Consider the following 57,671-nt stretch of genomic DNA (forward strand, 5'->3'; position numbering starts at 1 on the left):
GGAATCCTTCAACGCGAAAATCAAGGCATTTCGGGCATCATCCAGAGGAGTCAGAGACATTGCTTTCTTTCTGTTCCGATTGACCAAACTTTATGCCTAACTTCCCCCCAACTTTTGCTCTTGATCCCCGAAAAACTGGAAAGGGAGTCGAGCCAACGCCAACGAGTGCAGAGGCTCGACTCCCTTTTTTGAAAACCGGCGGGGCTAGTCCTGAAACCCCACGAGAAGATCCAGTTTCAGTACATGGGCAATTCTGGAGAGTACTTCGATGGTTACCTGTTGCCCGTTGTTTTCGTACTTATTGAGCGTTGGGGCCGACACACCCAATTTCTGCGCAAGCTCTTTTTGGGTCAGGTCCGCCTTTAGACGACTCTCGCGGATCAAGTTACCAACTTGTTGTAAATCGGCTTCATGCCCATTGGCTTTGACCAGAATACACGTCGAATGAACCATAGTAACAGTGTTAAGATACGGATGGGCTGGGTGGTCAGAGCGTAAAATCGCCAGCCGCTTCGGGTTGGTACAGAATTCGGTCGACTTTGATTTTTACAGTTCGGTTCGGAACGGGCAGGGTAATGATATCGTGTAGCTTACTGCCTAAAAGAGCGGTGGCCAGCGGGGCAAAAATCGAAATCCGGTTTTGGGGGATGTTTACCTGCTCGGGGTAAGCCAGGCCCACTTCCACGGTTTTCTGGTTTTCCAGGTACATGATTTTAACCCGGGAATTCATCGTGATCACGTTGGCAGGCATCTCCCGGGATTCCAGTAAAAGCGCTTTTTCGATCACCTGGCTCAATGTATACAGCAGTTTTCTGGAAATAGAGGGATTATGACGAGCCTGTATAATCCGCTCTTTCAGTCGTTGATAATCCAGTTTGCTAAGAATGACGTTCTGCATAGCTCAAATCAGTTATTCCGGAGAATGGCTTACCGCCAGACGCCCTCAGGCTGACGGATCGGTCGGCATGTGGTGCTGGTTCGGGGCGCAATCGATCCGTTACTCCGGATGAAGTTCGGTTAATGGATGGTAACGTTTGTCAAAACTGTTTGTCGGGCGGGAAGCCTCAACTTAATAAGTGATGATTAGTTGTAAGTTAATTTTTGCAGTTGTAAATTTACACTTGTAAAAATTAAAAACAACCGAGCGTAATGACATATATCAGTGCTCAACCACGTTTGACGGATTCCTGGGACGATATTTGTTACCCGGTGGAATCTGTCTGGCTGGCTGATCTGTTACCAACGTACGACATTGTGGCCACGGATCGGCAGCAACTGATCGTAGGAGAGGTCATCGGAGGGCGTAAAACCATATTTGGCATTCAGAGTGCTGAGTACTCCGTCATTCCCAATACTGTGATTCGGGAGGTGGTCGACGAGGTGATTCCGCAGTACACCTTGTTGATTCAATACACACCAACCGGCGAGTTTAGTGTGAACATCGTACTGCCGGACGAATTTCGGATCGGCAAAGAGTCGTTGCACCGCAGTTTGATTTTGACCAACAGCTACAACGGAAAAACCCCCTTTACCCTGCAAGGTCAGTCGTTTATTACTCTTTTGAATCCGGATACGGCTTTGCGGAGCAGTATGTACCGCAGCGTTTGCCAGAATGGACTGTTGGGGTGGGCTGACCATTTTGATGAGCTGTCCGCTTACCAAACCTGGCTGCAGCAGTGGTCGGCTTCGAGCCAGAAGGCGCGCGTACCCAAAAGCCGTTCAGGCGAAGGGCGGACAAACCGGGTGAATCCGGCCATCCGAACGATTCACCACAGCGAATTGACGATTGACGTGTTCCGGCAGCACCTGCGCGATTTGCTGGTGGACCACCTGAAGCCCGAGCCGACGTTGACGGCAACCATTTATTCACAATTACAGCAGACAACCCTGCGGCAACGGGATGAAGGCCTGTTGCGGGAATTAACGATTCCGGTCCAGCTCGCCAAGCTGGCTCGGGAACGGCTGCGAACCGAGGAGCAACTGCTCCAGGTCGAACCGTCCTACTGGCTGTTGTACAATGCGGTCAATTATGCACTCTTTACCAGTCGCAGCAGCTTAACCCTGAATGACCGGTATCGGCTTGATGAACGCGTATTTCATCAACTGGCCACCCGTGTGCTGGCCTGAATAAACACCGAATCAACTTTGTATGAGTTCTTTTGCGATGAATCGAATTGCCATCCTGACCTCAGGGGGCGATGCACCCGGCATGAACGCCTGTATTCGGGCGGTGGTTCGGGGAGCGACCTACCACGGTATTGAAGTGATTGGCATTCGCCGGGGATACAGCGGCTTAATTGCCGGTGATTTTCTACCGATGACGTCTCATTCGGTCAGTAATATCGTGCAGCGGGGCGGCACAATTCTCAAATCGGCCCGCAGTGCCGAATTCCTGACGGCTCAGGGGCGCCAACAGGCCCATGAACAGTTGCAATCCATCGGTGCACAAGGACTGGTGGTGATTGGCGGAAACGGGACCTTTCAGGGCGCCTTGAATTTCTATGATGAATTCAACTTTCCGGTTATGGGCGTGCCCGGAACCATCGATAACGATTTGTTCGGAACGGACTACACCATCGGCTACGATACCGCCGTCAATACGGCTTTGGAGGCTATTGACAAAATTCGGGATACGGCGGATTCGCACGACCGGGTTTTTCTGATTGAGGTCATGGGCCGCGACTCGGGTTACATCGCCGTTCAGTCCGGTATTGCGGGCGGGGCCGAGATGGTGCTGGTGCCAGAAGTACTGCTGTCGACAGCCGAAGTAATTGATGCCCTGAAACAGGGGTGGAAACGTTCCAAATCGTCTTCCATCCTCATCGTGGCAGAAGGGGAATCGAAAGGGACGGCTTCGGCGGTGGCCGATCAGATTCGGAAACAGGTGCAAGGCGAACTAGACATGCGGGTAACGACCCTGGGGCATATTCAGCGCGGTGGATCGCCCAGCGCTTACGATCGAATACTGGCCAGTCGCCTGGGCTTGGCGGCTGTGGAAGGGTTGATGGAAGGAAAACGGAATGTGATGGCGGGAATCATCAATAACCAGTTGGTTTACACCCCGATTCGGGATGCTATTAATGGGTCGAAACCGCTCAGTGAGGAATTGCTCCGGATGGTAAAAATACTAAGTGTCTAACGGTGCTATTTTGGGTGGAGGTTGTGGGTGGCTACGGCTAATTTTATACCAATCACTTTGCCGCTGAAACCGTTGCCCTGATCAGTTCTTCCCTGATTCGGCGGGCTACCATTTTTTCTTCGCCGGGTTGCAGCATCCAGGCCGTTACCCGGACGGAGTTTGCGCCCTTGAGCGTGTCGGCAACGGCGGGGTCGATGGAATCGGAACCAGCCTGGTAATAATACAGCGGAAGCCCCGAAAAACCGGCTTCGATGGAGGGGTTTCCGTTTCGTAACCGCTCCCGCATGTCCCGGCCGGTGAGTTTCACCACCGAATCGTCCCAGTTGATTGTAAGCACCGGCGTGACATTGCCTAACTCCGGAACGGTAATGGTAGTGGTGATTCCGTTCAGGTCGTCGACGGTTTTCTGAATGTGCGCAATGCGGGCTTCCCAGCGTTGCCATTCTTTTTCATGGTCATTGTGGAGGTACCGCTCCAGTGCCACGTACATACCGATAATTTCTTCCTTGTTCACTTTATGCCCCCGGGCCACGGTATAGCCCCGGGGCGGGGCGTTCAGCCGGGCGGCTGCAATAATGTCTTTTCGGCCCATCAGAATCCCGGCGCTTTGCGGTCCGCGAATGGCCTTGCCCCCGGAAATGAACACCAGATCGAAGCCCATATCGTTGAACTTCCAGAGGTTGGAAACCGGGGGTACATCGGCGGCAATATCGATGGAGGTCGGAATCTGGTGTTTTTTACCCAGCGATACCCATTCTTCATGCTTGATCTGACCCTGCTTCGACACGATATTGAGAAAATGGAGCAGGGCGGTTTTTTCGTTGATGGCTTTTTCAACATCTTCAACGGTTTCTACTTCCACAATTTTGCAGCCCGTATTCAGGAAAGCGTGGTTGTAGCGTTCGTTATGGCTTTTCTGGCAAATTACTTCCGATTTCATGCCGGTGCCTTCCAGCTGCGGCAGCTGCTCCACTTTTCGCACGTCCAGCCCCGTCAGAATTCCGGCCAGCCCCAGCGTCATGGCCGAAAAAGCGCCACTCGTTACCATCGCAGCTTCGGAATGGACCATCCGGGCAATGCGTTCGCCCACTTTGTCCTGCACCTCGTCGATCATGCAAAACTGTTTGGCGGTGCTGTTGATGGTCTCGACCACCTCGTCGCGCATGATACAGCCCGACATAAACGTTAGCGTTCCGGCCGCATTGATGAATGTCCGGATGCCCAGCTCCTTGAAAATGTCCCGGCTGGAAGCCGTGGATGCCGCTACGGTAGTGGAACTTTGAGCAGGCGTTGCTCCGGCTAAAGGCAATACCGTTAATCCTTTTAAAATATCCCGGCGTTTCATAGTCAATCCGTAGGCAGCTGGTTTTGTGGTCAGGAGTAAAACGTTTTCTGTTAGAAAGGCCGCAATCCAGAGAAATAACGCAAATTGCGGTTTCAGGAAGCTCAAAATCGCTCCTTTGTTCCAGAAATCCCAAGTTACCAGTTCAAGGGATAAAAACCGCCAGCCGGAGGTGGAAACAGGTGATCCCCCGCGAAAATATTTTTTAAACAACTGGGCTTTTTTAAAGCAGCCTGATAAAATCGGTGACGGCAACCTTAAACCGATAACCGGGTTTGGGGAATGGATAACCGAAACAATGTCCCGTTTTGCTGGAGTAATTCCAGCTTCCCTTCCATTTGCTCGGTCAACATCACAATGAGTTGCTTCCCGAAGGAGCTTTTGCGGTCAACCTGGTGCCAATTAGCGCTCTCGATTCCCGGACCGTTATCCCGTATTTCCAGGGTCAGGCAGGAGTGGGGCGATTGATCTCCCGCAAGCAGTTTGATTCCTAGCTGTGGTCGCGGTGTTTTTTGAAAAGCGTGTTTGAATGAATTGCTGATCAGTTCATTGGCAACCAGTCCGATGGGCGTAGCCAGGTCGACGTCCAGCTCGGCCAGCTGAATGTCCAGCTGGAGATCAAATTCGGAAGGCTGGTAACCGTACGCCTTGATCAGGCTCTGGGTTAAATCCAACAGGTAATCGTGCATGTTCACGGTGGTTACCTGATCGGTCAGGTAAAGCCGCTGGTGGATGAAGGACATGGCCTCGACCCGTTGCTGACCAACCCGAATGGCCTCAATGGCATTTTCGTCGTTCAAACGCGTAGCCTGTAGCGACAGCAGACTGGAAACAATCGCCAGGTTGTTTTTGACGCGATGATGTAACTCCCTCATCATCAGGGTTAATTGTTCGGATTGCTGCTGGATTTTCTGGCGGCTCTGGCGAATACGCTGGTACAGGTGATACAAGGTTCCCAGTAAGATCAACAGCAGGATAACACCGCCGGAACCCACCCAGATCTGACGGGTTTGCTGAGCGTTGATCTCGGCCAGTTGCCGGATGTGTTCTTCTTTTTCGCGGGTCTGGTAGCGGGCTTCCAGTTCAGCAACTTGCCGGCTCCGGGTGGTGTTGAGCACACTATCTTTCGTGGTGACCTGCTGGCGGTAATAGTGCAGGGCCTGCCGATAATCTCCGCGCTTTTCCCAGATTTGGCTCAAATGTCCGTATACTTCGGTTTGGAGCGAGTGCTTTTCCGTCCCCGTTTTGTTGACCCAGTCGAGGGCCTGGCGGCAAAACGCTTCGGCTTCCTGCAACTTTCCCTGCGGAATCAGGGCGTAAGGAATACTCACCAGCGCGTATCCTCCTAAATAGGCATCGTGATTTTCCTGGGCAAAAGCCAGGGTTTCCCGGAATGCTTGCTCCGAACGCCGGTAGGCTTTCATGTTTTTGTAAAGCAACCCCAGGTTGTACAGACCGCCGTAGTATTCATTCCATTCCTTCTTGCTTTTCCGGTATTCCAACACCTTTTGGTGGTATTCGATCGCTTCCTTATACTGCTTATGCTGATCCTTATAGTTGGCCATTCCGTCATAAAACGTGATCAGAAGGTCGGTGTATCCTTCTTGCTGAGCCAGGGCTATTCCCTTTTTCAGGTAATACAGCGTGTGCGAATCATCCTTGAGACGACTGTAGCAGAAGCTAATGTACGTCAGCGTTTTGGTGAACTGTTTAGTGCGTCCCGCTTGCTGAAACTGCTGTAACGCTTTTTGGTACCACGAAATGGCCTGGCCGTAATCGCCCACATTGGAATACCAATAGCCGGTGCTCCGGTAGCAAAAACCAATATCCGCGGGATTTTGGGTCGCCCGGGCGATGGATAGAGCCTGGTCAATGGCTAGTTTGGCCGTGGTGAGCTGGCCTTCGAAAATCAGGGAGTCACCCATTTCGCGGAGCGTCCAGGTCTTGACCGAATCCGGCGCGTGGTGTAGAGAGTCGGGGAGTAAATCCTGTTGGGCCTGACACCAGGCAGGAGCCAGCAGACTGGAAACCAAAAGAAGGAGTCGGATAATCATCTGAGGTGGTAGAAGGGAGGGCGGAAGTGAGTGCGCTGTCAAGGCTATTTTTTGGTATAAAACCGTGTGATAAATCTGTTGTTTTTTATCGTGCAGTGTAGGCTAATTTAGATATGTGAAGTAAATAAAAATGTCTTGTAATTGCATAAAAAAAATATATGATTTCATTTAATTAAGTGTAGGTGGATGACCGGATAGTAACTTTTACCCTATAGAATAGAGTACGGAAGTAAATAAACTTTGTATCATTGTTTAGTAGATGATCGAGCGAGCCGCGTGTAACTGAAAAATTGTAGCAAATTCTACAGGTTGACCAGTCTGTCAATTAAGTATTTTTTGTGCTTGGTCAGTATGGTAACCACTTAATCATTTGTACAGAATCGGGTACTTACTGGCCAGTGGGGAGGACCTGCGGTTGATGGGAGGAATCGCTTTACATTAGCATATATGTTGACGAAATCAGTACAGTCTGCTTCAATACTAGTCGTTGAAGATGAGGCAATTCTGGCGATGGACCTTTGTATGAAGCTTGAACAGGAGGGGTATACGATTGCCGGAACGGCAACGACCGGCCGACAGGCTCTGGCTTTGTATTTGCAGGAAACCGTGGACATTGTTATTTGTGACATCAACCTGCGGGGTGATTGGAACGGGATCGAAGCCGCTCAGCAGATGATTACCCACCGGCCCGTGCCGGTCATCTACCTGTCGGCCCTAACCGATCAAAGCACCCTTGAAAAGGCCAAAGCAACGACGCCAGCGGCTTACCTGACCAAACCCGTTACATCCGATAGCCTCCGGATCGCCATCGAAATTGCCCTGAGTAATTTTGCGTCCCGAACCAGACCGGACAAGCCGGGTAAAACCGAGCCCGTTCTGTCAGCCGGACCGTCTCGTGAAGGGGAAGCCATTTTGCAAATTGGCGACACTATTTTTCTTAAGCAGAATTACCACTTTGTACGAATGCACCAGCAGGAACTGCTTTACATTGAGGCCGACGATAAATACACCACTATGGTGACTCCCGATCGAAAATTCGTTCTCCGCTTATCTTTAGCGGTTTTGCTGCAACGGTTGTCAAATCTTCCCCTGGTTCGGGTGCACCGATCCTACGCCGTCAACCTGCTGCGAGTGGAAGCTTTTAACGACTATGAAGTACAGATTGCCGGCCATACCATACCGTTGGGCCGGGTTTATAAGGAGGAGTTTATTCAGCATTTCTTTGTTCGCTAATTGACATAATCCGGGTTCACGCCCAAAAGACTGTCGTTGGCACCGGTAACCCGGTTGTTCACGACATATTTTTCGAAAGGGGAAATGGTTCGTATACATTTGAAATGTAATACTTCGCAGTACTATCACCTAAATCCTCTTTTGATATGAACAATTACTCCTACCTTATTTTCAATTATTCCTGTCGAATAATTGTCTGATAAATTACTTTTTCTTCTAGCGATTAACTGATCGTATGTGCTCCCAGTAGACGAGCACGGTGCGATGACGCATGCCTTTCACTCTTTTCTAATCGAAATCATTTCTTCTTATGTCTAAGAAAATTCTAGCGATTCTGTCAGAATACGGCTATTGGGGGATCGAGCTGGTCGCTCCCTTAACAAAACTGGAAGAAGCGGGCTACACCGTCGAATTCATTACCCCAACTGGCAAGAAAGCTGAAGCCCTGCCGCCCAGTTACGATACGACGTATATTGACCCTCCGTTAGGTATTGCTGTAACAACTTCCCAGGCTGCCGAAATGGTAAAAGCGTTTGAGGCATCAAACCGGCTGGAGGACCGACACAACATGTCGGAAATCATTCCGGAACGGCCGTATTTCTCGGTACCCAACTTTCTGCGGGAGTTTGAGAAATACTTTGCCGATGTTAAAGTGGCGCAGGAAAAACTAACGGAAGAATACGCGGCTTTGCTGGTAGTGGGGGGCAGCGGCCCGATCATCGATATGGTCAACAACCAGCGGGTGCATGACATTATCCTGGCTTTCTACAAGAAGAATATGCCGATTGGTGCCATTTGCTACGGCGTTGCACCCCTGGTTTTTGCCCGGGATTTCAACGAACGCATCTCCATTATTCGCGGCAAACACGTTACGGGTCACTGCATTGAGTACGACTACCACGACGGCACCGGTTTTCTGCATACCGACCTCAACATGGGGCCACCGCCGTATTGCCTGGAATACATCCTGGCGGATGCTGTCGGACCGGAAGGACAATACCACGGTAATTTCGGCAAAGAAACCTCCGTCATTGTTGATTACCCGTTTATTACAGCCCGGTCGCTGCAATGTGCATTTGAATTTGGCGAACAGTTTGTTGCGGTTTTGGACCAGGGCGTGAAGCGGTATGGCTGGTAAAACGGGGAATCAGAAAATCATCGAGCAGTTTCTGGCCGATGGGATGACCCACATGTTTGGCAATCCCGGCACCGTTGAACAGGGCTTCCTGGACGCGGTGTCGGAATACCCCGACATGAAATACATCCTGACGTTGCAGGAATCCATTGCCGTGATGATGGCCGACGGGTATGCCCGGTCTACGCAAAAACCGACCCTCGTGCAGCTCCACAGCTCGCCGGGCATCGGCAACGCGGTGGGGGCCTTGTACCAGGCCAAGCGGGGCCATGCCCCCCTGGTGGTGATTGGCGCTGATGCGGGGTTACAATACATGAACATGGACGCTCAAATGGCAAATGATCTGGTGGCCATGATGGCACCCGTCACGAAATACGCCACACTGGTGCATTCGTCGAAGTCGCTGCTGCGTACGCTCCGTCGGGCCATTAAAATTGCGGTAACCCCGCCGATGGGGCCGGTTTACGTGTGTCTGCCGATGGACGTGCTGGATGAACTGAACGACGAACCGGTTTATCCAACGAGTCTGCCATCTACCCGGGTAGTGCCCGAAGCGGCATTGATCGAACAGGCCGCCGAGTGGCTGGCAGGTGCCCAAACTCCGATTCTCTTTGCCGGAGACGGGGTGGCGTATTCGGGGGCCAATGCCGAGCTGACCCGTGTGGCGGAGCTGCTGGGGGCGAAGGTCTACGGTGTCGATTTCGGGGATGTGTTCATGGACAATACGCACCCGCTGTATCAGGGCACCACGGGCCATATGTTCGGCGACTATAGTCTACCGATCACCAGCCAGGGCGATGTGAATCTGGTTGTCGGAACCTACATGGTTCCGGAAGTGTTTCCGCGGCTGGATGATATTTACAAACCGGGTTCAAAAGTTATTCATATGGATCTGGATGCGTACGAAATCGCTAAAAATCACCGCGTTGACTTGGGCGTGGTCAGTGATCCCAAGCTGTCGCTGGGGCTTTTGGCCGACGCGCTGGAGCAGAAATTGAGCCCAGCGCAGCGGCAGGCCGCCACCGAGCGAATCCGGCAGCTGTCGAAAGCAAAAGCCGGTAAAACCGCCACTGCTTCACCGGCTACCGGCGGTGCCCTGACGATGGAGCAGTTTGCGGAAGTGCTGGCGCAGCACGTGCCTGCTGATGTGGTTATCTTCGACGAAGCCCTGACGAGTTCGCCCGCGTTGCAACGGTTTATTCCTCCGCAGCAGCCCGGCAGTTATTTCACCACCCGGGGTGGTTCGCTGGGCGTCGGTTTTCCGGGTGCCATCGGGGTTAAGATGGTCGATCCGTCCAAAACCGTCATCGGTTTTTCGGGCGACGGCGGCAGCATGTACACCATCCAGACGCTGTGGTCGGCGGTTCGGCACAAAACCGGAGCCAAGTTCGTCGTTTGCAACAACGGATCGTACAAGCTGCTTCAGCTCAACATCAGCCAGTACTGGAAGGAGCGAACCATTGCCGAACACGCCTTTCCGCTGAGTTTTGACCTTTCTTACCCGGCTATTCAGTTCGATCAGCTGGCCCGGGCGATGGGCGTAGACGCGGTTCGGGTCGAGAAGGTGGAAGAGATTCAGCCCGCCATCGAGCGGATGCTGGCCGACGACAAACCGTTCCTGATCGATTTAGTGCTAGCGGGCGATTCCAACCCTGACCTGGTGAGTGTTGCCTGCGGTCAATAAACCGCAAAAATCTGAGTAATTCTATTCGTTCATTTCACAGAAAACCGTTTACGCGTACTATGTCACAGCAACTGACAAAGGAGGCTATTACGTCCCTGGCCGACGTATGGTATAAAAAATTAGATGTTCACGCACCGATGGTGGAGCTGTTGCCGCTACTGGCCGATGCGGAACTGGAAATGGTATTTCCCGAAGCCACCATAACCGGCTGGGCCGGGTTTGAAGGCTGGTTCCAGCGCGTGATCCGGATCTTTTTCGACGAGGTGCACACGCTGAAAGAAGTGACGTCCACGATTCAGGGCGACCAGGCCGAGGTGAAGGTCATCGTGCAGTGGGAAGCCAGCGTCTGGAACGCCCCCGAAGCCACCAGCAAGCGCATTGTGGCCGATGCCTACCAGACCTGGCAGGTGAAGCTACAAGGCGATCAGCCGGTCATCACCCGGTACGTGGTCGATGACCTGAAATACCACGAAGGATCGGCCACGCTGTAATCCTGATCCACGGAGTCCGAAACCATTTATTCCCAACCCGTCATGCTTACCCAAACCCTTACGTACCTCTCGGTAAAAACCATTGAGCGCGATGCGTTTACGATTCACTGCGTGCAGGCACCCGAAGACGGCGAGCTGGTCAACGCGCAGATCATCGAAACCCCAACGAAGCTGCTGCTAGTGGATACGCTTCAGCTGAAACCGCATGCCGATGAGCTGCGGGCGTACCTCGAAAGTCTGGGCAAACCGCTCGACCGGGTCATTATCTCGCACTACCACCCCGACCACTGGTTCGGAGCGGCTACGTTCAAGGATTATCCGCTGTATGCGCTGCCAGATGTAATCGACCGCATCAACCAGATGGCTGATTTTGTTCTGGATTACCACCGGAACATTCACGGCGAAAAAGCCGCTGCGCTGATTCCGTCCGAGAAAGTGACGCCCGATCAGGTGTTGCCGGAAGGGGAACTGGAGTTTGACGGCCTGAGGCTCAACCTCATCAAAATTACGGACACAGAAGCGCCCGTCAACCTGGTGATCGAACTGCCGGACTACGGTATTCTGTTGCCGCAGGATCTGGTTTACAACGGTGCCTACCCTTATTTCGGTGAGAAAACCGCCGACGGTGACTATTGCTTCGATGCCTGGATTGCGGTTCTGCGCGGTTTTCAGGCCCAAAACTACCACATCATTGTGCCGGGCCACGGCGACCCGACAGATGCGTCCATTTTCCCGACCATGATCACCTACCTGGAATTTGCCAAAGCGCAGGTGCTGGCGGGCCTGAAAGGAGAGGAGCTGATCAACCGGATCAAACAGCAGTACCCGGAGTACCGCTTGCCGTTGACATTGGTCATGTCCGATGTGATGCTGTTTCAGATGGCCTAATTTATTTCTCGTAACTCGACCTTCCTCTCTTTTAATCGTATGAAAAACGTTCCCAATAGCAAACTAGGGCAGCTGTACAAGGAGCATATCCAGCATATTCTCGACAAGAACATCGAAGCCCTCCTGGACCAATACACCGATGACGCGTTGCTGATCAGCAGCTTTATGAAAAAACCGCTGATTTACCAGGGCCGCGAGCAGATTCGCAAGCACATGGAAGGTATTCTGGGCATCGACGGCCTGGAAACCGACATTGTGTTCTGGGCTGAAACCCAGGAGCCCGAAACGCTCATGATCACCGAGCAGATTACGATGACCACCGCCGAGGGCGAAAGCAACATGCGGTTTGCCGATAGCTGGGTGCTGCGCGACGGCCGGATTGCCATTCACTTTGCGGGCATGGTGCAACATCCCGACGGTTCGCTGGCCTAAGCCTGATTTTCATCCTTTAACCGCACGTTATGAAGCTCTCAGGAAAAAAAATCGGGATTCTGCTGGAAAGCGACTACTACGAAAACGAGATCTTTTACTATAAATACCGTTTCCCGGAAGAAGGGGCCGAACTGCACTTTCTGACGCGGCTCTGGGGGCAGGAACGCATCACGTTTCAGGGCCACGAATACCGCGCCCCGATGGAATGCTGGGAAAGTTTTGAGTCGATCACCGACGAGGAGTTGCGTAGTTATTCAGCCATTATCGTGCCGTCGGGCATGGTATCGGATCGGTTGCGGTATACCGAAGACGTCGACAAAATTCCCCCGGCCACGGCTTTCCTGCAGCGGGTTTTTGCCGAAAAAACGATTTTGAAAGGCATCATCTGCCACGGCTTGTGGCTGGTGGCTCCGGCAACAGAGCTTGTGGCGGGTCGGCGGCTGGTGTGCCACAACAACCTGATTGGTGATGCTAAAGCCTACGGCGCCCATTATACCAACGAAGATGTGGTGGTGGACGGTGACCTGGTAACGGGTCGATCCGGTGGGCACGCTCACCTTTTTGCCCGAAAAATTATTGAACTCCTCGCTGACTAACGCACCCACCTTTGTATGGCTAACCTGGTTTTTTCGCACATCGCGTTATCGTGTGCCGACCCCGCCCGTACCGAACAGTTTTACAGCAACCATTTCGGTTTCCGCCGGGCCCGGGTTATTCCGCTGGGCGGAGACAATGCAATCGTTTTTCTGAAAAATGAGCAGGCCGTTTATCTGGAGCTCTTTCGGGCCGATGCCGGGCTGCCCGGGCTGCCCGCTTCCGACGGCGACGGTCCGCATTATCCGGGTATCCGGCACCTGGCATTTCAGGTCACCGACGTAGACGCGACCGTTCAGGCGCTGGGCCAGGACGCCGAGATCACGCTGGGGCCGCTCGATTTCAGTGATTTCATTCCGGGCTGGAAAACCGTCTGGCTCAAAGACCCCGACGGCAATATCGTCGAAATTAGTCAGGGCTATACCGATCAGGAAGCCTGATCTTCTACGTCGTTCAAGATTTCAATCTCACTCAAAAACTCTTACTCCAATTTTATGGAAATCGAAGCGGTAAAACCGGCTCAGGGCACCAACGGTCAGTTGGGCAAGACGGCCAACATGCGCATTGACTTTACGTTTTCGGACACCATTTCGGGCTACGTGACCGAATTTATTCCCGCAGAACGGGCTTTCGTGCTCGAAACGTCTGATGGTCGGCATTTCAAACTGAATCTGATTCCGACCACCTATGCCCGTAGCGTCCGGAATCTGGAAGAAGGGTATCAGGATGCCACGGCGGTCATTTTTGAAATGCTGTCGCAAAAAGGTCAGTATGTACACGCGTACGGAACATTCTATCCCGGGGTAGACAACGACGAACCGCTGTTCGAAGCGCAGTGGCTGGTGTTTCCCGGCAAAGAGCCGCTCGAATTCCGGCACGAATCGCAGGACTGGTGGATTCAGCAAATTGATTCCATTGCCAAAAGTTACCTGAAATGGCAATTCAATCACCCGGAAGAGCCCATCGATTACCGCAAATACCGCACGATGCTGCACCTGGGCGGGGCCAAAAAAGGCGACTACCTCCAGGAAACGGATACCATCTCCCGGATGATTTACGGGTTTGCTTCGGCGTATTTGCTGACCGGTAACGACGCTTTTCTGGAAGGTGCCGAGAAAGGCACGGAATACCTACGCGAACACATGCGGTTTTTCGATCAGGACGACAACCTCATTTACTGGTACCACGGCCTGAAAGTCGACGGCGATAAGGAAACCAAGCTGCTCACCTCCGAATTCGGGGATGATTACTATTCCATTCCGATGTATGAGCAGATCTATGCCCTGGCCGGTCCGACGCAGACTTTCCGGATTACGGGGGATAAAAAGATTCTGTTTGACATCGAAAAAACGATCGATCTGTTTGAGAAATACTATAAAGACAACGAAAAAGAAGGGTATTTCTCGCACATCGATCCGATTGGCCTCGATCCGCGCGATGAATCGCTGGCGCACAACCGCGCCCGCAAAAACTGGAACTCCGTGGGCGACCACGCGCCGGCCTATCTGGTGAATCTTTACCTGGCTACCGGCGAGCAGAAGTACGCTGATTTTCTGGAATATACCTTCGATACGATCACGAAGTATTTCCCGGATTACGAAAACAGCCCGTTCGTGCAGGAAAAATTCATGGAAGACTGGAGCAAGGACCAGACCTGGGGCTGGCAGCAAAACCGGGCCGTGGTGGGGCACAACCTGAAAATTGCCTGGAACCTGATGCGGATGCATTCGCTCAACCCGAAACCGGAATACCTCGAATTTGCCCAAAAAATTGCCGAACTCATGCCCGTAGCTGGTTCCGATCAGCAACGCGGGGGGTGGTACGACGTGGTGGAACGCGAATCGAAAGCGGGCGGCAAACACCACCGGTTTGTGTGGCACGACCGCAAAGCCTGGTGGCAACAGGAACAGGCCATTCTGGCGTACCTGATCATGCATGGTCTGCTCGACGACAAGGAGTACGAAAAGCAGGCCCGCGAAGCAGCCTCGTTCTACAACGCCTTCTTCCTCGATACCGACGATGGTGGGGTATATTTCAACGTGTTCTCCAACGGAATGCCGTATCTGCTGGGCACCGAGCGGTTCAAGGGCAGCCACTCAATGAGCGCCTACCACAGCACGGAGCTTTGCTACCTGTCGACGGTCTATATCAACCTGCTGATTACCAAGCAACCAACCTATTTCTACTTCAAACCGTACCCGGATTCGTTCAAGGACAATGTGTTGTACGTTTCGCCGGACATCCTGCCCAAAGGGAGCGTCGTCATTACCGAATGCTTCATCGATGATCAGCCGTACGCGAATTTCGACGCCCAGGCGCTGACCGTGAAACTGCCTGATACTGACCAGCAGGTGCGGGTGAAAGTGTTGCTTACTCCGGTTCAATAAGCCATTCCAAACGTTTAAAGGCATGAATGTAACATCCAGTACAGTTGATACCATCACCCTGATCGAAGCCGCCGGAAGCATCGACAGCAAAACCGCCCCCGACTTCGAACGAACCGCACTGACGGCGATTCAGGGACAAAGTGAGGTCATCATCGACCTGACGAACGTCGATTTTCTATCCAGCGCCGGGTTGCGGGTACTGCTGATGATCTACCGGCAGGTGAAGGCCAAAAATGGGAAAGTGGTGCTGGTCGGGACTTCTGAAGAAATCCAGGACATCATGGCCAATACCGGTTTTCTGGCCTTCTTCAGCCTGGCCGAAACGCTGGACGAAGGGTTGACCATCCTTAAAACCGCCTGACCATGATCGAGAACCGGATTGATTATTACCCGACCCACGAGCATCAGGGCATTAAGTTCCGGCGCGGCCACGCGCTGCCATTCGGGGCTACGATGGTTGCCAACGGCGTGAACTTCAGCATCTATTCGAGCGCGGCTACGTCCTGTACGCTGGTGCTGTTTGAGCGGGGCGAAGCCGAACCCTTTGCCGAAATTCCGTTTCCCGACGAATTCCGGATTGGCAATGTGTACTGCATGATCGTGTTTGAACTCGATTACGAACGGCTCGAATACGGTTACCGCATGGAGGGACCTTACAATCCGGCCCAGGGGCACAGGTTCGATCCAACGAAGATTCTGAGCGACCCGTACGCCAAAGTAACCGGCGGGCGCGACACCTGGCTGTCCAAACCGAACTGGGACAACATCTATCCGTACCGTTCGCGGCTGGCCTTCGAAGACTTCGACTGGGAGAATGATCACCCGCTCGAAACGCCGATTGAAGACCTGGTGATTTACGAGATGCACGTGCGCGGATTTACGCAGCACCCGAGTTCCGGCGTCAAAAACCGGGGTACGTTCAGCGCCATCCGGGCCAAAATTCCGTACTTGAAAGAGCTGGGTGTCAATTGCATCGAACTGCTGCCGATCTACGAATTTGACGAGTGGGAAAACAGCCGCGAGAGCCCCACCACCGGCGAAGTGCTGGTGAATTACTGGGGCTACAGCACGGTGAATTTCTTCTCCCCCAAAGCTGGATACGCAGCCACGGGCAAGTTCGGCATGCAGGTCGATGAACTGAAAACGCTCATCAAGGAATTGCACAAGGCCGGTATCGAAGTGATTCTCGACGTGGTGTTCAACCACACCGCCGAGGGCGATCACCGGGGACACACGATCTCGTTCCGGGGCATCGACAACAAAACGTATTACATGCTCACTCCGGAAGGCTATTACTTCAACTTTTCGGGAACCGGCAACACGCTGAACTGCAACAACCCGGTGGTGCGCAACATGGTGCTCGACTGCCTGCGGTACTGGGCCGCGGATTACCACATCGACGGGTTTCGCTTCGACCTGGCCGCCATTCTGGGCCGTGCGCCGGATGGCAGTCCGTTGAGCAATCCACCCTTGCTCGAATCGCTGGCGTACGACCCGATTCTGGCCAAGTGCAAACTGATTGCCGAAGCCTGGGATGCCGGCGGTTTGTATCAGGTGGGGTCTTTTCCGGCCTACGGACGCTGGGCGGAGTGGAATGGGAAATACCGGGATGCCGCGCGTAAATTCCTGAAAAGCGATGCGGGCATGGTGCGGGAAATGGTGCAGCGCATCATCGGCTCACCGGATTTGTACAGCCAGCGCGGACCCACCGCCAGCATCAATTTCATCACCTGCCACGACGGTTTTTCGCTCTACGACCTGTTTGCCTACAACGAAAAGCACAACGAGGCCAACGGCGAAAACAACAACGACGGCGCCAACGACAATAATTCGTGGAACTGCGGCTGGGAGGGCGAAACCGATGAACCGGCCATCAACTACCTGCGGCACAAGCTGGTCAAAAATTCCTTTGCCCTGCTGATGGTGAGCCAGGGCATTCCGATGGTACTCATGGGCGACGAAGTAGGCCGAACCCAGAAAGGAAACAACAACACCTATTGCCAGGACAACGAACTGAACTGGTTCGACTGGTCACAGCTGGACACGAACAAGGATTTGTACCAGTTTGCCCGGCGCATGATTCAGTTTCGACGCCACCATCCGGTGTTGCGCAGCCCGGCCTTTTTCCAGTACTGGGATTACGCCAGCAGCGGTTTTCCGGACATCAGTTTCCACGGCACCAAAGCCTGGAACTGCGACTGGTCGGAGTCGAGTCGGTCGTTCGCGTTCCTGCTCTGCGGGGATCATGCCAAGCAGGGCATCGTCAAAGACGATATGGTGTACGTTGCCACCAACATGTACTGGAACGGGTTGCATTTCGAATTGCCCGCCTTGCCCGAAAGCAAACGCTGGTATCTCGTGGCCAACACCGACATGGGCTATGGTGAGGATAGTTTCGAGATCGGTCAGGAGCCCGAGCTCGCGAATCAGGCCAGCTTCCTGGTCGGTGCCCGGAGTGTCGTGATCCTGATCGGAAAATAATTCGGTTGTTTTCATTCTAAAATAAAGACCAAACTATGAGCTTTCAAATACTGGCAGAAGCCAAAAAAGTAGCCAAAATCACGCTGATCGGCGAAGTGGATTCCCTCTCGGCCCGGGAGTTTCAGAAAGAAATCGAGCGGCTGGCCGCCGAAGGTCCGGACGAGCTGGTGCTGTTTGTCGAAAACCTGACGTTCATTTCGTCCGCGGGCTTGCGGGTGCTGATTTTTGCCAAGCAGAAAATGGGCACGCACCTGGCGGTTTATATGGTAAAACCGCAGGAGTCGGTGGTCGAAACGCTGGAGAAAACCGGTCTTCACCACAGCATCAACATTGTGGACCAGTACCTCTAAGGCCGGATCATTCGGGTTCGGCCCGGTGGGAGCGTATTCGCCTGGCTGTGGCACGGTTAAAGGTGGGTACTGAGTTTACAGAAGTAGACCAAACGGCGCTGAGTCGTTTCAACCAGCCACAGTACAGCGAATAAGCTTCCACCGTCCCAGTCGGTCAGCCCGTTGGCGGGCAGCAGTATCACCTTTCTCAAACCAATAACGATGGAACGCAAAACGTTTCCGGGTACGCTCGATTCGCTGGCAGATATCCGTCAGGTAGCCCAAGAGGAAGCTCAGCGGGTCGGGTTATCCAAAAAAACCACCTACAAGCTGGTATTGGCCATCGACGAGATTGCCACCAACATCATCGTTCACGGCTACGAAGAAGCCGGGCGGAGTGGGTCAATCGATGTCATCAGCGAAGCCACCGATGAGCAGTTGATGCTGACGCTGGAAGATGATGCGGAGCCCTTTGATCCGTTACAACGCGATTTGCCCGGCGAAGAAACCTTTACCCGGCCGCTGGAAGAACGACCCATTGGCGGAATGGGCATTTTTCTGACCATCAACGGTATTGATGAATTTCGGTATGAGTTTGTCAATAACCGCAACCGAAACATTTTCATCACCAAAGTCGGTGACAAGTAAACAAACACGAATTAACGGCGGGTTACGGAATGGTTGAGGTTTACAATAAAATCACCTATACAAATCCTTTTCCCGGATTGCGGAGCTTTGAACAGGAAGACGCCTACTTGTTCTTTGGGCGCAACAGCCAGCTGCGTGATCTAAAGGAAAAACTCGCCTATTCGCGTTTTCTAGCCATTGTTGGTTCATCGGGCAGCGGCAAGTCATCGCTGGTCAAAGCCGGGCTCATTCCCGAGCTGATTGGCGGAAACCTGAAGGCATCGACCGCCGACCCCTGGCAGGTGGTCTTTTTCAACCCGGAAGCTACCCCGATTCGTAACCTGGCACAAAGCCTGCACCGGATGTTCAGCCGGCACAATCATTCGTTGGCCGAACGCCTGAATCCGGAAGCCATTGAAACGCGGCTGCGTACCGATCCCGTAGGCTTGCTGGACTGGTGCAAACAGACCAATCTGCTCCTGGTTATCGACCAGTTTGAAGAACTCTTTCGCTACCGCCAGGCCGACGAAGACCAGCAGGAGGTGATGCGGTTTATTACCCTGATTCTGACCCTGAGCCATCATCCCACGGCGTCGGTTTACGTGGTGCTGACCATGCGTTCGGATTACCTGGACGAATGCACGGATTATGAGGGCCTGACGGAAGCCATCAACAACGGGTATTACCTGCTGCCCAAGATGAACCGGGAGGAGGTTCGGGAGGCCATCGTAACGCCGGTGGAAGTGATGGGGGCCGCTATTTCGGAGGAACTGATCGACCGGTTGCTGCGCGACATTGGCGAGAAGGTGGATCAGCTGCCGATTCTGCAACACGCCCTGATGCGCACCTGGAACTACTGGCAACTGAACCGAACCACAGGCAATCAGATTGAAGTGAGCGACTACGAAGCCATTGGCACCATGCAGCAGGCAATCAACGTACACGCCGAAGAAGTGTACGAAGACCTGCCCGACGAGCGGAGCCGACTGGCAACTGGAAAGATGTTCAAGTCCTTGCTTATCCTGAGTGCGGGCAATACCGGCCTGATTCAGCCGGTATCGGTGCAGGAAATGGAAAAGGTGACGGGGCTGGACAACGATTCGTTACGGCATGTCCTCGATCGGTTTCGGGAACCGGAAGTTGCGTTTCTGACGCCCTCCACCACGGTGAATACCGATGAAAAACTGATCATTGACCTGAGCCATGAACGGCTGATTCACCTGTGGGACCGGCTCCATACCTGGGTTAAAGAGGAAGTTGATTCGGCCAAGTTGTACCGGCAGGTAAGCCAGTCGGCTGCCTTGTACCATGAAGGACGCACGGGCCTGTGGGTCAACCCTGAGTTACAGATCGGGTTGAAGTGGCTGGCCGAAAACCGTCCGACGCCCGGCTGGGCCAATCGCTATGATCCGTACCTGGAACGGGTAATTAACTTTCTGGAGTACAGCCGCGATCAGTTTGATTTTGCCATTCGCAGCCGGGAAGAACGGCAAAGAAAAGAACTCCGCCGGGCGCGGTTTTTTGCCATTTTTCTCGGAATCGGTTCGCTGGTTTCTCTTTTTTTTCTGATTGTCTCGGCGGTTTTGCGGGCACAGGCTCGCCAGAGTGAAGAAGCCGCCATCGCCGAAAAGAAAATTGCCTTGTTTGAGCGAAATCGGGCGGAAGAACAAACCCGGGAAGCCATTACGCAGAAAAAAATAGCGGAGCAGCAGGAACTGATTGCGGAGCAACAGCGGCACCTGACGGAAGAGCAACGCGTCATTGCGGTGCGGGGGCAACGCACCATTGAGCTGAAACGCCAGGAAGCGGAAATCGCCCGCCAGATGGCAGTATCCCAAAAGCAACGCGCCGAACTGGCCCGGAACGAAGCCCAACGGCAGCGTTTGCAGGCCGATGGGGCGCGGAAAGAAGCTGAACAGCAGCGCAACCGTGCCGAATTGTCCCAGAAAGATGCGGAAACGCAGCGGGCCGTGGCAGTGCGGTCCCAGCAGTATGCCGAACAGCAACGCGGAAAGGCTGTTGCCCGGACGTTGTCGTTGCAGGCCCTGCAGTTGGCCGAAAACAGTTCGGACGATTTACCGGCTTTGCTGGCGCTGGTTGCCTATCAACTGAATCTGCGCAACGGCGGACTTTCCGATAACCCGGACATTTTCAATGCCTTGTCCAAAGCCGCTAACACGCGTACGGTTTGGCGTCGGCATACGGATGTGGTGCGGGCGCTGGCCGTGCAGCCGGGTTCAGCCCGCAACGTGATCGCGTCGGGGAGCGACGACGGAACCGTTAAACTCTGGTCGTACGATAACCCCGACCAGACTCCTCAATCCCTGACGGCACCGCGCCAGAATCTGAACGGAATCCGGTCGGTGGTATTCAGCCCGGATGGAAAAACCGTATGGGGGGGAAGTGAAAAGGGCCTGATGTATCGCTGGGATGTAAACCGTACGCCGGGCGTGTCCGCAGCCATCAAAGCCCATGCCGCCCCTATTGTGTCGCTGCTGGCCCTGAACGACGGTTCCCGACTGATTTCGGTGGGTACCGACGGACAGATTCGCAGCTGGCGGTTTGGGGACAACCGGCTTGACTCCCTGCAAAACACAAAGACGGCCCTGCCGATTTACTGCGCCCGGCTGTCGCCCGATGGAAAGCAGTTGTTGTGCGGATCGAGCAACGGGCGGTTGCTGCGTTTCGATCCGCAGAACCTGGCGGTCAAACCGACCATCATCACGCGCCGGGAGTTGGGTGACCGCGTAACGGCGCTGGCGTTCAGTGCGAATGGGCGGCAGCTGGTGACGGGCACCGCAACGGGGTTGCTGTATGCCTGGGATATGGCGGGTCTGACCCCCTCAGACTACGGGAGCCAGTTGTCCGGGCGGCACACATCGACCGTGAACGACATTGTTTTTTCGCCGGATGGAAAGCTGCTGGCTAGTTGCAGCGCCGATTGGACCATCCAGATCCGGGATGCCAGCAACCTCGTCAATCAACAGCAACCCATTGTGATTCATGATTTTGATTCCTGGGTGATGGCCATCCGGTTTTCCGGCGACGGGAAACGGCTGGTGGCCGCTGGCGCCGACCGAACCGTGCGCATCCGGAACGTAAACCCGGCGGACCTGTACAATGAATTGCTGAAAAAAGTGAAACGAAATCTGACGGCCGAGGAGTGGAACAAGTACATCGGCAAGGACATCACGTACGAAAAAGTCAAGCCCGACTGACACCGAATCGGAAGCCAATACCATGACGAAACTATACGGTTTTTTTGGAGGAATTGCCCTGCTGCTGATGCCGTGGTTTTGCCCACCGGTGTGGGCACAGAACCACTGCGATGAGCTGGTGGTCATTCCCGAGGCTGAGAAGCAGTATGCCATCGGAAAATTTGATGATGTATTTACCCTCCTGACGCCTTGCCTGGAAAAATCGTTCAGCGAGAATGCGCGTGTGCAGGCTTACAAAATTCTGTCGATGACGTATCTGGCGATCGATTCGCTGCCGCAAAGCTCCCGGGCCATTGCGCACCTGCTGGCGCTTAATCCGAAGTTTGAACCGGATTTCTCGGCTTCTCCCCGGTATAAGGCGCTGTTTCAGCAGGTTCGGGATTTTCAGGAACAGGTGGTACAGGTAACATCGGTATCGAAACGGGCCGAAAACCTGCTTTACGTACCGGCTACGGTGGTGGTGTTAACGCAGAAAGACCTGGTTCAGCGGGGGTACCAGACGCTCGAACAGGCCTTGCACGATTTGCCCGGTTTTGACATGATCAAAGGCAATGGGCTGGGTTATTCCAACTTTTACCAGCGGGGCTACCGCTCCACTTCCAACGACCGGACCCTGATTCTGATTGATGGCGTGGAGGAAAACGACCTGGTTTCCAACTCGGTGCTGATTGCTCCGCAGTATCCGCTGTCGGACATCGAACGGATTGAGGTGATCTACGGCCCGGCTTCGACCATGTACGGGGCCAATGCGTTCATGGGGGTGATCAACATCATCACCCGGAATTTTCGGGAGTTGCCGGGGCCGGGTCGCCAGATTGCTTTTTCGGGACAAACGCGGGCGGGGTCGCTGCAACGCCAACACGTCGATGGCGTGCTGACGGCCAAAACGCCGGATGTCGCGCTGTCGGTCACGGGACGGTTTTTTCGCTCGCAAGAAGCGGATTTGTCGCGGTATCCCGAGTGGGATTTTGGCCCCCGAACGGCGGCCGATTACACGGGGCAACTGAACCTAACCGGCACCAATGCCGACGGCACCTACCGGGCGCAGCAGTATATCCAGCGCACCAACCTGCTCAATCGGTTTCCTGGTAGCAACCTGTTTTCCGTTGACTACAACCCCGCTGGTACGGCAACCGCCATTCGATTGAGCCCGCAGGGCGCCGACCGGGCCGCCCGGCTGGACAACAACCTGTTTGGCAACGGGCTGAATGGACGGCCCGTTACTTTCAGCAATACCAAGCGCGACTGGTTTGTACGCGCCAAACTGGAATTCAAAGACCTGACCATCTCGTACCTGAACTGGCGAACCGACGAAGGAGCCATGCCCTGGTATACAAACCGCTCGACGCTGGCAACGGATAAAAATCCGCGTTGGGTCACCGCGGATCGGGCTTTTTCAATTACCTACACCAAATCGTTCAGTGAAAAATTTCAGATACTAAACCTGGCTTCGTACCTGCTGCACGAGATCAGTGGCGCAACCAGCCTGGTCACGTATAATGGCTATTACAACGGTCGGCTGGGTTTGCTGGAACTGGCCCGGGATTCGATTCCGGCGGCCACAATCACGTACCAGAACCGCGTATCGACGCAGTTGCGCAACGAGCTCCGCCTGTTCTGGTACCCCACTGCCAAGGTGAACGTGAGCGGTGGCCTTGAACTCCGGAGTGGCTTGATTCAGGGCAATTACATTACCTCCACGCAGGGGATGGCCGACGAAACCGGTGGGTTGGCCACGATTCTGCCGGGGGGCAACAACTTTAAAACCGCTGATGTTGGGGTGTATTCCCAGGTGACTTACCAGGCAATGAGCGCCCTGAAGCTGGTTGGCGGGTTGCGGGCCGACCACAACCGGATTCGGCGGAGTGGTGGATACGGTACGGTGGTGAATCCCCGGCTGGCCGCTATTTACAGCCGGGGCCGGGCCATTTTCAAGGCTATTTACGCCGAAGCATTTAAAGATGCCTCGTTTCTCCAGAAATACGGCACCACCGCTACCCGTCGGCTACCGAACCCGACACTGCTGCCCGAACGGGTTAGTAACCTCGAGTTCAGTACACATTACCAGTTTAGTAAACAATTGAGCATGAACGCCGTCGGCTTTCTGGCCAATTACAGCAATGCCGTCGGTACGGCCATCGTGCCGCTCGAATCGGGGGGCACTACCCAACAGTTTCAGCCCATTGGCAAACGCCGGATCTGGGGCATTCAGGGCGAAGGTTCTTACAAATCCAGCCGCCTGAATGGCTGGTGGAATTTTACGTACACCAATCCCTGGGACGAGGACACCGACCTGCGCATCAGTGATATTGCGGATTTTATGGCCAACGCCGGGGTTCATTATCAGGTCACCGCGCGGCTGAGCGGATACGTTTCCGGGAATTATGTGGGGGCGCGCAAAACCGGCCAAGGCACATCGGGTAGCCTCAATCCCGCCCAACGGTTTGATCCTTTCCTGATCCTGAATGCCAACCTCACGTACCGCATTCCGGTGCCGGGCTTGTCGGTGCAGGCATCGGTCAACAACTTATTGAACAAAGAATATTTCGTGCCGGGCATTCGGGAGGCCGATGATTTCAATTATGCCTCGCGCTTTCCGCAGGATCGCCGGACGGTTTCGCTGGGGCTTTATTATACAATGACTCCCCGGAACGAGGGCGGTAACTTTTCGAAACTATGACCCGATTGCTAACTCGATCACCGAATGCTGGTCATCCAGCCCTTTTGCAACGTCTATGAAAACGCTCGTTATACCCCAACCTTACCAACCGGAGGAAGTGTCCTTTCCAGATCGCATGGACGAAATCGGTGCGCTTCGGGTGCGGGCCTGGCGTCATGAACCCGGCGCTGATCCGGCTTTTTTTACCAAATCGTCGTGGATCGAACCCCTGGACGAATCGGCGTTTCACTGGGTCATTCTGGATCAGGATCGCGTGGTGGCCTCGGCCCGCATGAGCATTCATGCTACTATTGATGAAGCGCCGTATGCGAACCGGCTACCGGCTGCCTGTCGGGCGGCTTTGCGGGGACAAACCATTGCGTCGTTCAATCGACTGGTGGTCGATCCGCAGTTTCGGGGGTTGGGGTTATCGAAGCGGCTTGACCAGGCGCGGCTTCAGATGGCCGCCCGGTGCCTGGTTAATCGGGCCGTCACGTCCACGCAACTGGTGTTCCGGCTAAACTCGCTGCTCAAATTGGGTTTTACGCGGTTTTGTGAATTGCAGAATGTGCCCGAGCGCCCCGAATGGCCTTTATTTTTTATGGAATACGATCTTCATACTCGTTCATCGGATGGAAGTGCAACGGAACACGATCGCTAAACTCCTGAGTTTGCAGGCCGGGGAAGAAGAAACCGTCTGGCTTTTCATGGCGTATTCATTGCTGATGGGGGCTGCGGTGTCGGTTTTCTTTACGGCAACAACCTCCCTGTTCCTGGTCAATTTTGATCGAACGCAAATGCCGCTGGCGTTTGTGGCCAGCGGTTCGCTGGTGTACGTTCTGGGGCAGTTGGTCAAGGTGCTGCGGCAACGGGCCAGCTTTGTGCGGGTCAACGGTTACCTGCTGGTTTTTCTGCTGATTTCCATTGGCGGGCTGGTGTTGGTGGGCAGTTCGGCGCCCAGCAAATGGCTGTATTTTCTGCTTTTTCTCTGGAACCGGGTGTTTGTTTTCGTGCACGGCATCACGTTCTGGGCCACCGCCGGACGAATTTTTAAACTAAGCCAGTCCAAACGGTTATTCAGCTTTATCAGCACCGGCGAAGTGGTCGCGTCGATACTCAGCTATTTCTCCGTTCCGTTGTTGCTGAAGCTCGTATCGACCCACGATCTGCTGTTTATCTGCCTGTTTTTTCTGGTGCTTTGCGTTGGCCTGATGGCCTACATCTACCGGAAGTTCAGCGAGCGACTGGCCCTGAGCCCGCTGGCTGTTACGTCGCCCGACACCGCGCCCGTGGTGGCCGACGACGCTTCCAACCAAAAACCGTATTACAACCTGCTGGCGCTGCTGGCGTTCATGCCGGTGTTCGGGCTGATTTACGTCGAGTATATGTTTACGGTTTTATCGAAGGAGATTTTTCCCAACAACGAGGTGCTGGCCAGTTTTCTGGGGATTTTCTTCGGGATCTGTGCGGTGATCGAACTGCTCATCAAATCTTTTCTTTACAACCAGCTCATCAGCACGTATTCCATCCGGACCGGCATCGTGATCCTGCCGCTGGGGTTGGCGGGGAGTTTTGCCCTGGGCGCGTTGTACGGGACTGTCTATGGCACCTCTTCGCTGTTTTTTGCATTGATGGCCGTCAGTCGGTTTCTGATGAGTTCGGTGCGGAAAGCGATCAGTGAACCCGCCTATCAGGTGCTTTTTCAGCCGATTCCACTGGCCGAACGGACGTCCTTACAAAGTTACATCGAGAGTGTTCCCAAAGCGCTGGGTAGCTTGCTGCCGGGTTTGTTGCTGTTGCTGCTGACCAACCTGGGTTTCATCGATCTGGTTGAGCTGAGTTACCTGTTTCTGGTGGTTGCCATTGGCTGGTCCATTCTGGCTTTTCGGGTTCAGGTCGGCTATCGGGATATGCTTCAACTCGCCGTGGTACGCTCCATTCAGTTTGCCAGTCCAGCCGATGCATTCTCAAAAACCGTGCGGGACGAAACGGATCACACGCCGGCTCCGGCGTCCGGTTTTGGGGAAATGCTGGCGCTCGTAAACTCATTCCGGCCCCAAGACCGCATTCGGGCCGCCGACGAACTCGGCCGTTCGGGTCGGTATTACGCTTACAAACACATCTTGACGCTGTTGCAGGATGCTGAACCGTCGGTCCGGCGCGCGGCCCTGGTGGCTGCCGGGAAATCCGGTCGGTCGGAGCTGTGGCCCCGACTGCTGGAACACCTGCGTAAGCCAGCCTACCAGGATGTGGCTCATTCTGCGCTGTGCGCCATTGGCGAGCCGGTTGTTCCGACGCTGATTCGGGTATTCAATCAATCGCAGGGGGATGGCGAGCTGCCCATTCGGGTTGCGGGGGTGATCAGTGAAATGGGCGACGAAACCAGCCTGCGGTTTTTGCGGGCGGCAATCAATCATCCCGTTCAGGGAGTTCGTCACCAGGCCTTCAGCGGGCTAAAGCGGTTGCGGCATCGGGCTACCATCACGGAGCGCCCCCACGTGATGCAACAGATTGACGAACAGATTGCATTGCTGGTGTGGCTGGCGGCTGCCCGGCTGGATTTGAGCAGCCTCGGCGAGTCGTCGCCCATCATCCGGGCGTTGCGTGAGGAAGAAAAGCGGGTGATTCCAAACCTCTTTAATCGGTTGGCCGTCCTGTACGGCGATGATCGGTTTGACCTGATCAGTACGTTGCTGACCCGTCAGGTGGACGATATTCGGGAGTATGTTATTGAGCTGCTGACCACCACAGTTCCGGATGAAATCAAATCCGATCTGCTGCCTTTGTTTACCGATATGCCGCTGCTGGAGCAAGTCCGGCGTTGTTCGGCCCACTACCCGCAGCAGCAGTTGTCGGCGGGGGAACGGTTACGTGACATCATCAACAAAGATTTTACCGTCATTTCGGCCCGGCTTAAAACCGTCGCTCTGCTGGAATTGCCGGAAAACGATGCCCATGATCCCACCACCCTGCTCGTTGCCCACGCCAGTGCGTCAGACAGGCAGGTGGCCGAAACCGCACTGTATGTCCTCAAACAGCATAATCCGGTTCGTCTGGCGGAACTGGTGCGTCAGCTGCAAGCGGATGTGAATTCGGAACGCGCTGCGGTTACTCGCCGGATTGCGGCCGGCGTAGAACGAGAACAACTTGTCATCTGGCCCTTGATTGAGTCCTGGTACGCCGACAAACCATTGACCTATGCGCTTTGATAACCGCCCTTTTGCCAAAACCCGCCGGGGGAAATTAACGACCATACGGACCGTGGGCCTGGTATGGAGTTGGCTGATGGGGGCTACTATAGCCTGGGGGCAGCCAATGGCGTCGGATGAAATGGTGCCACCGGCCCGGTTCTACTCGCCTGATCAATACAATGCCCACAGCCAGAATTTCGCCATCGCGCAGGATCGCCGGGGTATGATGTACATCGGCAATTTTGCGGGGGTGTTGGAGTACGACGGTCTGGACTGGCGGACGATCCCGACGGCCACAATCACCAAAGTGCCGTCGTTGCTGCGGGCCGGAAACGGCAAAATCTGCGTGGGAGGCAACGGGGAGTTTGGGTACCTGCGGCCCGATCAAACGGGCAAGCTTCAGTTTGTCAGCCTGAGCCAGAACGTGAAAAACCGCTTTAACGAAATTCTTGCCATTCTGGAAGCGCCGGACGGCATCTATTTCATGGCCCGAAACGCCCTGTTTCGCTGGGATGGCAACGTCGTTGCCGAGTGGAACACGGCATTGGACATCCAGTCGGCTTTTCAGGTTAATGGGCAGATCTACGTTTTTCAACGGCAAAAAGGGTTGAGTTTGCTTCGCTCGGGAACGTTGGTTCCGGTGAATCGGAGCAGCCAGCTGCCCACGTTGTACGACCTGGTCGCGATGCTTCCCCTGAGCAACGGGCAAGCGTTGCTGGTCACCAGTAACCAAGGTTGTTTTCGGTTGGTGAACAACTCCATCGCGTCTTTTGACAGTCCACTCAATGCCTATTTTTCAGCCAGTCAGGCCACGTGCGGCACCCGCTTGCCCGATCAGTCGCTGGCGGTCAGTACGCTTCGGGGCGGCATTGTTCTGCTAACGCCCGATGGCCAGCTCAAGCAGATCATTCGGGGGATTGACGGTGTCACAGACCAGATGACGAACGCGATGTTTCCCGACCGGGAGGGAAATCTGTGGCTGGCCCTCAACAATGGAATTGCGCAGGTCGAAATACCGTCGCAATTATCATTTTTTGCCGGGTCGGGGCGGCAAATGGGCGAGGTAATGGATATTCGGCGGGTGGGCAACGTAGTTTACCTGGCTACCGTGAACGGATTGTTTCAGATCGACCAGTCGGCGGTGCGTCCGGTGGCGGGTCTGAATGCGAGTTGTTTTTCGCTGGCCGAAGCCGGGGGTGCTCTCTTTGTGGCCACGAGCAAAGGTGTTTTCCGGGTGAAAAATGGGGAGAAAAAAGCCCTCACTTCGGAATATACCCTCAGCGTGAAAAGCGCCCGGCGCGATCCATCCCGGTTATACGCCGGAACCGAGAACGGGCTGCGGGTACTGACGGTGTCGGAGCAGTCGCGGTCTTCGTCGTCCTTTTTTCTGGCGCTTGACGAACGGATTTTTGGACTCGAAGAAGATCCGCAGGGCAATATCTGGCTTGAAACCCTGACCCGCGGGTTGCACCAGTTTCGGCCGGCTACCAACCAGGTCAGTCAGTACTCCAACCTGCAGGGATTGCCCACGTTGCTGTACAACCGGCTGACGAACACCTCCCAGGGGTTGCTGGTGTGCAACGAAAAAGGGATTTTTCGGTACAATCCGCAGCAGGATCGGTTTGAGGCCTTTAATCCGTTCGGTGATGGTCGCCCGGCTGCGGACCACTGGCAAAACGATTTACGGGAAGATCAGCGGGGCAACCTCTGGACAGTGGGCGGGGATAAACGGCGGGTGGTCTTTTACCAAAAACAACGGAAGGGGTTTCGGGCGATTGCGACTCCTTTTCTACCTTTTTCGTCTTCGCCGATCAACGTCATCTACCCCGACCGAAACGGGGTGGTATGGCTGGGGGGACGCGATGGGTTGATCCGGTTCGATGCGACGGTTTCGAAACCGTATAATCGTCCGTATGAAACGTTGATCCGGCAAATCCGGACGGGCGAAAATACCGTGCTGTTCAACGGTTTTGAAGGAGCTGACGCAGCCGCCGAGTCGCCCAATGGGGCCAGAACGAAGCTGCCGTATCAGGGAAATTCCATCAGTTTCGATTTTTCGGCCGCCAGCTATCCGACGGCGAAGGGCTTGCTGTTTCAGTATAAGCTCGAAAATTTCGACAAAAGCTGGTCGGAATGGACGGCTGAAAGCAAGAAAGAATACACGAACCTGCCCGCTGGAACGTACCGGTTCCGGGTGAAGGCGCGGAATATATACCAGCTACCTGGTCGGGAAGCCACGTACGCGTTTACAGTGTTGCCGCCCTGGTATGGGCGCTGGTGGGTCATTACACTGATGGTGATCGGAGCGGGGGCGTTGCTGGCGGCCCTGGTTCGCTGGCGGCTGGCCGCCGTGGTGCGGGAAAAGCAGACCCTCGAAACGCTCATTCAGGAGCGAACGGAGGAGGTGGTGCATCAGAAATCGGAACTCGAAAAACAATCGGAAGAACTGGCGGTCAAGAACGATCAACTCGAAAAAATTGACCTTTTCGTGCAATCGATCAATGCCGAAATTGATTTTGCCAACCTGTTTCAGACGGTTTTATCCAAGTTTTCGGTGATCCGGAACATGAACGGAGCGAGCTTCCTGCTCTACGACAAAAGCACAAATACATTCCGGTATAAAGCCCTGAAAGGCAACCGGGATCTGTCGCACGTGGAGTCGGCAGCGTTGAGCCCGGAGCAGGCCGAACGGCGGTTTTTGGCGCAGGCGGTCGAAATTCAGGAAAATATTTACCTCAAAAGAGATGTTCACTTCGAGCCGTTGGGCAATGCCATCGACGACCTGACGCCCCCGCAGTCGCTGGTGACGCTGGTGATTGGCAACGAAGAAGGCATCGACGGGTTCATCACGCTCGAAAATACCCTGCGGCCGAATGCCTTCGATCAGCGCGATCTGACCATGATCGGCAACCTGAAAGAACACCTGATTGCGGCTTTCATCAAAACGCGCCTGCTGGAAGACCTCGAACACACGCTGAACGACCTGAAAAATGCGCAGGGAGAACTGATCCGGCAGGAAAAACTGGCGTCGGTGGGGCAGCTGACCAAGGGTATTGTCGACCGAATCCTGAACCCGCTCAATTACGTCAACAACTTCTCGCAATCGTCCGACGACATGATCGATGAAGTGATCGAAACAATTCAGAAACAACCGGACGGTCTGAGCACCAACGCCATGGATGACCTGGTCGATGACCTGGGTATTCTGAAAAAAAACCTGGCCAAAATTCAGGAACACAGCAACAGCACAACCCGGATTTTGAAAGATATGCAGCGGCTGTTGAAGGAAAAGTCACGGGAATTTCTGGAAACCGATCTCAACGGTTTTATCGAAAGCAAGGCGCGGACGCTGGTTCAGGAGCTGAAGGGCGAATACCGGGACTTTGGGGTTAACCTGGTGCTGAAGCTGGACCCGCAGCCGGTTCGGACCAGGCTACTGCCGTACGAATTCGGGCAGGTGGTGCAGAACATCGTGAGCAATTCGTACTACACGCTTTTCGAGAAAAGCAAAACCGTGAGCGGGTTTACGCCCGAAGTGCAGATTGCGACCCAGGTGGAGAACAACCACGTTTTGCTGCGTTTCCGGGACAACGGCAAGGGCATTCCATCCAGTGAGCTGGCCAAATTGTTTAGTCCTTTTTTTACAACCAAGCCCACCTCTAAAGGAACAGGTTTGGGGTTGTTTATGACCAAAGATATTGTTGAATTACACAAAGGGAAAATTGAAATCAATTCGAAAGAAGGCGAGTACACCGAAATCCTGATGGTGCTGCCGACGCAGGCCGGATGATCGATTCGCCTACTTTTTACGCTAAAAGGAACGCCCATGGAACCGTCTCAATCAGTAACCGAACCCGAATCTCCCCAACATCTCCCGCTGGCTGTCGAAGCGGAACTGGCCGTCCTGCAGGAGCGGGTCGGGCAGTTGGATCGGCTGGCGTCCATCGGCCAGCTGACGGCGGGCATTATGCACGAGCTCAAGAATCCGCTCAATTTTATTTCCAACTACGCCCGGCTTTCGATCGACCTGATGGGGGAGATTGACGACATTGGCGAACGGTTGAAAGATCATCCGGAGTGGGACGAACTGAGTAGCCTGCTCGAGATGACCCGGGGCAACATAAACCGGATTCGGGAGAACGGCGCCCGCGCCGAGCGATTGATTCAGGGAATGCTCGCCCAGGCCCGGACCGACGGCGCACATTTTGAGCCCACCGATCTGAATACGCTGCTGGAAGAGTTTACCAAACTGGCCTACCAGGGCCTTCGGGCGGGCGACAACGAGTTTGTGGTGTCGTTGGCGTTTCAGCTGGATCCGGCCATTGGAAAGGTGGCGATCGCGCCCTCCGAGTTCAACCGGGTGATTCTGAACCTGGTCCTGAATGCCTGTTATGCAGTCAACGAGCGCCGGAAAAAACAACCTGACGAGTACAAACCCATCATTACCGTTGTCTCCCGGAAAGAAGCCGATTCCGTCGTCGTGACCATTCGCGACAACGGGGAGGGTATTCCCGACGAGGTCCGGCAAAAGCTCTTTACCCCGTTTTTTACCACCAAGCCCGCGGGCAAAGGGACGGGACTGGGGTTGTCGCTCAGCCGGGAAATTATCAACGGCTTGCACAAAGGCTCGCTGAGTGTCGATTCTGTGCCCGGCCAGTATACCGCCTTTACCATTCGTTTGCCGCTCAACGCAGGTCAGGAATAAACCAAAAATTCATTATCCAAAAACCGGGCTGGCCAATCCACCCGTTTGCCTTCTTTTTAAAGCCATGACGATCAAGATACTCAGTGTGGATGACGAATCAGACATGGAAATGCTGATTACTCAGCGGTTTCGGCGACAGATTCGTGACAAGGTGTTCGAGTTTGTGTTTGCCTCCAACGGGGCCGAAGCGCTCGAAAAACTCGAAGAAAACCAGGATGTTAGCCTGGTGCTTTCCGATATCAACATGCCGGAGATGGACGGGCTTACCTTTCTCTCCAAACTGAATGACCGCAAAAGCCCGTACCTGAAAGCGGTGATGGTTTCGGCCTTCAACGACATGGACAACATTCGGACGGCCATGAACCGGGGCGCGTTTGATTTTGTGACCAAGCCCATCAATTTCGACGATCTGGAAATTACCATCAGCAAAACCGTTCAGCACGTCGAAATGCTGATGCGTTCGCAGCGGGAACACGACCAGCTCGTGTCGATTCAGAATGACCTGAACATTGCGCAGGATATTCAGCAGTCGATGTTACCCAAACGGTTTCCGCCGTTTCCGGGCCGGACCGATTTTGACCTGCACGCCTTTCTGAACGCGGCCAAGGTGGTGGGTGGCGATTTGTTTGATTACCTGTTGATGGATGACAACCGGCTGTTCTTCATTATCGGGGATGTGTCGGACAAGGGGGTTCCGGCTTCGTTGTTCATGGCCATCACCAAGGCCATTTTCAAGAGCCATTTTTCCAGCAAAACCTGCGGCACGCTCTGCGACGAGGTGGGGCGGATCAACGGTTTTTTGAGTATGGATAACCAGTCAATGATGTTTGTGACAGCTTTCATCGGGATTCTGGACCTGACCACCGGCGTGGTAGAATACATCGATGCGGGTCACGAGCCTCCTCTGATTTTACGGCAAAACGGCGAGGTGGAAGTGTTGAAAAAACGGGGTGGGCTGGCGTTGGCAATCGATAGTGACTTTCCATATACTTCCGGTACGTTCTCCCTCGAATCGGGCGATACCCTGTTTACGTATACCGATGGCGTTATTGATGCCAATAACCGGGCTGGCGAACGGTTTGGACTCCAGCGGGTGAAGGATATCCTGCGGGCCGAAACACCGGCGGCCCGTCCGCAACAGATCAATGATTCGTTGCTCCGCCAGGTTCAGGCCTTCATCGGTGAGAACGCTCAGTTTGACGATATAACGGTTTTAACCCTGCATTACGCGGGCTGATTTACAAGTCTACCCTTACTTGTTTTACGGTTATGTATACTGCTAAACGTATACCCCTTCGCATCGTTGCCCGATTTGGCTGGCAGGCGGTTTTGTTCTTCTTTCTGTACGCATCCACCATTTTTGCACTGTATGTGCTGGCGGGGTGGAACTTCCTGGCGCTACCCTTTGTGCCTATTGCCACGATTGGTACGGCGGTTGCGTTTTATGTGGGTTTCAAAAACAACTCCTCCTACGAACGGCTTTGGGAGGCCCGGCGCATTTGGGGAAGTCTGGTCAACGCCAGCCGCTCGTGGGGCATGCTGGTGGCCGATCTGATTGCGGTGGCTCCGGGCTCCGGCGCCTGTTCACCGCTGGAGCTTTTCCGGATTCAGCAGCAGCTCATTTACCGGCACATTGCCTACCTGAACGCGCTGCGCCTGCAACTGCGGAGCCGCACGGTCTGGAGCAATGACCGGAACATCGGGGCCGAAATTATCAGCGACCAGAGCGCGTTCGACCAGAACCAGCTGGACAAAGAACTCAGTCTGTTTCTGGACGACGACGAAGTTGAATACTTTGTCAAACGCCAGAATCCCGCGGCTCAGATCATCAAACAGCAGTCGGCTCAGCTGCGGGCATTGCGGTCGAGCGACATCCTTTCGGATTATTACCACTGCGAGCTGGAACGGTTACTGGTCGAATTTTATAACCAGCAGGGGGCAGCCGAGCGAATCAAATCCTTTCCCTTTCCCCGGCAGTACGCCTTCTTCAGCCAGGTATTTGTCTGGATCTTTGTGTTGCTGTTGCCGTTTGGGTTGTTGACCGAAGTAAGCAAGCTGGGTAGCGAATATGTTTGGCTGGCTATTCCGTTCTCGACGGTTATCTCCTGGGTCTTTTACACGATGGAGGTCGTGGGGGATACGAGCGAAAATCCCTTCGAAAACAGCATCAATGACGTGCCCATGACGGCCATCTGCCGTACCGTTGAGATTGACCTCCGCGAGATGCTGGGCGAAACCAACCTGCCGCAACGCATGCAGGCCGTCGATAACATCCTGATGTAGCTGACTGAGTAGGGCGGTCAAGAATAAACCGAAAAGCGGTATCCTTTTTGTAGGATACCGCTTTTCGGTTTTAGAACTCAGCCTGAAGGAGGCCACTACGGATTGATCAGCAGCCGCTTGGTCACGGTTTGCTGGCCAGTTTTTAGCTGAACCAGGTACATGTTCGCTCCCGCCGAGCTTAAATCGACGGTTTCGCGCTCCACCCGTCCCGTGCCGACCTGAGCGGTTTGCCACACGGGCCGGCCCAGCATATCCACAATCTGCAAATCAGCCCGCTCGTCGGTATTTACCCGGTAGCTGATGGTGACCTGACCCCGGCTGGGGTTCGGGCTGACCGTCAGTTCCAGGCTAATTTCGGCACTTTCAAACCCTTGCCGTCTTCCGTTGGGGCAGGTGAGGGTTTTGGGCGACCACATCAGCACGTACGAACTGTTGGGAACCCGCCCGATGATGGTGTGGGGTTGTCCATCCTTTAAGGCCGACGGAACGGGGAAACTGTACCCGTGAATTCCATTGCCTTTGCCCGCATCTTTCAGGTCATGCCGGTAGATGTTAGCGTCCGTGGATCCGATAACCGTTGCGCCATCCAGAAACTCCACCGCAACAACGGTATTGGGTTTGTCCCGATCCCAGACCCAGCCCCGAATGCTATTGCAATCGGCGACATCCAGATACCCCTCATAATTGCCCGGGCCGGTTACTCCGCCCGTCGGCGGGTTGCCGGGTCCATCACTGGTTCCCACCGTCAGGGTAAGGGTCGTGGTTACGGCGGCACTTTTGCCATCGGTGGCCGCGTAGGCCAGGTTGAACGTGCCCGATTGGGTGGGCGTACCTGAGATTGTGCGGTTACCCGCGTCGAAGTTCAAGCCCGAGGGCAGACCCGTCAGCGTGTAGGTCAGCCGATCGTTGTTAGCGTCACTGAAGGCGGGCAGCATGGTGCTGAAGGAGGCATTGACCGTGGCCGATAGGTTAGAAACCGTGGGGGCCACCGGTGGCTGATTGGTGGGGGGCACCCCACTACCGGCACAGCGGATGGTTTTAGGGGCCCAGATCAGCACGTAGGTGGAGCCCTGCACCCGGGCCCAGATGGTGTGGGGCTGGTTGTCCTTCAAGCTCTCAGGGATGGGAAATTCATACCAGTGTTCGCCGTTGCCCTTGCCCGCATCCTTCAGGTGCTGGCGGAAGTCCTTGGCCAGGATGGAGCCCACCAGTGTGCCGCTGGCGATGGAGGCTCCTTCGAAGAACTCGACGGAGAAGGTCATGTTGGGGCGGTTTCGGTCGTAGACCCAGCCCGAGAAGGTGTTGCAGTTGGCCTCCTGGGTGAGGTAGCCTTCGAAGTCACCCGTCACCACGGGACCGCCACCACTGGTACCGACCGTCAGGATAAGGGTGGTGATGAGGGGGGCACTCTTGCCATCGGTGGCTGCGTAGGTCAGGTTGAAGCTGCCCGATTGAGTAGGTGTACCTGAGATACTGCGGTTACCCGCATCGAAGCTCAGTCCACTGGGCAAACCCGTCAGCGTGTAAGTCAGCGGATCGTTGTTGGCATCGGTAAACACCGGCAGCGTGTGGCTGAAGGCCGAGTTGAGAGTCGCCGTCAGGTTGGAAACCGTGGGGGCTACTGGGGGTTGGTTGGTAGGGTTGCCAGTGCCTCCACCATTATTCACCGTGAAGCGCACGGTGGTAGACACCGCGGCACTTTTACCATCAGTGGCCGAATAGGTCAAATTAAAACTACCCGATTGAGTAGGCGTACCCGAGATGGTGCGGTTGCCCGCGTCGAAGTTCAAGCCCGAGGGCAGACCCGTCAGCGTGTAGGTCAGCCGATCGTTGTTGGCATCGGTGAACACGGGCAGCGTGTGGCTGAAGGCCGAATTCACCGTGGCCGTCAGGTTGGAAACCGTGGGGGCTACTGGCGGCTGGTTGGTGGGGGGCACCCCACTACCCGCACAACGGATGGTTTTGGGGGCCCAGATCAGCACATAGGTGGATCCCTGCACCCGGGCCCAGATGGTGTGGGGCTGGTTGTCCTTCAAGCTCTCGGGGATGGGAAATTCATACCAGTGTTCGCCGTTGCCCTTGCCGGCATCCTTCAGGTGCTGGCGGAAGTCCTTGGCCAGGATCGAGCCCACCAGTGTGCCGCTGGCGATGGAGGCTCCTTCGAAGAACTCGACGGAGAAGGTCATGTTGGGGCGGTTTCGGTCGTAGACCCAGCCCGAGAAGGTGTTGCAGTTGGCCTCCTGGGTGAGGTAGCCTTCGAAGTCACCCGTCACCACGGGACCGCCACCACTGGTACCGACCGTCAGGATAAGGGTGGTGGCGACGGGGGCACTCTTGCCATCGGTGGCTGCGTAGCTCAGGTTGAAGCTGCCCGATTGGGTGGGTGTACCTGAGATACTGCGGTTACCCGCATCGAAGCTCAGTCCACTGGGCAAACCCGTCAGCGTGTAAGTCAGCGGATCGTTGTTGGCATCGGTAAACACCGGCAGCGTGTGGCTGAAGGCCGAGTTGAGAGTCGCCGTCAGGTTGGAAACCGTGGGGGCTACTGGGGGTTGGTTGGTGGGGTTGCCGGGCCCTCCACCATTGCCCACCGTCAGGGTGAGGGTCGTGGTGACGGGGGCATTCTTGCCATCAGTGGCCGAATAGGTCAGGTTGAACGTGCCCTGCTGGCGGGGAAAGCCCGAGATGATGCGGTTGCCTTTGTTGAAGCTCAGGCCGTCTGGCAGTCCTTCCAGCGCGTAGGTGAGCGGATCGTTCTCGGGATCGGTGAAGGCCAGAAGCTGGTAGTTGAAGGGATCGTTGAGGGGGGCTGAAAAATCAGCGAGGGTGGGGGCTACTGGGGGTTGGTTGGTAGGGTTGCCAGTGCCTCCACCATTGTTCACCGTGAAGCGCACGGTGGTAGACACCGCGGCACTTTTGCCATCAGTGGCCGAATAGGCCAGGTTGAAGCTGCCCGATTGAGTAGGCGTACCCGAGATGGTGCGGTTGCCCGCGTCGAAGTTCAAGCCCGAGGGCAGACCCGTCAGCGAGTAGGTCAGCCGATCGTTGTTGGCATCGGTGAACACGGGCAGCGTGTGGCTGAAGGCCGAATTCACCGTGGCCGTCAGGTTGGAAACCGTGGGGGCCACCGGAGGCTGGTTGGTGGGGGGCACCCCACTACCCGCACAACGGATGGTTTTGGGCGCCCAGATCAGCACGTAGGTGGAGCCCTGCACCCGGGCCCAGATGGTGTGGGGCTGGTTGTCCTTCAAGCTCTCGGGGATGGGAAATTCATACCAGTGTTCGCCGTTGCCCTTGCCGGCATCCTTCAGGTGCTGGCGGAAGTCCTTGGCCAGGATCGAGCCCACCAGTGTGCCGCTGGCGATGGAGGCTCCTTCGAAGAACTCGACGGAGAAGGTCATGTTGGGGCGGTTTCGGTCGTAGACCCAGCCCGAGAAGGTGTTGCAGTTGGCCTCCTGGGTGAGGTAGCCTTCGAAGTCACCCGTCACCACAGGACCACCACTGGTACCGACCGTCAGCAGGACGGTGGTGGACACGGTGGCACTCTTGCCATCGGTGGCTGCGTAGCTCAGGTTGAAGCTGCCCGATTGGGTGGGTGTACCTGTAATACTGCGGTTACCCGCATCGAAGCTCAGTCCCGAAGGCAAACCTGTCAGTGAGTAGGTGAGCGGATCGTTGTTGGCATCGGTGAACACCGGCAGCGTGTGGCTGAAAGCGGTGTTGACCGTGGCTGATAGTGCCGAAACCGTAGGGGCCACGGGCGGCTGGTTGGTGGGTGTAGAGCCGCCATTGCCCACCGTGAAACGTACGGTGAGGGAGACAGCCGCGCTCTTGCCATCGGAGGCCGAATAGGTCAGCGTGAACGTGCCCTGCTGGCGGGGAAAGCCCGAGATGATCCGGTTGCCTTTGTTGAAGCTCAGGCCGTCCGGCAGTCCTTCCAGTGCGTAGGTGAGCGGATCGTTCTCAGGATCGGTGAAGGCCAGAAGCTGGTAGTTGAAGGGGGCGTTGAGGGGGGCTGAAAAATCAGCGAGGGTGGGGGCTACTGGGGGCTGGTTGGTGGGGTTGGAGCCGCCACTGTCCACCGTTAGGGTGATAGTCATAGACACCGCGGCACTCTTGCCATCAGTGGCCGAATACGTCAAATTGTAGCTGCCTGATTGAGTCGGTGTGCCAGAAATGCTGCGGTTGCCCGCGTCAAACCGCAACCCCGGCGGCAAGCCCGTCAGCGTGTAGGTGAGCGGATCATTGTTGGCGTCGGTGAAGGCGGGTAGAATTGTACTGAAAGCGGTTTTGACTGTAGCCGTCAGGTTGGACACGGTGGGAGCCACCGGGAGTTGATTACCCGGGGTCTCCTCAACCGGAGTTGCGGTGGATAGGGAGGAAATGACGTACGGTTGGGCGTTCGCAAAAAAGACATCGTTCAATGAGTTTGCCCAGCAATGGGCCGCTTTCTCGGTTCCTGAATGGCTCAGGTGGACACCATCGTGGCGATCCTCGGCAGTTAATTGAACATCGTAGTCAGGGCCGGGAAAGCTGTTGTTCAACCGGATCATCCGTTCCTGCGCCCGCCGGATCGTTTGCCGGTTGAACGGCGTTTGCCGGTTGACTACGACAGCGAGCGAACCGAAGCCCAGATCGGATCGGGCCTGGTTAACCCAGTCCTGGTAATATTGAAATACCTGATCCTCGTTGTTGTTGGTCCAGTCGTTTTGCCCCTGATCGGAAAGAATGCCGCGCATACCCGTTTGAGTGATGTAAATCTGGAGCGTATTCTTGAGGTTGATGTAGGGCATCCGGATTCGGGCATTGACGAAACCGTGTTCGAAGTATTGTCCGAGCGCTGATTTCGACCAGTGTTCCAGACTGGTTCCTCCGAACGCCGAATTGAAAATCAGGACAGGTACATTCAGGCGCTGGCTGAGGTATTGCCCCGTTTTTGCCCAAAAATAAGTGCCGTGCGCAAAGGGAGCGGGTGAAACACCCGAGGAATAATGGGTGTACGTCCGCGGTAGATAAACCGGATCCGCAGTGTGTTCGTAATCGGCGTAAGTCGATGTTCCGGGATAAACCGGGGCCGCACTGACCCGGTCGTCGTCACTGCCCGACAGGTTGATTTCCTGCCCCTGCGCGACGGAGTGCCCGGCAACAACGAAGACTTCACCCACACCAACCCGTTCAATCCGGGCGGTGCCTACTGTTGAATTGCCAGACATGGCCCGTACCTCCAGACTGTACCAGCCACCCATTGCGGGTAAACTTCCCTGAAATTGTCCGTTTTGGGGATTCGTCGCAATCGTAAACCAGCCCGTTGTTTGCCCCTGGCCATTTCGAGCTATAACCCGGGCATCGATTCGGGTGGTGTTGGAAGGCCCGTTGCCCCGAATGGGAATATAGGCTTTGTTGTCTCGGTTGCGTTGGTAAACGATTCGTTCAAGGGGGGACGTGAGTGAAAGCTGGGCCCAGGCATTCACAGAAATGAAAAGAAGGGACAAGACCAGTGCCAGCCTTTTCAGGTGGTAAACCGTTGAGTTCATAAAACAATAAATAGTAAAACGTTGAGTACATAAACGTCAGGGAAAAGTCCTGACGGAAAAGAATTGAGCTGATCGCTGAAACGAATTCAGGTCGTCCCGGTGAGCAGAAGTCGTGATTCGGTAAAGTGTATACGTTGAGTCATATGTCTGTTCTAATGGCCGCGCCTACGGTGTAAAATGTCGAGAATTGTTGTACATCGATCGATTAAATAGGCTACAAAATCATAGGTTGAATTGCATTTTCTTCACACGGTCAAGCTACACACGCCGGAGTAATTTTGGGCAGAGAACACAAGAGACTCGACAACTAGGGAGGTAGTTGTCTTGCGTCGATCACCTAGTCGATACGCAAAAACTGAGCCATTCCTACTAGAATGGTCAAAATATGTCACCAAAATAATGATTTTGTATACAGGGCGACGCGATTAGGTAGTAAACAGCAACGGGCGGATTTGCCGGACACGGAGCAGGGTTTCGGTGTAGCGGGTGGGCGCAGGTTGAGAATTCGGTTGAAAAGCAATAAGTTGTCCTGTTTTTTATATTTACTTTGGTGGCACGGTTTCCGCCAGCCATAATCGTAATGCAACCGGAAACAGATCCTCTAACCCTTCAACCTCATATTGGCATGACAAACCCGATATTCTCCAGACGGGAATTCCTGAAGCGAAATTCATTGACCGGCTTTGGCGCAGTGCTAGCGCCTTCGCTGGTGACAAAAGGGCTCGGTAATCCGATCGCAACCGAGGTTGCCGGACCGGCGCTTCCTGCCGCGCTCTTAACTGCCGAGCCGCTTGCCCTGCTGGGCGGAAAACCCGTTCGGGCAAAACAGTGGCCCAGCTGGCCGTTGTGGAAACCCGAAACCGACGAACGCCAGCTGCTGGATGTAATTCGGAGCGGTGTCTGGTCGCGGGCCAATGTGGTCAATGAGTTTGAGGCCCAGTGGGCGGCTACCCTCGGTGTAAAACGCTCACTGGCCGTTGTAAATGGCACCAATGCGATTTTAACGGCCTTGGCGCAATTCGGCATTGGTGGTGGGGATGAGGTGCTGGTGCCGCCCTACACGTTTATTGGAACGGTAGCCCCGGTACTGGGGGTGGGCGCCATGCCGGTATTTGTGGATGTTGATCCCGAAACGTTTCAGCTGGATCCCGCCAAGATCGAAGCCCGTATTACACCCCAGACCCGGGCCATTATTCCGGTGCATATTCTGGGGTTGCCGGTCGATATGACCAAGATTCTAGCCATTGCCCAAAAGCACAATCTGGTGGTGATTGAAGACGCCTGCCAGGCGCATCTGGCCGAAATAAACCACCGGAAAGTCGGCACGTTGGGTCATGCCGGGTGCTTCAGCTTTCAGAATTCCAAAAACCTGGCGATTGGCGAAGGGGGCGCAATTGTCAGCAACGATGACGCGTTCATGGACCGTTGTTTTTCGTACCATAATTACGGAAACCCTTTCGGCACGGTTTCGGGCGTGATCGGAGCCGGTACGTTGATTCAGGGCAATAAGCAGCGGTTGACGGAATACCAGGCCGCTATCGGTCTGGCACAGCTCCAACGACTGGATGCCGAAACCACGCTCCGCAACGAAAATGCGGCCTATCTGAAATTGAAACTTCAGCAAATTCCGGGAATTGTTCCATATAAATTGTACCCAGACGTAACGCGGGCGGCTTTTCACCTGTTTCCCTTTCGGTACCAAAAAGAGAAGTTTAAGGGATTGCCGCGCGAGGTTTTCCTCCAGGCATTGGCGGCAGAGGGCGTTCCGTGCTCGAAAGGCTACGCGCCGTTGAACAAGATGCCGTACCTCGATGACGCCTTTCGGTCGAAAAACTTCCAGCGTATGTACAGCAAAGACCACCTGGATTTTAAATCCTACGTTGAACGGAATCACTGTCCGGAAAATGACCGTCTTTGTCAGGAAGAGGCTGTGTGGTTTACCCAGAATATGCTGCTGGGTAGCCGGGCCGACATGGATGAAATTGTCCGGGCCATCGAGAAAATTTATACCAACGCCGATCAACTTCTGAGCCGGAAATGAACGCACGACTACGACGGATGAGTTTGCTGGCTTTCTGGACGTTGGCCAGTTCGCTTAGCTGGGGACAGGGGTGGAAAGCGGGCGTGGCCAGCGTGGTTATTACCCCGCAGGAACCGCAATGGATGGCAGGGTACGCAGCCCGGACACACGCAGCCGACGGAAAGCTCCACGACCTATGGGCCAAGGTGTTGGCGCTGGAGGACGCAAAAGGAAACCGGGCTGTTCTGGTGACCACCGATTTGCTGGGGTTTCCCAAAGCGGTATCCGACCGGATTCGCGACGGGCTGAACCGGCAGCTGGGCTTGTCCCGGGCGCAGATTATTCTCAATAGTTCACACACGCATTCGGGCCCCGTACTGGCCAACGCGCTGTCTGATATTTATCCGCTCGATGCCCGTGAACAGGATCGGATTGAACGCTATACCCGCCAGCTGGAAGAGCGCATAATCGGTCTGGTGGGGCAGGCACTGCAAAAAATGGAACCCGCAGACGTATCCGCGCAAAATGGCGTAACCCGGTTTCAGGTCAATCGCCGGACGAACAAAGAACCGTCGCTGCGGGAACAGACCGAGCTGAGTGGACCAAATGATTACGCCGTACCCGTGATCAAGGTGATGGGTGCCAGCGGAAAACTCAAGGCCGTTGCCTTCGGGTATGCCTGTCACCCTACGGTTTTGGATTTGTATCAATGGTCGGGCGACTACGTCGGCTTTGCCCAGCTGGAGCTTGAAAAAGCCCATCCCGGCGTCACGGCGCTGTTTTTTCAGGGAGCCGCCGGAGACCAGAATCCGCTGCCCCGGCGAACCGTGCCACTGGCCCGCCAATACGGCCGGGAGTTGGCGGCTGCTGTGGAGCGGGTGCTCGACGAACCGATGCGCCCACTGGCCGCGCAGCTCCAGACCGCCTATTCCGAAATCGAACTGCCACTGGCACCGCCACCTGCCGATGCGGAGTTGGGAAAAATGAGCCGGGAAAATGAGGGTTACATCAAGCGCTGGGCCAGCCGGATGCTGGCGGAAAAGCAGGCCGGAAAACCGGTTCGGACCAGTTATTCGTATCCGTTGCAGGTGTGGCAACTGGGCAGTCAATCCTTGTTTAGTTTCGGTGGGGAGCTGGTGGTTGAATACGCCCTTGAATGCAAAAAACGGTTTGGGTCCGATGTGTTTGTGCTCGGCTATTCGAATGACGTGATGGCCTACATTCCGTCGGCTACGATTTTGCGGGAAGGCGGTTACGAGGGCGCTTCGTCCCAAATGGTGTACGGATTGCCGAGCATCTGGGCACCGGCGGTTCCGAACCTGATTGTACAGGAGATAACGCGGCTGGCCGGGCAGGTGGGTCTTCAACCCATCAAATAAATTCAGACTTTCTGCCATGCAGCAGCCGGTTACCTGGCTCGAAAAACAACGGGTTAACCTGATAAACCGGCGACGGGTCGCTACGTTTCTGTGATGAAAAACTAACGAGTCTTTGTGAAAACCGCCCGAGTCAGTTGGGCGGTTTTTCGGTTTTGGACGCTCGGTACTGGGCAAACCGTCAGGCCTGGTTCCTGTTTTTCTCAATTTTCATCCGGCGGTTTTGCTGCGTTTTCAGACACTTTTTTCTACTTTTGCACACCTTACAGGATCGCATTCCAATCTTCATCGACTTCTTATTTGTTAATGACCGGCCCGCATCTGGGGACGGTTTTTTTGTGCCAACGTAGCCGCAATTACCATTTCTTAACTCAATAGTATGATTGATTTATCACAGCAGCTGGAACGCTTATTTCCAGCCGAAGAGCAGATTCCGGAAGAGTTTCGGATCGATCCGGTACACCAGCGGGAATACCTGATCGATGGCGAACTCCGGTCCTGGAATGGACCAACGCAGGAAGTGGTCTCACCGGTTTTTGTGCACACGCCCGAGGGCCTGGTTCGGAAAGTGATCGGGAGTTATCCACTTCCGACGGACGATAACGAAGCGCTGGATGCGCTCGACGCGGCTGTGCGGGCCTTCGACAACGGCCGGGGCGAATGGCCGACGATGTCGGTAACCGACCGGATCGCGTGCATGGAGCGTTTCGTCGGGAAAATGATGGAGCAGAAAAAAGACGTTGTCAACCTGCTGATGTGGGAGATTGGCAAAACCCTGGCCGATTCGATCAAGGAGTTTGACCGCACCGTACAATATATCTACGATACCATCGATGCTTTTAAGGACCTCGATCGGGCGGGTTCACGGTTTCGGATTGAGGAAGGAATCATCGGGCAAATCCGGCGCTCTCCGTTGGGCGTGGTGTTGTGCATGGGTCCCTTCAACTACCCGCTCAACGAAACCTATACCACGCTGATACCGGCGATCCTGATGGGAAATACGGTTTTGTTCAAACCGCCGAAACACGGAACCCTGCTGCATTACCCGTTGCTCGAAGCCTTCCGAACCTCGTTTCCGAAGGGGGTTGTCAATACGGTGTATGGCCGGGGCGCTACGGTAGTGCCGACGTTGATGAAATCGGGAAAAATCAATGTACTGGCGTTGATCGGTTCGAGCCGGGTGGCCGACAGTTTGAAAAAAATGCACCCCAAAAGCAACCGGTTACGGGCGGTATTGAGTCTGGATGCTAAAAATGCCGCCGTTATTTTGCCCGGTGCCGATATCGAATTAACGGTGAAGGAATGCATGCTGGGTGCGATGTCGTTCAACGGGCAACGCTGTACGGCGTTGAAAATCCTTTGGGTACACCGGAGCGTTGCCGATGCCTTTTTGCAGCGAATGGGCGAGGAGCTGAACAAGCTCAAACCCGGTATGCCGTGGGACAAAGGGGCGCAGGTGACACCACTGCCCGAACCGGGCAAACCGGCGTACCTGGATGAATGCCTGCGCGATGCCGAAGCGCAGGGTGCCCGTGTGCTGAACGAAGGCGGTGGTACGACCGTGGAATCATTCGTGTTTCCGGCCCTGGTTTATCCGGTCAAAAGCGGCATGAAGCTGTACCGGGAAGAACAATTCGGCCCCGTGGTGCCGGTGGTTCCGTTCGACGACATTGAGGAGCCGATTGATTACATTATCAACGCCGATCACGGACAGCAGGTAAGCATATTCGGAACCGAAACCGCCCAGATCGGTAATCTGGTCGACCAACTGGTCAATCAGGTGAGCCGGGTCAACATCAACGCGCAGTGCCAGCGGGGGCCGGATACATTTCCGTTTACCGGACGAAAAGACTCCGCGGAGGGAACGCTGTCGGTGGATGATGCCCTGCGGTCCTTCTCCATCCGCACGGTCGTGGCAACGAAAGATACCGAGTCGAGCAAAAGCATTCTGAACGGTATTGTTGAGCAGCATCAGTCGGCTTTCTTGTCGACCAAATTTATTTTCTAACCAAAGCGGAAAACCGTCGTACGGCCAACCTGTCCTTTTCAAAAAGGGTCGGGCTGGCTGTACGACGGTTTTGGCTAATATTAATCCTGTTTTAACCCCTCAGCGCCTAAATTTAGCACATTCTGTGAACCCATCGGTGATGCTGTCTTGTTAACACAAATGACATTTTTGTTGTAAACAACTGCACCACCCGTATGGCTATAGAATTATTACCCATTGATCGGATCAAGAAAGCCGATAAGGACCTCTTTCAGCAATCCTATTTTAAGCCACACAAACCCGCCGTAATTCAGGATTTTTGCCACGACTGGCCGGCTTACACCAACTGGTCGTTTGAAAAGTTAAAAGAACGCGCGGGCCACCTGACGGTAGATTTGTACAATAACAAGCCCGCGGCCCCGGACAAGAGTACCATGTTTGTCGACGAACGAATGAATTTCGGGGCGTATCTGGACAAAATATCGTCGAATGAGCAGGTGGAGCTCCGAATTTTTCTCTTCAATATTTTCAAGCACATCCCTTCCCTGAAAAAAGACATTCTGAAACCGGATCTGGTCGACGGTTTTGCCATGAGTCTGCCGTTTATGTTCTATGGTGGAGCGGGGTCGGTGGTGCACATGCACTTTGACATTGATCTGTCCCACGTCTTCCTGACGCAGTTTGTGGGCCGGAAACGGGTGGTGTTGTTTGCCCCCGAATACACGCCGATGTTGTACCGATTGCCGTATTCGGTTATTACCTATACCAACGTCAACAACCCGGATTACGAAAAATACCCGGCTTTACAGCACGTCAAAGGGTATGAATGCACGCTGGACTACGGCGAGACACTCTACATTCCGGCCGGTTACTGGCACTATATCGAGTACATCGACGGTGGTTACGCCCTGGCGCTGCGCGTTCTGAACGAATCCTGGCTAAAGCGGATCGAAGGCGCCTGGAACTTGCTCGGTGAAATGCGGATCGATAACTTCATGAAGAAGTATTTTACAAAGGCGTGGTTTGAATACAAAAACCGGAAAGCCTTCGAGAATGCCAATGAAGCCATGAGGCATTTCGCCCAACCCGAAAAAATCACCATTTAGGTTTAAACCAGAAGTCATATCCCCGCCAGGTTTTGATAGCCTGGCGGGGATGATTTCGCAAAACGCTCTAAGCCCAATTTAGCAGGAAATGCTGGTCACCTTCGAGAACTACATCAAAGCGCAGGGCACCACCTTATCGGATGAGGAGATCAGGCTGGTTGGTGCCGCAGCGACGGAAAAAACCGTCCACCGAAAACAAACGTTGTTGCAGGCCGGGGATGTCTGTCGCTTCAAAATCTTTATTGTCAAGGGCTTTTTGCGGACGTACCGGGTTGCAGCGGATGGTAGCGAGCACGTGATGCAATTTTCGCCGGAACTGACCTGGATCACCGACGGCGAGAGTTACACGAATCGAACTCCGTCGGCTTATACGATTGAAACACTGGAAGATAGCCGGTTGCTACTGTGGAGCCGGGATGGTTTTGATGCGTTGCTTCGTCAGATGCCGGCCCTCCGGGAATTTTCCGAACAGCTTATTTCCCGGAATCTATACGCCAGCCGTAACCGCCTGTACAAGGCTATTAGCGCTACTCCGGCCGAAAAGTACGAGGATTTTGTGAAAAGCCATCCCGGTATTCTGTCCCGCTTGCCGTTGCGCATGGTGGCATCGTACCTGGGGGTTTCGCTTAAAACCCTGACGCGCATCCGGCAGGCCCAACTTCAGCGCCCCGTAAAATAGGGACAAATGTCTTCTTTTGCCGCCCGGACATTCCGCAACTTTGTCGAATAAACGCACAGATGATGAATACCATTGTCCTGTCAAGGTCAGCGTATGTGTCATCCACGAACCAATTAACTCAGTAAAACTATGCGAGTATTCGTCACAGGAGCCACGGGCTTTATTGGCTCCGCTATTGTCCAGGAATTAGTCCGCTCAGGGCATCAGGTGATCGGGCTTGCCCGTTCCGAAGCTGCTGTCCAGGCGCTTACGCAAAACGGGGTCGTTGCCCTGAGGGGCAGTCTGGAAGACGTTGACCGTTTAAAAAAAGGAGCGGCTGAGGCCGATGGGGTTATTCACACGGCCTTCATTCACGATTTTTCGAACTACGGAGCGGCCGCCGAAACAGACAAACGGGCGATTGAAGCCATCGGCGCGTCATTGGCTGGCTCAACCCGCCCGTTCATTGTTACCGCCGGTATGTTAGGAATTCGCGCCGATGGAGGTTACATCACCGAAGACGATCGGGCTTCCGGTTCGCTACGGGCCTCCGAAACAACGGCAATGGCATTGGCGGAAGCTGGTGTTCATGCATCGGTTATTCGGCTTCCGCCCTCGGTCCACGACGTTGGAGACTACGGTTTTGTTCCCTTTCTGATTAACACGGCCCGCGAAAAAGGGGTGTCAGCTTACGTGGGCAATGGAAACAACCACTGGCCTGCCGTGCACCGGCTTGATGCGGCCCTTCTGTTTCGGCTGGCATTGGAGAAAGGAACCCGCGGGGCGCGGTATCACGGCATTGGGGACGAAGGGATTCCCGTTCGGGAAATTGCGGAAGTAATCGGTAAGCAACTGAATCTCCCCGTTGTGTCAATCTCCCCGGAAGAAGCAGACCGCCATTTCGACTGGATGGGCCGCTTTATTCAGTTCGATAGCCTGGCCTCTCGCGAAAAAACAAGCGAACGGCTGGGTTGGCAACCCGTACACTCCGGCTTGTTGGAAGATCTCAACGCCGGGCATTATTTTGGCCGCTGACACCCGAAGGATCTGGTAAACTTTATCCTGCGTATAGGGGATAAAGTTCATCCGGCTTGTAGCGGCATTTGATGAGGGGCAAAAGAGAGGGTTGCCAGCCGGGCCGGATTGGGGAGATGGGGTTAATTCACTGGTAGCCAGATTGCCAGCCGAAAAGGTGGGGGTGTGGGTACAATCCGCTTACTTTTTCTGAAGCGTTTGGAAGGGTAGAATCGCATAAGGATGTATCTTTCGTACCTAGTGAATCCTTCAACATCCCATGAAAAGACGTAATTTCGTTAAAGCCTCCCTGCTGGCTGGTTCGGCCGGTATGATGAGTCAGGCAAATGCTGGTGCCTTGCCGCAAACAACTGCACCGGAATTTTATGAACTCCGAGTTTATACCCTGAAAAATAACAAACAACAGAAAGTGGTTGAAAACTACTTTCAAAATGCGCTGATCCCGGCCTACAATCGGTTGGGTGGCAAAACCGTGGGGGTTTTCACCGAATACCTTCCGCAGAGCCAGACCAAATTGGTGGTGGTGATGCCTTTTACGTCGCTGGATGATTATTTTGCGTTGCCGGACAAACTGAGCAAGGACACGGCCTATCAGCAAGCCGCAGCGGAATACCTGAATGCCCAGGCCACGAACCCGGCTTATGAACGCATCGAAAGCTCACTGTTGAAAGCCTTTGCCGACATGCCCAGGCTCGAAGCGCCCGAGAAAAAACCGCGTATTTTTGAACTGCGTCGGTACGAAAGCCACAACGAAACCGCCGGTAAGAAAAAAATCGAGATGTTTAATGAAGGCGGAGAAATCAAGATTTTCAAACGGGTGGGACTAACACCGGTGTTTTTTGGCGAAACGTTGATTGGGCCGCTGCGTCCGAACCTGACGTATCTGCTAACGTTTGATGACATGGCAGAGCACGACCGCAACTGGAAAGCATTCGGGAGCGATCCCGACTGGAAGAAAGTCAGCGCCCTGCCCGAGTACGCCAACGACCGGATTCTTTCCAACATCACCCGCCTGTTTCTAATTCCGACGGCTTTTTCCCAGATTTAGCAGAATTTCAACAAATCCCTGCGAAAAAGACCCCGGGGTAGGTATCAAATTGGCTTGTTTGGTGATAACGGGTAAATAAGGGTAACTTCTGTACCGTTTACACATATTCGACTACTTATAGTTATCCTAAGTGATATAACTATATCGTTTTTCTTTGCAAAAAGAGAGTTTATGATATAGATTTGTCATATCGAATAGCAGAACTTTATCACTTGTAGTCGTATGCAACCTATTCAATCCCGTATCTGGGACGGTCAGAAAATGCTCTACCTCACCGGGCTTCCCATGACCCCCGAGCCATACCTTACCATCTGGCTACAGGAAGCCATTGCCCTGGTTAGTCAGGTTCCGCCAACGGAGTTAGAAATGAACCAGACCACATTTTCCTGGCGGCTGATGCGGACCATCGGGCAGTCGGACCGGCAGGGAATTTTGCTGTACGAATGCGATCTGGTGGAATGGGATGGTCGTATTTTTGAGATCGGCTGGTCAAACCACCGGTGTGGATACGCCCTGTTCCAGCCGTTAGGAACGCGCGAATTTCCGGCCTTTTCCCTCAGCGCCCTGCACGCCCGTCAGCTGCGGGTGTTGGGCAATCGCTACGAGAGCCCGGGTCTGCTGCAACAACGGTATTTGTCGCAGATTGCGGCCTGATTTCGGAAGGTTACAGTGCAAAGCTGGTTTGATTCGGATCCGTTTAACGAAAGGGACGTGTTCAGGTCGGTGAAGAGGAACCGGTCGATTTGTAATTCGCTGGGAGCGAATTACAAATGGCGGCCCAGGGGCACATCCCTGGGCCGCCATTTGTAGTTTTTGATCTCTACCTGAGGTTCGGAGGTTGCTGCGTCACAACTTATTTTTGGCAAAAACGGTATGTCGGGCCCGATTTTGTCTTATACAGGTAATTCAAAGGACTTTTTTGTTTTCCGATTTCCTGACCAATGATTCAAATCAACAACGCCCTTCAACCGGCCGACTTTTCTACCCGACTTCAACAGTTCTGGGAGCTATCCGCCCAAAAAATCAATCTCATTGACAGCCAGTATGATACCGCCAAAGGTTCGCCGGTTTTTACGGTTCAGGGGCAATACACCACCCGGGGCTGGACCGAATGGACCCAGGGTTTTCAGTTTGGTTCGTCCATTTTACAGTTCGACGCCACCGGCGATTCGCATTTTCTGGAAACCGGTCGGCAAAAAACGCTGGCGGTGATGGCACCCCACATCAGCCACATTGGCGTTCACGACCACGGTTTCAACAACGTGAGCACCTACGGGAACCTGCTGCGACTCATGAACGAAGGGAAAACCGACTTCAACGAGTGGGAAAAGAATTTCTACGAGCTGGCGCTCAAAATCTCCGGGGCGGTGCAGGCCAGCCGCTGGACCAGCGTGAAAACTGGTGGTTTTATTCACTCCTTCAACGGACCGCATTCACTCTTTGTGGATACCATCCGGTCCTGCCGGGCCGTGGTGCTGAGTCATAGCCTCGGCCATGTTTTTCAGGGCGAAGGTGATGTGGTCATCAACCTGCTTGACCGGGCCTTGCAGCACATGAAAGCCACCGCCGAATACTCCGTATTTTACGGAGAAGGACGCGATACGTACGATTTGTGGGGCCGCACGGCGCATGAAAGTGTGTTCAACACCAAAGATGGTAACTTCCGTTGCCCCAACTCCCAGCAGGGATACACCGGTTTTACAACCTGGACACGCGGACTGGCTTGGGCCATGTGCGGTTTTGCCGAGCAACTCGAATACCTGAGTACCTTCGACAAAGAGCAGCTCGAATCGTTTGGCGGCTGGCCGGTTATTGAAGCGTATCTGCTGAAAGCAGCCCGGGCTACCTGCGACTTTTACATTGAACATACGCCGACCAACGGGATTCCGTACTGGGATACCGGCGCACCGGGTCTGGCCCATATGGGTGATTACCTCAGCCGGGCGGCCGATCCCTACAATGATTACGAGCCGGTAGACAGCTCGGCGGCTGCCATCGGGGCGCAGGGATTACTGCGGCTGGGTAAATACCTTTCCGAAAAAGGGGAAATCGAAAACGGCCTCAAGTACTGGCAGGCAGGGCTGACGGTCCTGGATTCGCTCCTGTCTGAGCCTTACCTGAGCACCGATCCGACCCACCAGGGGTTGTTGCTGCATTCGATTTATCACCGGCCCAACGGCTGGGATTACGTGCCGGAAGGAAGTAAGATTCCGTATGGAGAGTCGAGTATGTGGGGCGATTACCACGCCCGCGAACTAGCGCTTTACCTCCAGCGCGTTCTAAACAACGAAAAATATTATACTTTCTTCGGCGCTTTGTCATGAACGAAACCCCGCAACCTGAGGCAGAGGGCCGGGAACCGTCGTTCACGGACTTCTCAAAATTGTGTGTCCACACGATCACGACCAAACCGTGGTCGGTGGAAGAAGCCGCCGAGCATTTTGCTCTTTCCGGCATCGGCGGCATTACGGTTTGGCGCGACGCGTTGGCCAATCGCAACATTCAGCAAACCGGTCAGCTGCTGCGCGACCATAACCTGACGGTTGTTTCGCTCTGCCGGGGCGGTTTTTTTCCGCACCTCGAAGCCGGTGGCCGCCAGGCTGCCATTGACGACAACCGCCGGGCCATCGACGAAGCTGCCGAGCTGGGTGCCCCCCACGTGGTGCTCGTCTGCGGAGCGGCACCGGGTCAGCCGCTGACCGAATCCCGCAAGCAGATTCGCGACGGGATTGCCGCCCTGCTGCCCCATGCCGAAGCCAATGGAGTAAAGCTGGCCATCGAACCGCTGCACCCAATGTATGCCGATAACCGTTCGGCCGTCAATACGTTGGGGCAGGCCAATGACATGGCCGAGGAGTTGAATTCGCCTTACGTGGGCGTGGCCGTCGATGTGTATCACCTCTGGTGGGATCCGAACCTGGAAAGGGAAATTGCCCGCTGTGGGCAAAACGGGCATCTGTTCGCTTTTCACATCTGTGACTGGAAGACACCGACGCTGGATTTGCTGAACGACCGGGGATTGATGGGTGAAGGCTGCATCAACATTCGCCAGATCCGGTCGTGGGTCGAAGCGACGGGGTTCAACGGTTTCAACGAGGTCGAAATTTTCTCAAACCGGTATTGGGCGGAGGATCAGGCTGAGTTTCTCGGGAAAATCAAACACGGTTATTTATACCATTCGTAGCACTGCATCCATCCCCACGGACCAAACCGTTGAGCTGATGGGGAATCAAACGATTTTAACTAGTTAGTTTTTAACCATCTATTACTCGTGAAAGAACACAAAGTTGGTATTATCATGAACGGCGTAACCGGTCGGATGGGTACAAATCAGCACCTGTTGCGTTCCATTGCTGCCATCATTAAGCAAGGGGGCGTCAAAGTCGGACCGGACGAGGTAATCATGCCGGACCCGATTCTGGTGGGCCGGGATAGTAATAAACTCGAAAAATTGTGCCAGCAGTCGGGCGTTCAGAAAATGACGACCAACGTGGATGAGGCCCTGGCCGATCCGCACAACATCATTTATTTCGACGCCCAGACCACAGGCCGTCGGGCCGAAGGCGTCCGCAAAGCCGTAGCCGCCGGAAAACACGTTTACTGCGAAAAACCCACGGCGGTCAGCACGGAAGTGGCCCTGGAGCTTTACAATCTTTGCAAAGAAGCCGGACTCAAAAACGGCGTGGTTCAGGACAAACTCTGGCTGCCGGGCTTACTGAAGCTGAAACGCCTGATTCAGAACGGATTCTTCGGAGAAATTCTGTCGGTGCGGGGTGAATTTGGCTACTGGGTCTTTGAAGGGCATACCATCCCGGCCCAGCGACCTTCCTGGAATTACCGCAAGGAAGATGACGGCGGCATTATTGTCGACATGCTGTGTCACTGGCGCTACGTGCTGGACAATGTATTTGGGAAAGTGAAATCCGTATCGTGTCTGGGCGCTACCCATATCCCGGAACGCATCGATGAGCAGGGAAAACCGTATACGGCCACGGCGGACGATGCGGCCTATGCCACGTTCGAACTGGAGGGTGGAGTGATCGCGCAATTCAACTCATCCTGGACCACGCGCGTTCGGCGGGATGATTTGCTGACCTTACACGTGGATGGAACGAAAGGGTCGGCGGTGGCTGGTTTGCGGGAATGCTACATCCAGCATTACGGCAACACGCCAAAACCGGTCTGGAACCCCGACATTGAGCAGCCGATCAAGTTTTTTGAAGGTTGGGCCAAAGTGCCGGAGCAGGAGCCGTTTGACAACGCGTTCAAGGTTCAGTGGGAATTGTTCCTGAAACACGTCGTCAAAGACGAACCGTTTCCCTGGGACCTGCGGGAAGGCGCAAAAGGCGTGCAACTGGCCGAAAAAGGGCTGGAAAGCTGGGAAAAACGGTGTTGGGTGGATATTCCGGAAGTAGATTAAGCTGTATTCGATGAAACGAGTTGCATTGGTAACCGGCGGGAGCCGGGGAATTGGATACGGGATTGCGGAACACCTGGCGAAGGCCGGTTTTGACCTGGTCATCAATGGGGTACGGCCCGAAGAGTCGGTCGGAGATGCCCTGGCCGGTTTGCGGGCGCTGGGGGCTGAGGTGATCTATTGCCCTGGCAACATTGCCTCCCGGGAAGATCGGACGCGGATGATCGACCAGATCAAAAGTCATTTTGGCCGGTTGCACGTGTTGGTCAACAACGCGGGCGTTGCGCCGAAAGAGCGCCGGGATATTCTGGAAGCCACGGAAGAGAGCTTTGAGTACGTGGTTTCGACGAACCTGCAGGGCGCGTATTTTCTGACGCAGGCTGCGGCCAACTGGATGATCAGCCAAAAAGCGGATCAGGCGGATTTTACGGGGAGTATCATCAATGTTTCGTCCATCTCGGCAACGGTGGCCTCGTTAAATCGGGGAGAGTACTGCATTGCAAAAGCCGGACTGAGCATGGCCACGCAGTTGTTTGCCGCCCGGCTGGGTGAGTTTGATATTCCAGTGTTTGAAGTTCGACCCGGTATTATTCGTACCGACATGACGGCGGGCGTCGTCGGGAAATACGACAAGCTGATCGACGAAGGGCTGACCATCCAGAAACGCTGGGGTTTTCCTGACGATGTGGGCCGGGCCGTGGCCGCACTGGCCCGGGGCGACTTTCCGTACTCGACCGGTCAGGTGATCATGGTCGATGGCGGGATGACGATACCGAGATTATGATACCGGTTGTTACACAGGATTTATCGGAGAAAACCAGAGGTGATCGGGGAACTCCGATACATCCTGCGTAACAGCAAAATGAGAGCTTCCTAAATCCCTTAAGCGCATGCAAAACGACTCCCGACGTACCTTTCTGAAAACCGCAGCCACCGGTTCGCTGGCCGTGCTGGGTTTGCCCACCATCATTCCGGCGCACGCGTTTGGCGCCAACGACCGCATTCGTGTGGCCGTCATCGGCGTCAACGGACGCGGAAAAAACCATATTGCCGGATTCTCCAATTTGCCCAACGTAGAGGTTGTAACGCTCTGCGATGTGGACAACGTAGTAGCCGCCGGGCAGGCGGCTGAGTTTGAGAAAAAATACGGCCGCAAGGTGAAAACCGAGCAGGATTTGCGCAAAGTATACGACGACAAAAACATTGACGCCGTCAGCATTGCAACGCCCAACCACTGGCACGCGCTGGCGGCCATCTGGGCGTGTCAGGCCGGGAAAGACGTATACGTCGAAAAACCGGGCACGCACAACCTGAAAGAAGGCCGGAAGTTGATTGAAGCGGCCTCGAAATACAACCGGATGGTGCAACACGGCGTACAGTTGCGCAGTTCGACGGCTATTCAGGAAGCCATCAAACACCTGCGCGAGGGCCTGATCGGAAAGGTCTACATGGCCCGGGGACTGGTGTATAAGTGGCGCCCTGATATTGGTAACCAGGGCAACAGTGCGGTTCCGGATGGGTTGAACTGGGATCTCTGGCAGGGACCGGCCAAAGCGCGGACCTTCAGCAAGAACTACGTTCATTACAACTGGCACTGGTTCTGGGACTACGGCAACGGCGATATTGGTAATCAGGGAATTCACGAAACCGATCTGGCGATGTGGGGCCTGGACGTAGGGCTACCGGAAGAAATCAGTTCGGCGGGTGGAAAATACCTGTGGAAAGACTGCAAGGAAACGCCGGAGGTGCTGACGTCGACGTACAATTACCCGAAAGAAGGCAAGGTAATTCAGTTCGAAGTGCGCCCGTGGATGACCAACAAGGAAGACGGCGTTGAAGTGGGTAACCTGTTTTACGGCGACAAAGGCTACATGGTCATCAATGGCTACAACGACTACAAAACTTTTCTGGGCAAGGAACGCACCCCGGGACCGGCGGGGCACGCGGGTGGAGATCACTACCTGAACTTTATCGAAGCCGTACGGTCGCGGGATAAAGCGAAGCTGAACGGGCCGGTTGAAACCGCCCACCTGTCGTCGGGGCTGGCTCACCTGGGAAACATCGCCTATCGATTGGGCCGCCAGTTGAAATTTGATCCGAAAAAAGAAGAATTTATCGGCGATTCGGAAGCCAACGCGCAACTCACTCGCCAGTACCGGGCACCCTACACGCTGCCGAAGCAAGTATAGTTTTTGGGTTTAAGGTTTAAAGTTTGAGGTTTAACGCTCTTTGTGAATAATCCCTAGAATCTCGTTACCCCTTGAATTTTGCCTTAAACGCCAAACCTTAAACCTTAAACTTTAAGATGATTGAGCAACCGCAAACCGAGAAAAGCCTGAGTAGTCAGTTACTGCAACTACCGGTGATAGTGGCCGCCCTGGGCTATCTGGTCGATATGTACGATTTATTTCTGTTCAGCGTGGTGCGGGTTCCGAGCCTGAAAGCGCTGGGGGTGGAGGGCGACCAGCTTCTGCCCGAAGGAATTACCCTGTTGAACTGGCAGATGGCCGGAATGCTGCTGGGTGGTATTTTCTGGGGAATCATGGGCGACAAACGCGGGCGTCTGTCGGTGCTGTTCGGGTCGATCCTGATCTATTCCCTGGCCAACATTGCCAACGGCATGGTATCGAGCCTGCCGATGTATGCCGCCCTGCGGTTTGTGGCCGGTGTCGGTCTGGCGGGCGAACTGGGAGCTGGGGTGACACTGGTGACGGAGGTGCTGCCGAAACAGATTCGGGGGTATGGCACCACGATTGTCGCCACGATGGGCGTGTTGGGGGCTATCATGGCGTATTTTGTCGCCGATTTGTTCCAATGGCGCGTCTCGTATTTTGTCGGTGGAGGATTGGGCCTCATGCTGCTGGTACTGCGGATGAACGTATTTGAATCACGGATTTTTGAAAAAGTAAAGGAAAAGCAGGTGAAGCGGGGCGATTTGATTATGCTGTTCACCAAGCCGGAACGGTTTTGGAAATACCTGCAATGCATCCTGGTTGGTTTGCCAATCTGGTTTGTCGTCGGCATTCTGATCACGTTTTCGCCGGAGCTGGGCCAGGCCATGGGCTTGTCGGAACCCGTGGTGGCCGGTAAGGCGGTCATGCTTTCCTTCGCCGGACAGGTTGTGGGCGATATTGCCAGCGGTTTACTAAGCCAGGTTTTCAAAAGCCGTAAAAAAGTAATCGGCGGTTTTATTGCGCTGTCGTTGTTTTTCGTACTGATTTACCTGCTGGTTCCGTTGAATGACCTGGATACCTTCTATATGGTGTGCGTCTTTTTGGGCATTGCAAACGGCTATTGGGCCTTGTTTGTCACCATTGCCGCCGAGCTGTTTGGTACCAACCTGCGGGCCACCGTAGCCACCACCGTTCCAAACTTTGTGCGGGGAGCGGTCATTCCGCTGACATCTCTGTTTGTGTATGGCAAAGATCACTTTGGTACCCTGAACAGTGCGCTTGCCGTAGGGTTACTCACTTCAGGAATGGCCTTTATTGCGTTGTTTTTCATGGAAGAAACGTTCAAAAAGGATCTGAACTATGTGGAGACGGACTAGCCGGTTCGGGGCTTGGGCTGGCTTGCTGGCCCTTGCTGTTTCGGTGGGGAAGGCGCAAAAACCAACCG

General features: G+C 54.6%; 43 protein-coding genes (1 of these 43 running past the window's edge). 38 read left to right on the forward strand and 5 right to left on the reverse strand.

The annotated features are described in order from the left end of the window. Positions 1–204 precede the first annotated feature (204 nt). Both ACYVH9_RS26015 and ACYVH9_RS26020 read right to left on the reverse strand, forming a co-directional pair. Positions 205–453 carry a helix-turn-helix domain-containing protein gene (locus ACYVH9_RS26015; protein ID WP_460639358.1) on the reverse strand — a complete coding sequence of 83 codons (249 nt, stop codon included), beginning with the start codon at positions 451–453 and terminating at the stop codon, positions 205–207. 34 nt (positions 454–487) lie between these two features. Continuing rightward, entirely contained in the window at positions 488–898 is a 411-nt protein-coding gene (locus ACYVH9_RS26020; protein ID WP_460639359.1) for a GreA/GreB family elongation factor, read from the reverse strand. Positions 899–1,149: 251 nt separating this feature from the next. Between ACYVH9_RS26020 and ACYVH9_RS26025 the strand changes: the two genes are divergently transcribed. Both ACYVH9_RS26025 and pfkA read left to right on the forward strand, forming a co-directional pair. Further along, a complete protein-coding gene (locus ACYVH9_RS26025; protein ID WP_460639360.1) occupies positions 1,150–2,127 on the forward strand; it encodes a hypothetical protein in 978 nt (325 codons plus the stop codon). Positions 2,128–2,164: 37 nt separating this feature from the next. Beyond that, entirely contained in the window at positions 2,165–3,139 is a 975-nt protein-coding gene (gene pfkA / locus ACYVH9_RS26030; RefSeq protein WP_460639516.1) for a 6-phosphofructokinase, read from the forward strand. A gap of 52 nt (positions 3,140–3,191) precedes the next feature. Here pfkA and ACYVH9_RS26035 read toward each other — a convergent pair whose 3' ends face one another. Then, positions 3,192–4,484 (reverse strand): aminotransferase class V-fold PLP-dependent enzyme, encoded by a 1,293-nt coding sequence (locus ACYVH9_RS26035; RefSeq protein ID WP_460639517.1) that lies wholly within the window; start codon positions 4,482–4,484, stop codon positions 3,192–3,194. Positions 4,485–4,738: 254 nt separating this feature from the next. Further along, positions 4,739–6,535: a histidine kinase dimerization/phosphoacceptor domain -containing protein gene (locus ACYVH9_RS26040; protein WP_460639361.1), complete on the reverse strand. Its 1,797-nt coding sequence runs from the start codon at positions 6,533–6,535 to the stop codon at positions 4,739–4,741. A 447-nt stretch (positions 6,536–6,982) separates the two neighbouring features. On the opposite strand from ACYVH9_RS26040, the gene ACYVH9_RS26045 reads away from it, so the two are divergent. The 21 genes from ACYVH9_RS26045 (at position 6,983) to ACYVH9_RS26145 (ending at position 34,872) form a co-directional block, all read left to right on the forward strand. Continuing rightward, a complete protein-coding gene (locus tag ACYVH9_RS26045; protein WP_460639362.1) occupies positions 6,983–7,768 on the forward strand; it encodes a response regulator in 786 nt (261 codons plus the stop codon). A 310-nt stretch (positions 7,769–8,078) separates the two neighbouring features. After that, on the forward strand, positions 8,079–8,906 hold the full coding sequence (locus ACYVH9_RS26050; RefSeq protein ID WP_460639363.1) for a type 1 glutamine amidotransferase domain-containing protein: 828 nt from the start codon (positions 8,079–8,081) through the stop codon (positions 8,904–8,906). Continuing rightward, entirely contained in the window at positions 8,896–10,587 is a 1,692-nt protein-coding gene (locus ACYVH9_RS26055) for a thiamine pyrophosphate-binding protein (RefSeq protein ID WP_460639364.1), read from the forward strand. Before ACYVH9_RS26050 ends, ACYVH9_RS26055 begins: the two co-directional genes overlap by 11 nt. A gap of 59 nt (positions 10,588–10,646) precedes the next feature. After that, positions 10,647–11,078: a hypothetical protein gene (locus ACYVH9_RS26060; protein WP_460639365.1), complete on the forward strand. Its 432-nt coding sequence runs from the start codon at positions 10,647–10,649 to the stop codon at positions 11,076–11,078. A 42-nt stretch (positions 11,079–11,120) separates the two neighbouring features. After that, on the forward strand, positions 11,121–11,966 hold the full coding sequence (locus tag ACYVH9_RS26065) for an MBL fold metallo-hydrolase (RefSeq protein WP_460639366.1): 846 nt from the start codon (positions 11,121–11,123) through the stop codon (positions 11,964–11,966). Between the two features lie 39 nt (positions 11,967–12,005). After that, a complete protein-coding gene (locus ACYVH9_RS26070; protein ID WP_460639367.1) occupies positions 12,006–12,398 on the forward strand; it encodes a nuclear transport factor 2 family protein in 393 nt (130 codons plus the stop codon). Positions 12,399–12,427: 29 nt separating this feature from the next. Continuing rightward, positions 12,428–12,994 carry a DJ-1/PfpI family protein gene (locus ACYVH9_RS26075; RefSeq protein ID WP_460639368.1) on the forward strand — a complete coding sequence of 189 codons (567 nt, stop codon included), beginning with the start codon at positions 12,428–12,430 and terminating at the stop codon, positions 12,992–12,994. A gap of 15 nt (positions 12,995–13,009) precedes the next feature. Then, positions 13,010–13,432: a VOC family protein gene (locus tag ACYVH9_RS26080; RefSeq protein WP_460639369.1), complete on the forward strand. Its 423-nt coding sequence runs from the start codon at positions 13,010–13,012 to the stop codon at positions 13,430–13,432. Between the two features lie 54 nt (positions 13,433–13,486). Next, positions 13,487–15,379, forward strand: a complete 1,893-nt coding sequence (locus ACYVH9_RS26085; protein WP_460639370.1) for an AGE family epimerase/isomerase — start codon at positions 13,487–13,489, stop codon at positions 15,377–15,379. Between the two features lie 22 nt (positions 15,380–15,401). After that, a complete protein-coding gene (locus ACYVH9_RS26090) occupies positions 15,402–15,740 on the forward strand; it encodes an STAS domain-containing protein (RefSeq protein WP_460639371.1) in 339 nt (112 codons plus the stop codon). 2 nt (positions 15,741–15,742) lie between these two features. Beyond that, positions 15,743–17,860 carry a glycogen debranching protein GlgX gene (gene glgX / locus ACYVH9_RS26095; protein WP_460639372.1) on the forward strand — a complete coding sequence of 706 codons (2,118 nt, stop codon included), beginning with the start codon at positions 15,743–15,745 and terminating at the stop codon, positions 17,858–17,860. A 35-nt stretch (positions 17,861–17,895) separates the two neighbouring features. Next, the gene (locus tag ACYVH9_RS26100; RefSeq protein WP_460639373.1) at positions 17,896–18,210 is read left to right on the forward strand and encodes an STAS domain-containing protein; all 315 of its coding nucleotides are present in this window, start codon (positions 17,896–17,898) and stop codon (positions 18,208–18,210) included. A 201-nt stretch (positions 18,211–18,411) separates the two neighbouring features. Then, positions 18,412–18,837 carry an ATP-binding protein gene (locus ACYVH9_RS26105; protein WP_460639374.1) on the forward strand — a complete coding sequence of 142 codons (426 nt, stop codon included), beginning with the start codon at positions 18,412–18,414 and terminating at the stop codon, positions 18,835–18,837. A gap of 29 nt (positions 18,838–18,866) precedes the next feature. Further along, the gene (locus ACYVH9_RS26110; RefSeq protein WP_460639375.1) at positions 18,867–22,034 is read left to right on the forward strand and encodes a WD40 repeat domain-containing protein; all 3,168 of its coding nucleotides are present in this window, start codon (positions 18,867–18,869) and stop codon (positions 22,032–22,034) included. A 22-nt stretch (positions 22,035–22,056) separates the two neighbouring features. Beyond that, a complete protein-coding gene (locus tag ACYVH9_RS26115) occupies positions 22,057–24,714 on the forward strand; it encodes a TonB-dependent receptor plug domain-containing protein (protein ID WP_460639376.1) in 2,658 nt (885 codons plus the stop codon). A 55-nt stretch (positions 24,715–24,769) separates the two neighbouring features. Next, entirely contained in the window at positions 24,770–25,354 is a 585-nt protein-coding gene (locus ACYVH9_RS26120; RefSeq protein ID WP_460639377.1) for a GNAT family N-acetyltransferase, read from the forward strand. Further along, entirely contained in the window at positions 25,326–27,902 is a 2,577-nt protein-coding gene (locus tag ACYVH9_RS26125; RefSeq protein WP_460639378.1) for a HEAT repeat domain-containing protein, read from the forward strand. The genes ACYVH9_RS26120 and ACYVH9_RS26125 overlap by 29 nt, the downstream gene beginning before the upstream one ends. After that, entirely contained in the window at positions 27,892–31,674 is a 3,783-nt protein-coding gene (locus tag ACYVH9_RS26130; protein ID WP_460639379.1) for a sensor histidine kinase, read from the forward strand. The genes ACYVH9_RS26125 and ACYVH9_RS26130 overlap by 11 nt, the downstream gene beginning before the upstream one ends. A 36-nt stretch (positions 31,675–31,710) precedes the next feature. Beyond that, positions 31,711–32,589: a sensor histidine kinase gene (locus ACYVH9_RS26135; protein ID WP_460639380.1), complete on the forward strand. Its 879-nt coding sequence runs from the start codon at positions 31,711–31,713 to the stop codon at positions 32,587–32,589. Positions 32,590–32,653: 64 nt separating this feature from the next. After that, a complete protein-coding gene (locus ACYVH9_RS26140; RefSeq protein ID WP_460639381.1) occupies positions 32,654–33,826 on the forward strand; it encodes a PP2C family protein-serine/threonine phosphatase in 1,173 nt (390 codons plus the stop codon). 32 nt (positions 33,827–33,858) lie between these two features. Further along, entirely contained in the window at positions 33,859–34,872 is a 1,014-nt protein-coding gene (locus ACYVH9_RS26145) for a bestrophin family protein (RefSeq protein WP_460639382.1), read from the forward strand. A 95-nt stretch (positions 34,873–34,967) separates the two neighbouring features. Here the strand turns inward: ACYVH9_RS26145 and ACYVH9_RS26150 are convergent, their stop codons facing one another. Next, the gene (locus ACYVH9_RS26150) at positions 34,968–40,406 is read right to left on the reverse strand and encodes a putative Ig domain-containing protein (RefSeq protein ID WP_460639383.1); all 5,439 of its coding nucleotides are present in this window, start codon (positions 40,404–40,406) and stop codon (positions 34,968–34,970) included. A gap of 625 nt (positions 40,407–41,031) precedes the next feature. On the opposite strand from ACYVH9_RS26150, the gene ACYVH9_RS26155 reads away from it, so the two are divergent. From ACYVH9_RS26155 to ACYVH9_RS26225, 15 genes are all read left to right on the forward strand, one after another. After that, positions 41,032–42,447: a DegT/DnrJ/EryC1/StrS family aminotransferase gene (locus tag ACYVH9_RS26155; protein WP_460639384.1), complete on the forward strand. Its 1,416-nt coding sequence runs from the start codon at positions 41,032–41,034 to the stop codon at positions 42,445–42,447. After that, entirely contained in the window at positions 42,444–43,805 is a 1,362-nt protein-coding gene (locus ACYVH9_RS26160) for a neutral/alkaline non-lysosomal ceramidase N-terminal domain-containing protein (protein ID WP_460639385.1), read from the forward strand. Before ACYVH9_RS26155 ends, ACYVH9_RS26160 begins: the two co-directional genes overlap by 4 nt. 376 nt (positions 43,806–44,181) lie before the next feature. Then, positions 44,182–45,810, forward strand: a complete 1,629-nt coding sequence (locus tag ACYVH9_RS26165; protein ID WP_460639386.1) for an NADP-dependent glyceraldehyde-3-phosphate dehydrogenase — start codon at positions 44,182–44,184, stop codon at positions 45,808–45,810. 194 nt (positions 45,811–46,004) lie between these two features. Beyond that, positions 46,005–46,895 carry a cupin-like domain-containing protein gene (locus ACYVH9_RS26170; protein ID WP_460639387.1) on the forward strand — a complete coding sequence of 297 codons (891 nt, stop codon included), beginning with the start codon at positions 46,005–46,007 and terminating at the stop codon, positions 46,893–46,895. Positions 46,896–46,983: 88 nt separating this feature from the next. Then, positions 46,984–47,574, forward strand: a complete 591-nt coding sequence (locus ACYVH9_RS26175; RefSeq protein WP_460639388.1) for a Crp/Fnr family transcriptional regulator — start codon at positions 46,984–46,986, stop codon at positions 47,572–47,574. 129 nt (positions 47,575–47,703) lie between these two features. Next, the gene (locus ACYVH9_RS26180) at positions 47,704–48,588 is read left to right on the forward strand and encodes an SDR family oxidoreductase (protein ID WP_460639389.1); all 885 of its coding nucleotides are present in this window, start codon (positions 47,704–47,706) and stop codon (positions 48,586–48,588) included. Between the two features lie 259 nt (positions 48,589–48,847). Then, complete coding sequence (locus tag ACYVH9_RS26185) at positions 48,848–49,636, forward strand: NIPSNAP family protein (protein WP_460639390.1); 789 nt, start codon at positions 48,848–48,850, stop codon at positions 49,634–49,636. Between the two features lie 222 nt (positions 49,637–49,858). Next, on the forward strand, positions 49,859–50,290 hold the full coding sequence (locus ACYVH9_RS26190; RefSeq protein WP_460639391.1) for a YopX family protein: 432 nt from the start codon (positions 49,859–49,861) through the stop codon (positions 50,288–50,290). A 287-nt stretch (positions 50,291–50,577) separates the two neighbouring features. Further along, a complete protein-coding gene (locus ACYVH9_RS26195; protein ID WP_460639392.1) occupies positions 50,578–51,960 on the forward strand; it encodes a glycosyl hydrolase in 1,383 nt (460 codons plus the stop codon). Beyond that, positions 51,957–52,820, forward strand: coding sequence for a sugar phosphate isomerase/epimerase family protein (locus ACYVH9_RS26200; protein ID WP_460639393.1), 864 nt, complete (start codon positions 51,957–51,959; stop codon positions 52,818–52,820). Before ACYVH9_RS26195 ends, ACYVH9_RS26200 begins: the two co-directional genes overlap by 4 nt. A gap of 87 nt (positions 52,821–52,907) precedes the next feature. Next, a complete protein-coding gene (locus ACYVH9_RS26205) occupies positions 52,908–54,056 on the forward strand; it encodes a Gfo/Idh/MocA family protein (protein WP_460639394.1) in 1,149 nt (382 codons plus the stop codon). A gap of 10 nt (positions 54,057–54,066) precedes the next feature. Beyond that, entirely contained in the window at positions 54,067–54,837 is a 771-nt protein-coding gene (locus ACYVH9_RS26210) for a 3-ketoacyl-ACP reductase (protein WP_460639395.1), read from the forward strand. A 106-nt stretch (positions 54,838–54,943) separates the two neighbouring features. Beyond that, a complete protein-coding gene (locus tag ACYVH9_RS26215) occupies positions 54,944–56,242 on the forward strand; it encodes a Gfo/Idh/MocA family oxidoreductase (RefSeq protein WP_460639396.1) in 1,299 nt (432 codons plus the stop codon). A gap of 116 nt (positions 56,243–56,358) precedes the next feature. Next, complete coding sequence (locus ACYVH9_RS26220) at positions 56,359–57,603, forward strand: MFS transporter (protein WP_460639397.1); 1,245 nt, start codon at positions 56,359–56,361, stop codon at positions 57,601–57,603. Further along, positions 57,587–57,671: the 5' end (the start) of a hypothetical protein gene (locus ACYVH9_RS26225; RefSeq protein ID WP_460639398.1), read on the forward strand. The gene runs 1,400 nt beyond the window's last position; only the first 85 of its 1,485 coding nucleotides appear in the window; its start codon is at positions 57,587–57,589; its stop codon lies off the right edge, out of view. Before ACYVH9_RS26220 ends, ACYVH9_RS26225 begins: the two co-directional genes overlap by 17 nt.

The sequence above is a fragment of the Larkinella harenae genome, from assembly GCF_054780515.1.

Excerpts from the sequence above, each read along its gene's own strand:
- ACYVH9_RS26015 (WP_460639358.1), bottom strand. The coding sequence starts at position 453 with ATGGTTCATTCGACGTGTATTCTGGTCAAAGCCAATGGGCATGAAGCC.
- ACYVH9_RS26020 (WP_460639359.1), bottom strand. The coding sequence starts at position 898 with ATGCAGAACGTCATTCTTAGCAAACTGGATTATCAACGACTGAAAGAG.
- ACYVH9_RS26025 (WP_460639360.1), top strand. The coding sequence starts at position 1,150 with ATGACATATATCAGTGCTCAACCACGTTTGACGGATTCCTGGGACGAT.
- pfkA (WP_460639516.1), top strand. The coding sequence starts at position 2,165 with ATGAATCGAATTGCCATCCTGACCTCAGGGGGCGATGCACCCGGCATG.
- ACYVH9_RS26035 (WP_460639517.1), bottom strand. The coding sequence starts at position 4,484 with ATGAAACGCCGGGATATTTTAAAAGGATTAACGGTATTGCCTTTAGCC.
- ACYVH9_RS26040 (WP_460639361.1), bottom strand. The coding sequence starts at position 6,535 with ATGATTATCCGACTCCTTCTTTTGGTTTCCAGTCTGCTGGCTCCTGCC.
- ACYVH9_RS26045 (WP_460639362.1), top strand. The coding sequence starts at position 6,983 with ATGTTGACGAAATCAGTACAGTCTGCTTCAATACTAGTCGTTGAAGAT.
- ACYVH9_RS26050 (WP_460639363.1), top strand. The coding sequence starts at position 8,079 with ATGTCTAAGAAAATTCTAGCGATTCTGTCAGAATACGGCTATTGGGGG.
- ACYVH9_RS26055 (WP_460639364.1), top strand. The coding sequence starts at position 8,896 with ATGGCTGGTAAAACGGGGAATCAGAAAATCATCGAGCAGTTTCTGGCC.
- ACYVH9_RS26060 (WP_460639365.1), top strand. The coding sequence starts at position 10,647 with ATGTCACAGCAACTGACAAAGGAGGCTATTACGTCCCTGGCCGACGTA.
- ACYVH9_RS26065 (WP_460639366.1), top strand. The coding sequence starts at position 11,121 with ATGCTTACCCAAACCCTTACGTACCTCTCGGTAAAAACCATTGAGCGC.
- ACYVH9_RS26070 (WP_460639367.1), top strand. The coding sequence starts at position 12,006 with ATGAAAAACGTTCCCAATAGCAAACTAGGGCAGCTGTACAAGGAGCAT.
- ACYVH9_RS26075 (WP_460639368.1), top strand. The coding sequence starts at position 12,428 with ATGAAGCTCTCAGGAAAAAAAATCGGGATTCTGCTGGAAAGCGACTAC.
- ACYVH9_RS26080 (WP_460639369.1), top strand. The coding sequence starts at position 13,010 with ATGGCTAACCTGGTTTTTTCGCACATCGCGTTATCGTGTGCCGACCCC.
- ACYVH9_RS26085 (WP_460639370.1), top strand. The coding sequence starts at position 13,487 with ATGGAAATCGAAGCGGTAAAACCGGCTCAGGGCACCAACGGTCAGTTG.
- ACYVH9_RS26090 (WP_460639371.1), top strand. The coding sequence starts at position 15,402 with ATGAATGTAACATCCAGTACAGTTGATACCATCACCCTGATCGAAGCC.
- glgX (WP_460639372.1), top strand. The coding sequence starts at position 15,743 with ATGATCGAGAACCGGATTGATTATTACCCGACCCACGAGCATCAGGGC.
- ACYVH9_RS26100 (WP_460639373.1), top strand. The coding sequence starts at position 17,896 with ATGAGCTTTCAAATACTGGCAGAAGCCAAAAAAGTAGCCAAAATCACG.
- ACYVH9_RS26105 (WP_460639374.1), top strand. The coding sequence starts at position 18,412 with ATGGAACGCAAAACGTTTCCGGGTACGCTCGATTCGCTGGCAGATATC.
- ACYVH9_RS26110 (WP_460639375.1), top strand. The coding sequence starts at position 18,867 with ATGGTTGAGGTTTACAATAAAATCACCTATACAAATCCTTTTCCCGGA.
- ACYVH9_RS26115 (WP_460639376.1), top strand. The coding sequence starts at position 22,057 with ATGACGAAACTATACGGTTTTTTTGGAGGAATTGCCCTGCTGCTGATG.
- ACYVH9_RS26120 (WP_460639377.1), top strand. The coding sequence starts at position 24,770 with ATGAAAACGCTCGTTATACCCCAACCTTACCAACCGGAGGAAGTGTCC.
- ACYVH9_RS26125 (WP_460639378.1), top strand. The coding sequence starts at position 25,326 with ATGGAAGTGCAACGGAACACGATCGCTAAACTCCTGAGTTTGCAGGCC.
- ACYVH9_RS26130 (WP_460639379.1), top strand. The coding sequence starts at position 27,892 with ATGCGCTTTGATAACCGCCCTTTTGCCAAAACCCGCCGGGGGAAATTA.
- ACYVH9_RS26135 (WP_460639380.1), top strand. The coding sequence starts at position 31,711 with ATGGAACCGTCTCAATCAGTAACCGAACCCGAATCTCCCCAACATCTC.
- ACYVH9_RS26140 (WP_460639381.1), top strand. The coding sequence starts at position 32,654 with ATGACGATCAAGATACTCAGTGTGGATGACGAATCAGACATGGAAATG.
- ACYVH9_RS26145 (WP_460639382.1), top strand. The coding sequence starts at position 33,859 with ATGTATACTGCTAAACGTATACCCCTTCGCATCGTTGCCCGATTTGGC.
- ACYVH9_RS26150 (WP_460639383.1), bottom strand. The coding sequence starts at position 40,406 with ATGAACTCAACGGTTTACCACCTGAAAAGGCTGGCACTGGTCTTGTCC.
- ACYVH9_RS26155 (WP_460639384.1), top strand. The coding sequence starts at position 41,032 with ATGACAAACCCGATATTCTCCAGACGGGAATTCCTGAAGCGAAATTCA.
- ACYVH9_RS26160 (WP_460639385.1), top strand. The coding sequence starts at position 42,444 with ATGAACGCACGACTACGACGGATGAGTTTGCTGGCTTTCTGGACGTTG.
- ACYVH9_RS26165 (WP_460639386.1), top strand. The coding sequence starts at position 44,182 with ATGATTGATTTATCACAGCAGCTGGAACGCTTATTTCCAGCCGAAGAG.
- ACYVH9_RS26170 (WP_460639387.1), top strand. The coding sequence starts at position 46,005 with ATGGCTATAGAATTATTACCCATTGATCGGATCAAGAAAGCCGATAAG.
- ACYVH9_RS26175 (WP_460639388.1), top strand. The coding sequence starts at position 46,984 with ATGCTGGTCACCTTCGAGAACTACATCAAAGCGCAGGGCACCACCTTA.
- ACYVH9_RS26180 (WP_460639389.1), top strand. The coding sequence starts at position 47,704 with ATGCGAGTATTCGTCACAGGAGCCACGGGCTTTATTGGCTCCGCTATT.
- ACYVH9_RS26185 (WP_460639390.1), top strand. The coding sequence starts at position 48,848 with ATGAAAAGACGTAATTTCGTTAAAGCCTCCCTGCTGGCTGGTTCGGCC.
- ACYVH9_RS26190 (WP_460639391.1), top strand. The coding sequence starts at position 49,859 with ATGCAACCTATTCAATCCCGTATCTGGGACGGTCAGAAAATGCTCTAC.
- ACYVH9_RS26195 (WP_460639392.1), top strand. The coding sequence starts at position 50,578 with ATGATTCAAATCAACAACGCCCTTCAACCGGCCGACTTTTCTACCCGA.
- ACYVH9_RS26200 (WP_460639393.1), top strand. The coding sequence starts at position 51,957 with ATGAACGAAACCCCGCAACCTGAGGCAGAGGGCCGGGAACCGTCGTTC.
- ACYVH9_RS26210 (WP_460639395.1), top strand. The coding sequence starts at position 54,067 with ATGAAACGAGTTGCATTGGTAACCGGCGGGAGCCGGGGAATTGGATAC.
- ACYVH9_RS26215 (WP_460639396.1), top strand. The coding sequence starts at position 54,944 with ATGCAAAACGACTCCCGACGTACCTTTCTGAAAACCGCAGCCACCGGT.
- ACYVH9_RS26220 (WP_460639397.1), top strand. The coding sequence starts at position 56,359 with ATGATTGAGCAACCGCAAACCGAGAAAAGCCTGAGTAGTCAGTTACTG.